Origin of the sequence: Staphylococcus edaphicus (assembly GCF_002614725.1) — a bacterium.
GTDB lineage: Bacteria > Bacillota > Bacilli > Staphylococcales > Staphylococcaceae > Staphylococcus > Staphylococcus edaphicus.
The window spans coordinates 1-43,908 of record NZ_MRZN01000021.1; the positions used below are offsets into that span (position 1 = coordinate 1).

Below are 43,908 nucleotides of genomic sequence, written 5' to 3' on the forward strand. Positions count from 1 at the left end.
AGAGACTACAGGCTCGAACCATACCCCAGGCAAGCATGCACGGTCAAAATCGTAAGATTTTAAATATAAAGAGGACTAACCCATAAAGGATTAGCCCTCTTTTTTTGAGATTGGGTATTTATGTCCCAGCCTCTTTAACAGTTACATCTGTAATAATTCGCTAAAATAAAATGAATTTTCTCTTTTTACTTAACTTACTATACTCAGATATCTACTAGAACTTGAACTTGAAAAAGTGATTTCTAGTCTTCTTGATTCATTTATAATTTAGAAGAAACGTTTTACCGCCGTTGACATTGGAGGAATTTCATCTAAATCTAATTTTTTATCTTCAGTAATAGATCTGTATGCCCATTTACCGTAGTTAATTGCTTCATCTTTAACAATTTTACCAGGTAATGGTGCTGCATTTGGATCAACATAAACATTGACAATAGTTGGTCTATCTTGTGCCATTGCTTCTTCTACTACTTCGTCTATTCTATTTGGGTCTTTAAGTGTATAACCAACACCACCACAACTTTCAGCAAATTGTGCTAAATCTATGTCAGTGAAGTTGATTGCATATTCTAATTCACCAGCTGCTTGTTGTTCATATTTAATAAATGATAGTTCTTGGTTATTTAATACAAATATAGTCATTGGTAAATCATATTGAACCGCTGTTGCAAAGTCCTGCATAACCATTTCAAATGCACCGTCGCCAGCTATACCTACGACTTGACGATTTGGATAGGCACGTTTTGCTGCTATTGCACCTGGTAGTGCACAACCCATAGTACCTAACCAACTTGATACGATGAATTTATTATTCACAGTTAAATTTAAATAACGTGTTGACCAAACAGTAGACGTACCAACATCGATAGAGAAAATCGCATCATCTGTTCTCACTTGGTTGATTGAATCCATTAAACGTTCTGGGCGAATTGGCGCACTTTCATCAGCTTTATCTTTGGCCATCCATGAATCCCAAGTTGCTTTTCTTTGTAATGTTTTAGTTAAGAAATCACGATCTTTCACATGTTTTGCATTATCTGTTAATTGTTGCAATGCTAATTTACTATCGCCAACAATACCTACATTTACATCAAAACGATGTCCTATATTTTCTGGGTTTGTATCGATTTGAATTGCTTTAATATTTTTCTTAGGTAAATAGTCGACATATGGATAGTTTGTACCTACCATGATAAGTAAATCGGCATCTTGAATCGTTTGGTAAGATACTTTAGTACCAATTTTACCTAAATTACCTAGGTTATAAGGATGTGCATCTGCTAAGATACCTTTGGCAGGTAAAGTAATGATTGACGGAATTTTAACCGCTTCAATAAATTCCTGCACTTCATCTTTAGCGTGTTTTGCACCTGTACCAATAATCATAACTGGGCGTTTACTTTTATTAATTAACTTAGTAGCTTTTTTGATGCTACGTGGTTTTGGTGCAACACGTGCTGGTGGCGCTGTATCCACTGGTGTATTTGTTGTATCTTTCACTTTGTTAGTTAATAAGTTATTTGGCAGAATTAAGACTGCAACGCCTTTTTGCTCATAAGCCGTACGAATCGCTTCATTAACAATGCCAAAAATGTCTTTATCATTTTCAGAGATTTGACGGTTATAAACAGCCACATCATCTACCATTTTGCTAATATCTGTTTCTTGGAATGCTTTTGTACCTAGTGCAGTGCTATCTGTTTGTCCTGCTAAAATGAGTTGAGGCACGTTATCCATTTTTGCATCATACATACCATTTAATAGATGGACTACACCAGGACCACCGATACTTAACGCTACACCAATTTTTCCAGTTAATTTTGTGTAACTTGCAGCTGCTAAACTTGCTACTTCTTCATGACGCACATGAACAAATTCAATATTATCTCTTTCTGTTCTTAAACTATCTACTACTGCATCGATTGAATCGCCTGGAATACCATATAAATGATCTATATCCCATGCTTGTAGTGCTTTTACTAACGCTTCATTTGCTTTAATTTTTGCCATTGTAAAAATTACTCCCTTCAATATTTAAAACTATATTAAAAAACCATAAATCTTTTCAATAAATCTATACATTTAGTATAAAAATAAAATGAGTATTGGTAAGACGATTGAGCTTAACACTGCTGTTAATATCATACCAATTGAACTAAATGCGCCAGACTCAATGTCTATTTCTAATGCTTGCGCTGTTCCGAAAGCATGCGAAGCATTTCCATACGTCATCCCTTTAGCTATAGATGTTTTGAATCTTCCTAATCTTAATAGATAAGACCCTAGTATGCTACCAATTAAACCTGTAGTAATAATAAACATGACAGTCACCGTATCTACGCCACCAAGCTGATTTGATACTTCAATACCAACTGCAGCCGTTATTGATCTAGGCAACATAGTCACAATGACTTCCTTTGAATAACCGAATAGTTTCAATATGCTATAAACGAACACAAAATTGAGCATAACTGCTGTGATGACACTGCTAAAAATAATGCTCGCATTTTGTAAGATTTTATGCCGATTCTGATAGAGTGGAAATGCTAAACAGACAACTGTACAATTTAGTAAATAATTAATCCACTGACCACCTATCATATATTCCTGATAATCTACTTTAAATAATAAAAGTACGATAATGATGCCGATAGATGATATTAACGCTGGATTTAAAAATGGGGTGTTATATTTATCCTGTAACTTCTTTGCACCAATATACATAAGTACTGTTAATAAAATCATTATTAAAGCTTTGAATATTAACATCTAATTTGTCTCATTCCCGTATCGTGCAGTTTTAACCATTTTTTCAGCGATAAATCCTGAAATTAAAGCTACACAACATGTACCAAGTATAATCATAGAGAAAAACAAAATGTAATTTATGTTAATAATTGGTGCGACATCCATAATTCCCACAACTGATGGTACAAAGAAAAATACCATTGTTGCTAGGAAAAAGTTAGAACCTTCACTCACCCATTTTGCTGGTATGACCTTCAATTGAAGTAATAGGAAAAATAAAACCAACCCTACGATACTACCAGCGATTGGAATGTGTAACACACGTTGAATTACGCTACCAACATACGTAATCGCCATTATTAATAATATTTGAAGTAAAAATTTAATTACTCTTTTAGACAGTTGCAATAATCATCACCCTTAATCGCTTTATTCATTACATTACCTAGTATAAGACGATATCTTATATAATAAAAATATTGATTTTCAATAGAACCTATTACTTTTATGAATGAAAGCGTTTCAACTCATTATTTTTATCTATGTATGACTATAAGGCAATTCTATATAGGGATATAAATATGTTTAAAAAAGGACAGCCTTCTAAACTCAGTTAGAAATCACTGTCCTCTGTATATGACTATGCTATTTTAAATCCTTTGAATTTCACGTTACTTTCATGCAGTTTTTTGATATAAAGTTTATAAACGCGCTTTCATAAATTCAATCCATTGCCTTGTCGCATGGCTTAAATATTTATCTCGTTTCCATATAACACCTAATTCCCACCGCATACCAGGGTCGTCGAGTTTTATGTTTTTAAAACTACCATTTAATAAGTTAACAATATTCTCGGGCAGTATACTGACACCTAGATGTGCATTTAGCAGATTTTCAATAAAATTCCATTGTGAAATTTTTGAAATTGTATTTGGAATATAGCCAGCGTTTTTAGCCGCTTCAATAATTTTATCGTTTAAATAAAAGTCCTCATTAAATAAAATAAAATCCTCATCTTTAAGCATACTCATATCGACATGTTTAGAATTTGCTAAAGGATGTTCTTTATTTAACACTAGTCTTAAATCTTCTTGATACAACGTAATCGAGTGGAATATGGTTTTATCGACAGGTAAAGTCGTAATACCAATATCAATTTCATCATTTATTAACTGCGTTTCTATCATCTTCCCACCATTTTCAACAAGGTTATACGTAACACCGGGGTACTTATGATGAAATTCACCAAGTATATTTATGAATTTATTCATATTCATCACAGCCGATAATCCAATACTAATATGGCCCGTTTCTAATCCAAGTAAACTATTGATTTCTTTTGGTAAATCTTTATACAAGGTGAGAATTTCTTTACACTTTTTATAAAATACTCTTCCCGCATCTGTTAGTACAAGTTGTCGCTTACTTCGATCAAACAGCACCATATCCAACTCTTTTTCTAAATCTTTGATTGCTTTACTAATTGTTGGCTGGGCAATATATAAAGATTTCGAAGCATTTGTCATACTATTTTGATCAACCACTTCAACAAAGTACTTCATATGTTTAATGTCCATGTACCCACTCCTCTTTGCAAATAGTCAATACTATTTAGTATACGTTGAATTTTCAATATTTCAATATAGCTTTATTACTGCGTTATATTGTATTTACAATTCCATTCTCTTAGTTTACTAATTAAAAACTGGTGACAGCGTGTATAAACGCGTTACCAGTTTCCAAATATACATTATTTTACTTTATAGCTAAGCCAAGTCTGCATCACTTGCTTGTTTCTGTGTGTGCTGTTCCGTTTCACTGCCATTTTCAATTTCTTGTTCGCTCAATTTGATAATTTTAAAACCGATGTATCCAAATATAATCGATATTATCGGTACGGTATAATTTAATATCGCAAAAGGTGCATATTCTATAACAGAAACACCCAAAGTAGAAGCAATAAATACACCACACGTATTCCATGGTACAAATACCGATGTTAAGGTACCACCATCTTCCAGCGCTCTCGACAGATTCTTAGGATGTAGTTGCTTCTCTTTAAAAGCATTTATATACATGCGAGATGGTACGATAATTGATATGTATTGCTCTGAACAGGTAACATTCGTTCCGATACACGATACAATGACAGATGCTATGAGTGTACCAGTAGATTTTGCAACTCTAAGCACTTGTGTAATCAATGCTGATAACATGCCTGAATATTCTAATACACCGCCAAACGTCATTGCTACTAATGTTAATGAAATGGTATAAAACATGGATTCTAACCCGCCACGATTGAATAATTCATCTACAAGTTTATTGCCAGATTCAATCGTATAACCTGTTTGCAATGCTGTTAATGCCTCGGTAATTGTACCACCTTGAACAAAAATTTGTGCAAAAAAGCCTAGCACAATGCCCATACAGATTGCAGGTATCGCCGGCACCTTTAATATAACCAACGCAATAACAATTACAGGAATTAATAGTAACCAAGGTGTAATTAAAAAGTTATTTTGCATGGTATCTAAAATAGCATTTATATTTTTTGTGTCAAAATGTTTTGTTCCAAAGCGTTGACCAATAATAAAAAATGCGATAAGCGATATGACTAAAGCTGGTATCGTCGTGTAGAACATGTGTTTAATATGTTCAAATAAATTCACGCCTGTTAAGCCAGAAGCTAAATTAGTAGTGTCAGAAAGTGGGCTCATTTTATCACCAAAATATGCGCCACAAATAACTGCGCCTGCGACCATTCCAGGTGAAATCCCCATACTGATACCAATGCCCATAGATGCTACACCTACAGTTGCCATCGTTGACCAACTACTTCCAATGGCTAACGCAACAATCCCACACAAGATAATGACAACTACTAAAAAATAGCTTGGGTCTATTAATTGCAGTCCATAATAAATCATAGTCGCCACGACGCCACTACCAATCCACGAACCGATTACTAACCCTACTAGTATAATGATGACAATTGCTGGTAACGCATGTCGTATCCCCTTATACATCATTTCTTCTACTTCGCTAAATTCATAACCATGTAACATCGTCACTAAAATAGCGATAGCCGTGCCAATTAATAAAGGAATATGTGGTTCTTTCTCTAGGACAGCCACCGTAAAAAGCATAGCGACAATCATCGTTGTTAAAGTGAAAACTGCTGAACTGAAACCCAACTTCTTTTTCGTTCTGTGTCTACTACTGTTTTTAGTTTTTCTACTAAAAATCATAGCCACCTCCTTTGTTAATAAAATCATACTTTAAATCGGAAGCGCTTTCAAAACTTTGTTTATGATTCACTTCTATATTTTATTTTCATTTTCACTTCGGGCAATTCATACTATCTTATTGATAAAAAATGATTTTTAGCTATATTTTCATTTCAATATTACATTACAGTTGTATGGCATATATTTCTAACTTGTTAAAGTTTTTTGTATTAATTGTTTAATATATTGTACTTTTTACATCCCCACTTTATTATAATTATATAATTTAAAAATGTCTGGAGCGTATGTATGACTATTAAAAAGAAATTAGTAAATGTATTTATTGCTACTACGGTTTTAATGACAGGAACAGTAACTTTTCAATCCATTAACGAAACTAAAACGACTGATGCCGCTGTTAACTATTACAATAAAAATCAATGTACATGGTATGTATTTAAAAAACGTGCTAGTGTAGGAAAGCCTGTGCCAAACGGTTGGGGAAATGCTAAATATTGGTATAGCAAAGCTAAAAATGCCGGTTATCGTGTAGGTAAGAAGCCAGCAAAACGTGCTGTCATGCAATCGACATCTGGTGCTTATGGTCACGTGGCGTACGTAGAAACCGTTTATAATAATGGCAGTATTAAAGTCTCTGAATATAATTACAATCGTCCTTTAGCATACGGTACTAGAGTCTTAAGTAAAGCCACAGCAGCAAAACATCATTATATTTACTAAATTTCTATCATAAAGCATCATACACAAAATAAACGCCAATTCATTTGATACGAAGTTGGCGTTTTTATATACATTAATGAAATTGATAACTATGGTGACCTTGGGCAAAACCTTTCACACTGTAAATCCAGGAACCGCCATTATTTTCAATGTCATTAGCACAAATAATAAGCTGATCTGTCCCTGGAATAAAAGCTGGATGGGTTGATCTTAGCATGTGACCTTGATCACGTCCGGGCATTAGTATTTGGCCAATTGGTGCTCCTTTTTTGTTAAATACGAGAACTTTACCTTGTCCATACATAGCAACATATACATTGTCATCACTATCAATGCAGCATGAATCTGGACCTTCATGACCCGTAAAATAGTATGGAATTGAGGCACCGAATGGCGCAATGGTTACACCATCATCTAATAAATCTATGCGATGTAAACGATTGGCATTGGTCTCTGTAACCCATAATGTCTTCTCATCTGTACTTAACGCGACACCATTAGCAACTGCAAGATGTTGAATCACAGGCGTAATCGTTTTATAGTCTGGAGATACATAGTAAACGCCACCTTTAGGATTGGTTGAATACCCACGAAAATCCGTAAAATAAAACCCTCCTTTGCTATCAAAGACTAAGTCATCAATACAATATTCAGTAGCAATATCTAAAACAATATCTTGTAGATAATTACCCTCTGCATCTACAGTAAAGATACCCCCTGTGCTTTCAAAATCACCTAAATAGCACACAAATAGGCGACCATCTTTATGAATTTTAACAGCTGCTGGATTTTGTTTTTTCGATTTAAATAATTCAGTTACGTTTTTATCAGGTAATGCCACATGAAAAATCGTACCTCCAAATACTTCGCAAAGGAGCAAGTTTCCTTCTCTATCAAAACATAAGCCTTCTAATTGTAATCCTTGTTTAGAAATTTCTAACCATGGTACTGCCGTTACCGTAAGTAGTTGCTTTTCATGTGCTGGCATAGGCACAACACTATTTTCTCCATCTTTATATGCCAATACTGGCAATTCATTAGAATTCATAAAATCTCCACCCCTTTTTCAATCATTCACTTTATAATTATATGCGAGATAATTCATAAAATAAATTAATACCAATGGCAACCTTTATACATCTAAAAATTTTCAAAACACGCTAAAAAACACCTTTACACTAAATTTGCCAATTTAAGCTTAAAGGTGTTTATATTACATAGGTCCTGACTACATTTTTATCATGTACCTATCTCCGCGTATTTATTTTATTGATTTTGTAATCTTAATTCTTCTAATAATTGTTGCGCTACTGCTGCATTGGCTCTCGGTTGTTTCTTTAACTTATCTGCAATTTGCGCTATTTCCTCGCCTTGTGCACCAACAACAATTGCTAGAGATTTATATTGCAAACTCATATGCCCTTGCTGAATACCTTCAGAGACAAGCGCACGGCACGCTGCAAAGTTTTGTGCTAATCCTACTGCAGCAACTACATGTCCAAGTTCTTGGGCAGAATCTACCTTCATTAAATCTAAAGATGCTTTAGCAATAGGCAACACTTTGGTACCTCCACCCACGGTTGCAAGTGTCATTGGCACTTCAATAGTCCCAACTAAAACTTGCCTTGCTTCATCATATTGCCATGTAGCTAGACCACGATATTGGCCATCCTTACTAGCATATGCATGCGCTGTAGCTTCTGCGCCTCTCGTATCATTACCAGTAGCTAAAACAACTGCATGTATCCCATTCATTACCCCTTTATTGTGTGTAGCTGCACGATGAATATCAACTTGTGCTAATGTTGATGCACGCGCCATTCGTTTGGCAACTTTTGCACCATCTCGACCACCTTTAGATAACGCATCGACTGTAATTTCGCCCTGTACTTTAACTACAGAGGCTGTGGCATGATTTGACAAAATACTCATTAAGATATCAACATCATCTAATTCATTTTTCAAATATGCCGTGATGCCCTCCAATATCGTATTTAACATATTTGCGCCCATTGCATCTTTCGTGTCTACGTATACTTTTAACGACAATAATCCTTCTGTAGGAAACGTGTCAATCTCTATTTTACGAAAGCCACCGCCTCTTTCTATAATCGATGGATAAACCTCATCGGCAATTTGTTTTATTTGTATTTCGAGATTGTTTATTTGTTTGGCCAACACCTCAGTATCCGATATATCATCAAAAACAATTTGGCCAATCATGAGTCGTTCACTCGAAATGACTTTGAATCCACCTGTTTGATTTACAAGTTTCGCACCATAACTTGCCGCTGCAACTACGGATGGTTCTTCAACCATCATCGGTACAACATAAGCTTTATTGTCTACTATAATTTCTGGTAACAAACCAACTGGTAACGTCCCTTGTCCAATGACATTTTCAATTAAACTGTTCGCAATTTCTTCTGATATTAAAGAATTGTTCAATAATACCTGCTTATTCGCTTCATCTAACCAACCTTTTTGAACTAAGTCATTCAATTTATCTTCCCTTGATAAATGACGAAATGTTTTACCTAATGCTTCCATATTTAAACCTCTCTTTCTATTGCTATAGCGATACCTAAACCACCACCAATACAAGCAGTAGCAATACCTGTTTGTTTATCTTCTTGTGACAATATATTTACAAGTGTTGTAACTAAACGTGTCCCACTTGCACCTATTGGATGTCCTAATGCAATCGCACCACCGTAAAGATTCAATTTATCTTCTTTGATACCCAAATGCTTACTAACTGGAATACTTTGAGCCGCAAAAGCTTCTGTCATTTCAACTACATCAAAGTCATCGATTTCTTTATTCGACTGACTTAATAACTTTGTAACCGCATGATACGGTGCATAACCCATAAGTTCTGGATCACAACCAATTTCAGTATGTTCTCCAACAATTGCTAAGATATCAAAGCCATTTTCTTTGGCATAAGTTTCGTCCATTAATATAATTGTTGAAGCACCATCATTAATACTAGAGGCATTACCACCAGTTATCGTACCTTCTTCTTTAAAAATTGTTTTTAATGTACCAAGTTTTTCAATGCTACTATTTCCACGTATGCCTTCATCGGTCGTCATCCATTCGCCCGTTACATCTTTTAATGGCACAATTTCATTTTCAAACTTGTTAGCTTCTGTAGCTTGGTGTGCTTTCATTTGTGAATCATTAGCAAATACATCTTGTTCTTCTCGTGTCACATTATATTTCTCAGCTATTTTTTCAGCTGTAATCCCCATAGGTACATTCATAAAAGCATCCGTAAGACCGTCATGCATAAAACTATCAACAGGTGTGTCACTCTCATTCAACATCAGTTTTGGTGCATTGGTCATACTTTCAACGCCACCTACTGCTACTACTTTTGCTTCACCCAATTGTATTAACTGTTTGCCTAAAATAATAGATTTCAATCCAGATCCACAAACTTCGTTAATTGTCATTGCTGGTGTCGTATTAGGAACCCCAGCATTGATACCGATTTGACGTGCAGGGTTCTGTCCATTACCCGCTTGTAACACATTACCATATATAACTTGTTCGATATTTTGAGGATTTAAATTGATAGCTTTGATAGCCGCTTCTAAAGTTTTAGTTCCAAGTTCTACTGCTGAATACTGACTTAATCTTCCTTTAAATCTTCCTATTGGTGTACGTTTAGCACTTACGATTGCGATTCTATTCATTTTCATTCTCCTTTATCTCTCTTTTTCAAATCATTGTATTTTAGCGTCGTGATTTGGTATGATACAATTGCTTATTTATATATAGAAAGGTGTCGATACGCTTTATGACAGTTGGTATTGATCAAATTAATTTTTATGTTCCAAGGTTTTATGTAGATATGGCTAAACTTGCCGAATCTCGTCAAGTAGATCCAAACAAATTCTTATTAGGTATTGGCCAAACTAAAATGTCAGTTAGTCCAATGAGTCAAGACATTGTTTCGATGGGTGCAAATGCTGCAAAAGCCATCGTTACGGAAGAAGACAAAAAGCAAATTAGTATGGTTATTGTTGCAACTGAATCTGCAATTGATTCCGCGAAAGCGTCCGCAGTACAAATACATAATCTGTTAGGTATTCAACCATTTGCCCGTTGTATTGAAATGAAAGAAGCGTGCTATGCTGCTACGCCTGCTATTCAACTGGCTAAAGATTATTTAGCACAACGCCCAGATGAAAAAGTGCTTGTTATTGCTAGTGATACTGCACGTTATGGCTTGCAATCTGGTGGTGAACCAACACAAGGTGCTGGTGCAGTTGCCATGATAATATCACAAAACCCACGTATTCTTGAATTAAATGATGATGCTGTTGCATTTACAGAAGATGTTTACGATTTCTGGCGTCCTAGTGGTCAACCCTATCCACTTGTAGATGGTGCTTTATCGAAAGACGCCTATATCCGTTCTTTCCAAGAAAGTTGGCAAGAATATGCACGTCGCTACAATAAATCTCTAACTGATTTTAAATCCCTATGCTTCCATGTACCATTTACAAAGATGGGGAAAAAAGCACTTGATTCAATTTTAACCGATGATATCGATGCTGAAACAAAAGAACGCTTAACATCAGGTTATGATGCCGCCACTTATTACAATCGCTATGTAGGTAATATTTATACTGGCTCTCTTTACTTGAGTTTGATTTCTTTACTTGAAACACATGATTTAAAAGCAAATGATACGATTGGCTTATTTAGCTACGGTTCAGGATCTGTTGGTGAGTTCTTCAGTGGTAAAATTGTAGAAGGTTACCAAAACACACTTGATATCCAAGGCCATAAAGACCTATTAAACAACCGTGAAGAAATTTCAGTCGAAACTTATGAGACGTTCTTTAATCGTTTCGACAATTTAGAATTTGATCATAAAACTGAATTGGAAAATGAACAAAATACGATTTTCTATCTCGAAAGTATCAATGATCATATCCGTAATTATAATACCTTAAATTAGATTTTAAATCACTTAATCGTATCACGTTCAGATGAGATCATTTAAATTGTTTTATTTTGCACTTATTTTAAACCCATGTCAGTCGTTCGTCACGATTTCAATTTTAAGATCATATATTGATCACAATAGGTTTACTTCATTCAAACTTACTGATTTGATGTAAAGCTATGAAAAGCGCCCTCCCCAAGAGCTTAATTGCTCTTGGAGAGGGCGCTTTAGTATCATTTCATTGAGTACAAAGTAAAAATTAACTATTTCTTTTTCTATTTGCTTCTTCTATCATTTTTGTATAGGATTCACTACGTTCTTTATCAATACTTAATGTTAAACCTAATGCTTTTCTCTCGTTATTTGCATCCTTATACAAGGAAACCATCATTAAAAATACGACAATACTAAATGGCAACGCTGAAATAATGGCTGCTGATTGTAAAGCACTTAATCCAGTATCTCCGCCAGCTAGTAATAAAACATAAGCAATCGCTGCTAATGCTAATCCCCAAACAATCTTTATGAAACCTGATGGATTTAACGTTCCATAAGCCGTCTGCATACCTAAAACATAAGTCGCAGAATCTGCAGAAGTAATAAAGAAAGAGGCAATCAATGCTAATGCAACAATTGATAATATAAATCCAAATGGTAATTCATTAAAGATTCCAAACAATTGCGTTTCAGGTGGCATGGTTAAAATATGTGAATGTGTTTGTCCAACTGTTATACCTGTAGCACCAAACGCACTAAACCAAATAATACTAATAACCACAGGTACCCCTAAAACTGCAATGATGAATTCTCTAATACTTCTCCCCTTAGAAATTCTAGCAATGAAAGTACCAACAAATGGACTCCAACTCATCCACCAACCCCAGTAATAAATCGTCCAAGTCTGAAGCCAATCACTTTTTTGTTCGTTTAAAGGCGCCACGTCTAAACTATTGAATACAAGAGAATTCAAATAATCACCAGTACCACTTGTCATCATGTTGAGAATAAGTAGCGTTGGACCAACAACAAATATTACAATTAACAAAATGGCTGCTAAAATCATATTTAAATTACTTAAATATTGTATACCTTTGCTTAATCCACTCCACGCGCTATATAAAAATAATACAGTAACTACCGCAATGATAATACCCTGTACAATTGAATTACTTGGCACTCCAAATAAATAATTCAAACCGCCATTGATTTGAATTGCACCTACACCTAAAGAAACTGCAACTCCAATCACCGTTGCAAAGACGGCTAAAATATCGACAATGTCTCCAATAGGCCCATCTACTTTATCTCCTAATATAGGTCTCAACGTTCGTGAAATTAGACCATTTTCACCTTTACGAAACTGAGAATAAGCAAGGCCTAAGGCCACAATACCGTATACTGCCCATGGATGAAATCCATAATCAATAAACGAAGATTTAAAAGCTTCTGCCATAGCTGCTCTTGTTTCTGGATTCGCTGTTGGAGGGGCCATATAGTGAGAAATGGGTTCAGATGCCCCATAAAAGACAAGTCCAATACCCATACCAGCACTAAATAACATAGCAAGCCAAGAAACTGTCCTAAATTCTGGCTTGTCTTTTGGCTTTCCGAGCTTTAACTTTCCTATTGGACTGAATAATAAGAAAACACAAAATCCTAATATAATAGTGTAAAGTAACATATAATACCAACCAAAGGTCTTACTTACCCATGTAGATATATTTCCACCTATAGTACCAAATTGTTGTGGGAATATGGCACCTACAAGTACTAGTAAGCCTATAATGGCAGTTGAATATAAAAAAACGCTTGAAAATCCCTTTTTTTCTTTTTCCAGAAGACTCACCATCCCTAAATAAATATTATAAAGACGGTTATCACAATACCATACTGAGTTAATTATTCAACACTATTCATAAAATTTTACATTTAATATATAAAATGATTAATAGCTCGCTATTATTTGTAAAATGATAGTTTAAGCCTTTACGGCTTTTTACTATGTTTAGGTCTATACAACACATCCATATCTACGCTTTCTAATTTTAATAGCATGATTTTAGTATCTATGCCACCACCATAACCTGTTAGGTTACCATCTTTGCCTACAACTCTATGACAGGGGATGATAATAGAAATTGGGTTACTTCCAACTGCACCACCCACTGCTTGAGCAGACATCTTTGTCTTACCTCTTTTTTTAGCTATTTTCTCTGCAATATCCCCATACGTCCATGTTTCGCCTTGTGGAATTTCCAACAGTATTTGCCACACCTGTTCACGAAATGTTGTCCCCGTCGCTTTCAATGGAAAATCAATTTTGGGATTATCACCTGAGAAATAGGCATCTAGCCAGTGTTTCGCCTTATCAAATACTGCTAAATCCATCTCTTGCAAAGGATTATCATCTTGTGCTTCAAAATCCGTATGCTTAGGTAACCATAGACCGGTTAAATTTTGCCCATCCGAAGTAAGTGTAATGTGGCCAATTGGTGATTGATAGTAACTTTTATAATGCATCGTGCTTCCCCCTTTTCTCGTACTTGTAGAGTGGTTATTGTCTTAGTGTTCCAATGTTAATATGTAAACATGTAAAATTATAAGCAATGATATTTCACTGCTTTTCTATCGATGATAACCATTACCTATACTCATTCATATGGTTCAACTTTAATGTTAGATTTGCATCAAATCAAAGTTTTGGTGGTGAACCTATGTCTTTTAAAATCTTTATTCACGCATAGGGACATTTAAAAATAAGCCTAAGACAGCAATTAACGTCTTAAGCTTTACTGGTTTACTTGTTAAAATCAGTAGTTTTGTCACTATTCAACTTCTGCCACTTGTTCTTTTTCAACCTGTTTCATTTTTCGCGTCGGAATGAGGCATGCACTTGTAAACACACCACCAATCACTAGACAAACGCCTACGATAAAACCTGTACTAGCAGCAGCATCAACACTTTGACCACTTTGCGTAAGCCCTGTGAATATAGAAGTCATGATTGCAATACCGAATGCGCCACCAAGTGTTGAGCCCATTTTAAAAATGCCAGATGCTACACCGACCTTTTCGGCGGGCGTAGTAGAAACTGCAGTACTTAACGCTGGCGTTGCAAACAATCCAGTACCTCCACCAAAGAACATGGCACCAGTTAATGCAACAACTACATAAATTGAAGTATTAAAAAACGTTAAACTAAATAACAAAATGCCTGCCGCAGTAACAATAGGTCCTATAACCATAGCACGTTTTGCACCAAAGCGTTTGATACTTTTTTCTCCTAATCTAACAACAAGTAACAGTGTGATGAGATAGGGTAGTGTTAATAAACCTGCTTGAAAAGCGCTAAATGCCAACCCAGCTTGCGCATACATATTAAACAGTGCAATAACACCCACACCCGTATTTAATAAACAATTCGCAACCACTGCGCCGACAAAAGATTTATTTTTAAATAACTTTAAATCAATAAACGGTATCTTTTTCACTTTTTCTACTTTATAAAAAGCATAAATACAAATCACAAATATCACACTTAAGATCAGCGTTGGCGAGCTCAACCAACCTAGCTTATACCCTTGTGTAATGACGAAACTAATACTAGCAATCATTATTACAAATATAGTAAGACCAACGTAGTCAAAACGGCTAGACTGCTTGTCAAAGCGCTTGCTTTCAGGCAAATTTTTAAGTAAAAATAGCGCAATCAATGACAAAAGAATAGATAGTATAAATATAGATTGCCATGATATAAAGGTCGCCATTGCACCTGCAAAGAATGATGATAATCCCGTACCTCCGAATGCACCTATAGACCAAAAGCTTAATGATTTTTGTCGTTCATCACCATCAAAGAAATCATTAACGATTGAAATAGTTGCTGGCATAATAATCGCTGCGGAAAAACCTTGGACTACTCTTCCCAAAAGTAACAAAACAACATTTCCAGAAACAATAAGCATTAATGAGCCAATGATACTCAAGATTAAGGCGATGCGCGTCATCTTCACTTTACCAAATCTATCAGAAACATTGCCTGCTACAACCATAAAGACTCCTGTTACAAAGGAAGTCAAACTTACCGAAATATTGACGATTTCTGGACTCACTCCAAAAGTTTCTTGTATCTTCGGACCAATATTTAAAAATGATTGAGCAAATAGCCAATAAGTTAAAATAGATAGTACAATCCCAACTAATAACTTACTTCCTGAAATTTTATTTATACTTCCTATCATAATTGCAGCATCCCCTATGTCTAATTTGATATGAAAAATTCAATGTAATATTTTAAAAATACCGACACACTCATTTTATCATTTTCAAACATAAAAAGGATGCTTTCAACGTTGATTTTTTCGAATTTTCTGATAACAATTGTTCAATCTTCATTCTATTCTTTCTCTTCATTCATCTTTAAAATAATTTGTTAATCGCCTTATTAAAATACTTTTTAAAATAGCGTTTTCGGTGTATCCCTTTTCTATCTGTCACAAAATAGAACTCGGATTGTTCAGAAACAAGTAGTTCATTCAAAATTTCTACTGCTTGCTCTGTTCGTGGAACCATATATCGATTTAAGTGGTTACTCTGCTTACCTTCATGATGACCAACATACCAATAAACATGTTGTGGTGCTCGAATAATAGATTGAGATTTCATAAAATCAATAAACTGCGGGTACCAAACCGAAGGAGATATGAATATATAGTTCCCAAAGACATCTGGACGTTTAAAAAGCGCATATAATGATACAAGACCGCCAAATGATGCTCCTGCAATGCCAATTTCATCCCTGTTATGAGAAATGCGGAAGCATTTTCTTAAATATGGAATTAGTACGTCTGCTACCCAAGTTACATAGTCTTGTGCTTGCCCACCATATTCAATGTCATTGACAGTACTTTCCCACGGTGTATAGTCTTGGTTTCGATTATTTGCTACAATACCTACAAATATAACGTCGTGTTCAATATCTTTGAACAAATAATCTCCATCTTGAACGATGACCAACGGATAAGTTGCCTCGTTTGTCTTAAAATAATGTTTTGGTAATTTAATGTTTATTTCTTGTCGCTGAAAAGTTAGATTAAGCTCTCTATACGTCATAGCAATCACAGCTTCCTATATCAAAATTACAATGTACGCTTTTTATAAAAAGTTATAAAGCGCTATATCATTTGATTTTGCATATTCTAATGCTAGCATTTCCAGTGTATTAATCATTGCTGGGTTTCCTTTAACTTTAATAAATTGAAATTTCAAACCATAGGTTTCAGCTTTAATCTCTTTCACTTCAGTTTCATCTAAGTTGTTTTTTTCAGCAAACACTCTTCTAAATCGCGCCGTACCAGCATCTGATTTTAAATTAAATTGAGCCAATTTATCATTCAGGTCTTTTTGTGTTAATTTATAACCTGTCATATATCCGCCAGCTTGTCCTACAAAGATAGGCTTTTTATTATAAAATATAACAAATACACCCTTTTGACCTTCAACTTTATTTCTGCTTTCTTTATCGAAAGTTAATGCATTTGATTTATCATACTTAAAAAGTTTTTTGAGTGGTTTTTTATAAGTATCAAGTAGTTCATTTATTTTTTTATCGCCATTCATTTTAATCATCCTTTTATCATTTTAGTATCACTCTTTATATACACAATATCGCACTTTCATAAACTTTTAGTAGATGGTACTATTTGTTAAAAATGATATTAAAAACGATTGGGCACTCCCTTGTTCAAAATCTCTCTCAAGTATGACAAATCATTTTTATGCCCCCAGAACATGGACAAACCTCAGGGGTGCTACAAGCTTAAGACAGTGTCCTAGGAAAACGTGCATAAAAAAAGTCAACAAAGTTGGAAACTTTGTCGACAAACTTTAATTATGTTCAAACAATATTTATTTTAGATAGCTTAATACCACAAGTCCGACTGCTTCTGCAGAAACACGCAATGATTTTTCACTGATATTAAATTTAGGGTGATGGTGCGGATGAATATCTCCGTCTTCTGGTGCTGCCCCTGCATAAATAAATGTACTTGGTATTGCTTTTGCATAATAAGCAAAATCTTCAGAAGGTGGTTGCGGCTCACATCTTTCAACTTTTTTAACCGCATCTGTATCCGCATTTTTAATAGAATCTACTACAAATTGTGTAAACTCCGGATCATTATATAATGCAGGATAGTCATCATGATAATTTAATTCACAAGTCACACCAAACATTGCTTCGATACCTTCTACTAAACGATTAATTTCTCTTTTGATTGTATGTTTGGTTGTGTCTGTCAGTGCACGCACATCACCCTCAATTTCAATACTATCTTTAATAACATTAAATTGGCCTTTCCCATCAAACGAACCAATTGTGACAACACCCGTTTCAAAAGGATTCAGTCTTCTGGAAACGATTGTTTGAACTGCATTCACAAAATAAGCCCCTGCAACAATACTATCATTAGCTGTATGAGGTGACGAACCATGACCACCTTGCCCTTTTACTTTCAATTCAAAGAAATCTCTCCCAGTTTGGACATTACCTTCACGATAATAAATATTCCCCGCGTTCATATGACTCATCACATGAACGCCAAGTACATGATCCACACCTTCTAAGACGCCATCTTTTATCATGGCTTGTGCACCACCCGGAGGCACTTCTTCTGCTGGTTGATGTATCACTACAACCTTCCCTTTAAATTCTGATTTAAGTTCAATCAACGTTTCCGCTAATATCAACATATATGCTGTATGCGCATCATGGCCACACGCATGCATAACACCTTCATTCTTAGATGCAAAAGACAAACCAGTGTCTTCTTGTATTGGTAAAGCATCAAAATCTGCTCTTATAGCAATTGTTTTGCCTGGCTTTCCACTATCAATGGTCACTTTCACACCATTAGGACCAACATTCGTTGCTACTTCACAATCTTTATTTTTGTAAAATTCTGCTATATATTTTGGTGTTTGTTCTTCATGAAATGATAATTCTGGATGCTGATGTAAGTATCTACGTATTTCAATCATACGGTCTTCTTTATCTTTTAACATATCTATTAATTTTTTCATCATAACAGTTCCCCCTAAGCAATTTAGTATGTTAATTACATGATAAACCTTTATCTATAAAATGATTTACTATATCAGTTCATCAAAGTTGTTTTTTTATGTTACGTCTTATGTCCTTTTATCAATCATATCGTCTTCAGTACAGCATACCAGTTTAATTATTACTCTTTTTCACAGTCGGTACCATAATCATAATGATGATTAATGATAATAATGCCATCAATACGTTCAACCATAAACCAGCTAAAGCACCAATTTGTACGTTTGTCATATTTGCTACAACACCAAATAAAGCACCAGATAATGCAATACCAAACGCACCTCCCAGTGATGATGCCATTTTGTATATTCCAGAAGCTACCCCAACTTTATCTTCAGGTGAATTTGAAATTGCCATATCGGTTGAAGGTGTTGCATAGAAACCTAATCCTAATCCATATAATAAATAACCTATGATACAAACAACTACATAAAACATGCTAGGTAAAAATGTTAAAGAAATAAGTATGATACCAATCATATTACTGAAAGTACCCAATAACATTGGCTTTTTGGCTCCAACCTTTTGTAATATTTTTTCACCAACTCGAATCATCAACAATACTGTAATTAAGTAAGTAATGGATAATAAGCCTGTTTGGAATGCGCTAAATCCCAATCCTTGTTGTACAAATGTATTTGCGACTAATAGTGCACCTGCAACACCATTTAATAAGAAATTAGATAGTGTTGCTCCCGTGTATGCTTTATTATTAAATAATTTAAAGTCAATTAACGGATTTCCAATTTTGTTTTCAACTTTTAAGAAACTAATAATACTTAAGATAAAAATCACAATAAGTCCTAATATAATAGGTGATGTAATACCTAAAGTACCACTTTGAGTGATTACAATATTGATACTTAACATCATGATAACAAACAATATTAAGCCACTATAGTCAAAACGCTGTTTCGTCGTATTCACTGATTTTGTTTCAGGAGTTCCTTTAATTAAAAACATTGCAATTAATGCAATGACAATTGATAAAATAAAAATCCAACGCCATCCTATAAAAGTAGAAACCATGCCTCCAAATAAAGATGCAAGACCTGATCCTCCCCATGAACCAATTGACCAATAACTTAATGCACGTTGTCTCTCTTTACCTTCAAAATACGCCTTCATGATTGCCAATGTTGATGGCATGATTGCCGCAGCTGACAATCCTTGAATCACCCTGCCGATAATTAATAAAATAGGTAAATTACTAACAATAATTAATAATGACCCTATAATGCTCAGCCATAAGCCAATATAGGTGATCTTTACTCTGCCGACTTTATCTGCAAGGCTTCCGGCCCCCACAACAAACATTCCAGAAAATAATGCGGTGATGCTTACCGCAATACTAATCGTACCGATGTCACTACTAAAAGATTGTTGTAATGTCGGCACTACATTTAATAATGATTGTGCAAATAACCAGAAAGTAACAACCCCGAGTACAATACCTAAAATGAGTTTATTGTCCCCTTTGTATGTTTGTGTATTTCCCTGTTGTGTCATTATTGTTTCCTCCTCTATAAATTTTAACTAATGACCATTAGGGAAGATAAGCCTGATTGTAACTTTGAACCACACATTTCCAATAAATTACAAATGCTATCCTCTCCAAATCTAGTGTAGCCCCTATACATTTTGTTCAATATGCAATTTTTGTGATTTTAATCACTTATTCATTCTCTTTTTTTACTTATTTCGGTAAATGACAAAAAGAGAAGTGTTTATTTTGTCTTTTTGTTTTATAGCTAATAGCAGCTATAAAACAAAATAAAAAATACCACTTACAGAGCACAATGCTTGTTAAGCGATATTTTTATTCCTAATTTTAAGATTATCTATATTTTTTAAATTCTATGATATGGACTGCATTGGTCTGTAATTTCAAATGATACGTAATTGATGCTTCAACAATAACTTCACTAATTTCCATTTTCGGATAAGAGATACGATTAACATAGGCAATCGTCTCCTCATCCATACCGTGACGGGTGTTGTAATGTTGCCATACTGTATATAATGCACCATTATTTTTATCTAATGTTAAATGCTTAACCTTATATGTACCAGGCATTAAAGATGTGACATTGAGTTGATATTCTTTATGACTTAAATAATGATACTGGTTATTCAAAATGAAATAAGGATTATAATGTTCAGCATCCCACATTACAATTTGGAAATGCTCGAAAGAGCCAAGCACAATACAATTTTCATTTTGATAAAGGACTTTATTAAATAATTTCCTATAAAATGCACTTGTGAAAAATGCTGGTCTTTTACCATCAAATTGATGATACAACGCAATACCTGTTAACTGGGAACTTGAATTTTTCAATAGGAATCGTTGATGTATCTCATAGTTTAACCAATAACCAATCATCTGAATCGACTCATTCATCTCAATAAGCTGTTCAAAAATGATACCAGCTCTAAAATACTCTCCATTTGTAAGATGTGTATCTCCAGTTAGCGTATTCCAATTTAATAAGATAAACGGTATTTTATTTTTTTCAAGTTCTAATGTTTCAACAATTTTATTATACTGTTCGTATATATGACGTTTGGCCATTTCATATTGATGATTCTCCATAGATTTAAAGTCTATCATATCATTTTGATTAGCAGAAAAAGCAATATGATCTATGCAATAATGTTCATTCGCTAATATATGTTTCACTACATCAACAGCTAATAATTGGTCAATATCCACAACCAACACTACTTTCAAATAATCGAAATATTTTTCAAATAAATCAACTAGTTTTTTAAATATGGATTCTTCAATACAATGGATATAAATAATGCATTTTAAAGCATCTCTATTCGGTAATGCATTGCATATATGTTCTAAAAAGTAGTTCATTTCTTTATAAGAATCATTAAAATTCGCCACACTTCTAGGCGGATCTAGTTCTAAACCAAAACCAATTTGATGTGACTTTAAAAAATTGATTGCCTCATCAATTTCCATATATGGTTGAATATTAGGAATAAGTTCATCACTCTCTATTTTTTTATATCTAATATGGCCAACTTCAATAGGATCTTTGATTAAAACATGGTCCACACCCAATGATTGTTTAACTTCAATTAATTGTTTTCTATTCCTATGTACAAGTAATGTTTCTATATAACCAATTTGAATAACATGTTGAAAGTGCGAAATTGATTTATCCGCATTTTGTAATGTAATATTCAATACTTTTTGAGCATCTGGTGATTGTACGATATCATCAATATTTTGATTTATAAATTGAGACAAATAATATAAATACATTTGATATGTAGCAACTTGAGGCGTTTTCTCTCGCGGTGTGTCTTTGCGTTTATTTTGATATTTCATTCTAAACCTTGAAGGCGTTATATGTGTTGATGCCTTAAAATGTTTCAGTAATACGTTGGAACTACTAAAACCATTTTTATATGCGATATTTGTAATACTTTCATCCGAATCAATCAAATCTTTTTTACAATGTTCTAATCTTACATAATTTATATATTGCGTAAATCCCATTTTTTTCTGCTGCTTAAATAGTTTTGAGAGATATGTTGTACTTAATGCGACTTTATCCGCCATTTCAGTTAAATTTAATTGTTCATTATAGTGTCGTTCTATATAATTACAAACATAATTTAATCTTTGATCTGCCTTCAAAGGCATAGAAACTTTTTTATCCGTAGTTGGTATATAGCGCATTAATATAAATACTAAATCTATGAGTTGTTGTTCAATGTACAGCTTGTAAAATTCGCCTTTTCTAATAAAAACTGTTCCTATCTTAGCAATTGCATTCACACAATGTTGATAAATAATATCCTGTAATTGATTAGCGTTTAATACAAAATCTCTATCTTGATAGTCATTCATATATTGCCTTAAATAGGATTCAGTTAAACAGATTGAAATAGACATGACATCGGAACTATCTAATATTTGATATTGCTCTCTGTGATTTATGATAAATACATCGCCTTTTTGGTAAGTATTTACCGTTGTTGCTTTACTCACTTTCATCGAGCCTTTTAGAACAAGTATAATTCGTAATGCTTCACTTAAAGTAGGTCCTCCTACCGTATTCAAATTAAATTCTACATCGTATAGTTTGTTCATTTGACACCCCCTAATAAAATCTAATTTAAATAAAATCACCCCGAAATACCATATTATTTTGCATTTTGTTGGATTTTAGACAAAATCAATTTCTTTTAGCGTAATCAAAACCAATGAAATCACAAAAAAGAGCGGTACATATAATATCAACCATGTGTATGTTGATATTACATGTCCGCCCGAAAGCAAAACTGATTGCTTATGGTGACTCATAAATAATTAAGCCATCTGTTGCAACTGCATTTTTCTGTCATTACTACTTTTATTTTTTATTGATTGCTTTCTCAATCAATTCGTTCAATTTACTGATATTTTCACTTTGTTGTGCTAATAATGACATCATATCATCATCATCTTTATTTGAATAATCTGTTCTTGACTGGCGATTGTCAGATGTTGACAGTTGATTTTGGTTATTTTCTTTCACTTGATAATCTTTCAATGCGCGGTACAAGAAATCATGTTGCGTCGTTTGTTGCGCAATGTCATCATATAGCGCGCGAGTTTGATTATCTAATTGAATACCATGTTCTGAGCGATAGCCGTCTTGTTTTTTAGGTTGTTGAATACTAAATGAACGGTCATAACTTTCATTTGTTTTATCATTACGTTGTTGTGATTGAGCTGGCATTTCACTTTGTAGTGCGTGCCCTTCAATATCAACGTGCGGTAATATTCTGCTTAACCAACTTGGCATATACCATGACGCTTTACCAAATAATTGTGTTAACGCTGGTATAAGCAAGAGGCGTACAACAAAGGCATCAAATAGAACACCAAAGCCAAGTGCAATACCCATCGATTTAATCATCACATCATCTTGGAATACGAAAGCGATAAACACACTGAACATAATCAATGCTGCTGCTACTACAACTGGACCACTTTCTTTAATTCCAACTTTAATTGAGTGCTCATTGTTTCCTGTCTTACTATATTCTTCATGAATACGAGACATTAAGAACACCTCATAATCCATTGCTAATCCAAAGAGTAAACCAATTGCAATAACTGGTAAGAATGCCAACAATGGACCTGTTGTATCAACACCGAAGAGACCTGACATGAAACCTTCTTGCATGATTAAAGTCGTAAAGCCAAGTGTTGCTATTAGTGATAACACAAATCCTAATACTGCTTTTAATGGAATAATAATGGAACGGAATACGACCATTAATAGAATAAATGCTAACGCAACAATTACACCTGCAAATAAAGGAATAGCTTCATTTAATTTTTGAGACATATCAATGTTAATGACACTTTGGCCAGAAACTTCTGTTTTAAAACCATAATCGTCTTTAGCATCATCGTTATAATCTCTTAAATCATGTACTAAGTCATTTGTAGATTGGGCGTTTGGTCCCTTTTCCGGGATGACTGCAATAAGTGCGTAATCTTTATTTTCACTTAATTGTGGTGGTGTCACCATATCTACATTATCCATTTTATCAATATCTTTAGTTACATCTTGTAAATCTTTTTGTAATGCTTGTGGATTGTCTTTTTGATCTTTCACATTTACAAGCATTGCGATTTGTCCGTTATAACCTTCCCCGAATTTATCGGAAATGATTTCATAAGCTTTGTGTTGAGTAGCATCTTCTGGTTTCATACCGTCATCTGGAATACCTAGTCTCATATTACTAATTGGTATTGCTGCAACGACTAATATAATTAAACCAATTAATACTGCAGCTAATGGTTTACCAACAACAAATTTAGACCAAGCTGTATCTACATCGTTATCAAATTCGGATTTAGTTTTTTTCGGTTGAATTTGTTTATGGAACACACTGATTAATGCTGGTAATAATGTCAGTGCGCTGATTACAGCGACTAAAACACTAATTGCTGACGCAAATCCCATGACTGCAAGGAAATCGATACCTACAAGTGATAAACCACACACAGCAATAATAACGGTCACACCAGCGAAGATAACTGCACTACCTGCTGTACCTACCGCTAAACCGATTGCTTTAATGTGATTAGACTCTGATTTAGCAATTTGTCTATATCTAAATAATATAAACAATGCATAGTCTATACCAACTGCCAAACCAATCATGACAGCTAATGTCAATGTTACATTTGGAATATCGAAAGCATACGTCAATAACGAAATAATACCGACACCTGAACCTAGGCCAAGTAATGCACTAACGATTGGCATACCTGCAGCAATAAATGAACCAAATGTAATCATTAGTACAACAAATGCTACAATGATACCAATTAATTCAGATGCGCCACCTATTTCTGTTGACTCCATACCCGTGCCCATGAGTTCAACTTGAACATTATGTTTATCTTCAAGCTTGTCTATTTCATCTTTTACTTTGTCTTTAGAATCTTGTCCTAATGAAGTAGCTGATACATCATAGTTAATATCTGCAAATGCAGTTGTTTTATCTTTACTAATCTGTTTATTCTCGTAAGGATCCGTTACATCTTTAACATCCTTATCGTCATCTTTAATATCTTTTAATGTATTTTTGATATCTTTAGTCATATCTTCTTTTGCGATGCCGTTGTCCGCATCACTTTTGAATACAGCCCTAATCTGGGCTTTTTCACTATCTTGATTAAATTCATCTTCAATCTTATCGTTCGTATCAAGCGATTGTAAGCCATTCATGGTGATGTCATTATCAAATTTGGGCGAACTAATTGTCAGGGGTATAATAATTGCAGCAAGTATAATAACCCACGCAATGATGCTCCACCATTTGTGCTTAGCAATGAACGAACCTAATTTATACAAAAACTTTGCCAAACTATTGCCTCCTTAATTAATCAACGTTATAGTTTAAATATATTGTGTAGATTATTTATATTCTTATCCTACAAGTACTTACCCTAATTTAAAAAGATTTAATTATGTAAAACTGTATGTTTAAACTACAGATAAGGAGAAATGTAGAATGAATGAAAAAGATCTTCGTGTAATCAAAACAAAACGCGCTCTTTCTCAAAATTTTTTCTCATTGCTTGAAAAACAAGAATTCTCAAGTATAACAGTCAACCAAATATGTAATGCAGCGTTAATACATCGTACAACATTTTACAAACATTTCTATGATAAATACGACTTACTTATATATTTAATCACTGAATTAACAGAAGACTATTTTTCAATCGATATTAAAGACCGCATTAATAATCCATTCACCATTTTAGATAAAACGATGACTAGTATTATAGAACTTCATAGAGTAAAAGAGAGACAAAGCGAAGACAAAGAGTTTGAACGTACTATCGCTAATCACTTCATTCGTGTATTACAAAATGATATCAAAGATAATGAACACCGTATCCTAGTCGAAGATGGCGTGCCAATGGATGTTGTATTTTATATTTATGGTGCTAGCCTTTTTGGTTTTATGGAGTGGATTCGCGAACATCATATTGATCTGCCACCGCAAGCAATAGATGAAATTTTCCATAAAATGGTTAATATTAAGGTCAAAGATGCTTAATTGCTATGAATCACAAAAAGCATCGTGCTCTAATAGCAGCACGATGCTTTTATAATTGATTGATATTATATTTAAAACATTTCTGACACGACTTTTTGTTCTAAGAAGTTTAATAAATAATCTGGGCTACCTGTCTTAGCGTCTGTACCTGACATTTTGAAACCACCAAATGGGTGATAACCAACAACTGCAGATGTACAACCACGATTAAGATATAAGTTACCAACATCATATGATTCAACCGCTTCTATCCAGTTTTCACGATTATTTGTAATCACTGCACCAGTTAAACCATAATCTGTATCATTCGCAATATCTAATAATTCTTCGAAGTCTTTACCTTTAACAAATCCTACAACCGGACCAAAAATTTCTTCTTGCATAATTTGATCACTCGATTTAAGATCTGCAATGATAGTAGGCTCTACAAAGTAACCAGTAGCATCATCTGTACCGCCACCTTGTTTTAGCTTACCTTCTTTACTGCCAATTTCGATATAGTTTTTAATTTTATCGAATTGTTTTTGATTAATAACTGGTCCCATATACGTATTATTTTCTGTATTGCCTACAGTTAAGTTTTTAGTTAATGCGACTGCTTTTTCTAACACTTCATCGTAAACATCTTTGTGTACGATAGCACGTGAACATGCAGAACATTTTTGACCAGAGAAACCAAATGCAGAAGATACAATCGATTCTGCTGCTAAATCTGTGTCAATATCTTTATCAACAACAATCGCATCTTTACCGCCCATTTCGGCGATAACACGTTTCAAGAATTGTTGTCCTTCTTGAACTTTAGCAGCTCTTTCAAATATTCTTGTACCCGTAGCACGTGAACCTGTAAATGTAACAAAGTGTGTGTGCACACTATCGACAAGGTAATCACCTATTTCTTTAGGATCACCTGGTACAAAATTCACAACGCCTTTTGGTAGTCCAGCTTCTTCTAAGATTTCCATTAATTTATATGCTGTTAATGGCGTATCTTCTGCTGGTTTTAAAAGTACAGTATTCCCTGCAACTACAGGCGCTAATGTTGTACCTGCCATGATTGCAAATGGGAAATTCCATGGTGGGATTGTTACACCTGTACCAATAGGTTTGTAGAAATATTGATTGTGTTCCCCTTCTCTATCTAATACAGGTTTACCATCTGCAAGTTCCATCATCGATCTTGCATAGTATTCAATGAAGTCAATACCTTCTGCAGCATCGCCGACCGCTTCATCCCATGGTTTGCCTGCTTCATAAACCATTACAGCGGAAATTTCCTCTTTTCGACGTCTAATAATAGCTGCAACTCTAATTAAAAATTCAGCACGGTCTTTGTGTGACCATCTCTTCCAAGATTTATAAGCTTCATTTGCAGCATCAAATGCGTCATCCACATCTTTTTGAGTTGCTTTTGAAACTTCTGCAATCACTTCAGTTGTATTTGCAGGATTGATAGACTGATACGTATCTTTTGTGAATTTCTCTTCTCCATTAATAACTAAAGGAATTTTTTGATTTAATTCACCTTTAACTTTTTTTAACGCCTCTTTAAATGATTCAACATTTTTGCTGTCTGTAAAATCTATGCCTGGTTCATTATGATAATTGACTACCATTTTTCTACCCCCATGTAAGTTTGTAAATAGAAAACTAAATGGAATGTTTCCATTCTTATTGTCATTGTATATGTATTACACAACAAATGCAATCGCTTACATAAACTTTTTTGGAAAATGAGTCGCTTTGAAGCTACCCATCAACAATCGCCTTGATTTCATATTATATTCATATTTTTTTATTGTGCAATGTATATACATTGCGTTTTTAGTTTTAATAATATATCATTTAAAATTCGAGTTAGGTTATATCCATTATGTTATTATTATAAATTATAAAACAATAACTTTTGTAATTTAATTAGATTTAAAAATACAAAAACAAGCGTGAGGTATGCTTTATATGAAAACATATACATCGGTTATATTCTGGATGCGAACGATAGCTTGTTTAAGTATTGTACTTATTCATTCTATTACAACTACTTTTAGTAAAATGGATTTTGTAGGGCATGGCACAGCAATTAGAGTACTTCAATTATTGCTTATGTTCAGCACGCCTTTATTTGTATTCATTTCAGAATTTTTGTTAGCCAAAAATTATCATGTTAAAACAAAGCCAGGTTTTTTTAAAAATAAATTAATTTATTTAGGTATTCCATATATAATTATTAATATTGGTATTTCCATATTTTACTTTGAATCAAAAACATTTGATCAATTTATGACACATCTAGGTGATACTATGTTCCATGGTGGCGCAGTTACATATTTCATTGTGATTATTTTTCAATTCTATATATTGCATATACTTTTTGCTAAATACCTTATTAAATGGAAACCTATCCCTGTTATTATTGGCGCTGTTATATTTGCTACAATTTATTGGGCATTTCGTCAATATGTTCCACAATCGGATCATCCTATTTTAGGTCTTTTTTGGGAACGGGAAGGGTGGATGCTCTTTTTAGGTTGGATTAGTTACTTCTTACTTGGATTTTATACAGGCATTTATTATGAAACGTTTATGAATAATATTAAAAAATATACATGGCCAATTATTATAGGAACAATGATTGCAACTGCTTTATTAATTGGAAATTATTTATTGGGTATAAGTACTTGGGTAGAATCAAAACGCTTTGATATACCTTTTTATGTAACAATGGTAATTTTAGTCTTTTTCTTATTTTCATCATATATTAAATATGTTCCTAAATTCGTACTATTTATAAGTAACTATTCTTTTTGCATCTATCTAACACATTATTTCTTTGTCCATGACTTAGGTTTGTTAAGAGCAGATAGTTCACTTAGAAATATTGCATTTAATTTCATTATTACAGTTACTGTGTCCATTTGTTTAGCCTATATGGTTAATTTATTTAAATATGGTAAATTTATCGTTGGCGGTATAGGACATATAAAATATGACAAAGTATATGAAAGTTATAGACACGGCAAAATGGATTAACTATTATAAAACCAGCTATCATGGTGATAGCTGGTTTTTATGTTTTATTTTTTATTTCGTTCTTGTCTGCTTAACTGTGGAGATGCCTTATCTAGCGAGTCTTCTTCATCTTCATTTCTCTTGTTACGTACTGTTTCGTTATATTGGGCATTACCATGTATCTTATTACGCATTCGCTGACTATGTTCATTATTTTCTTTTGGATACATTGCTTTATTATTTGTAAGATGGTTTTTCCTTGCTAATAACAAAATACCCGCAACTAGCCAAAGTATAGCCGTGATCCAATTTAGTACTAGTATGGTAATGATACCGAGTATGATCATTACCATACCAACTAATTTCGGAAGTTTATTTACTAACAATGCTGAAATCATGGCGATGACTGTAGCAATAATAGCGACGATTAATGCTGCGATAAATAGATTACTTGCTAAATCTATTAAATGCGCAGGATCTGTTTGTGTTGCATTTTGATTATATGCATCACTACTATTTAATAATGCAGTCAACTCGTTTTTGACACTCACATCATTAAAAAATGGCGCGATAATAGCCATTAAAAAAATTAAAACAAATTGTATCATAATGCCAATCCAAATCAGTATCTTTTCAGCAGTCCGTTTCATATGTCTCCTCCTATCGTCATCTGTATTAATTTATACCCTGCCTTATAACAACCTATGCACTTCTATTGAAGCTCTAATTTGTAGTAAGCTATACCTTGTTTTCCTTACACTTTTCTACCCTACTTTAATTACATTTTTTGTTAGAATAGTAATTATACATTAATAAGGGGTGATTTTTTGAACTTACAAGCAGCACAACCGAATATTTTAAGAAAAATGATTAAACAAGGCAAACTAACTGGTCATACGAGCGGAATGGCAAAAGGCTATGTACAAGCTAATGTAGTCATCCTACCTTCCAAATACGCATATGACTTTTTATTATTTTGTTTTAGAAATCCTAAGACATGTCCCTTGCTAGACGTTGCCGAAAAAGGAAGTAAATCTTTTATAAATTATGCCGCTAATGCCGATATCAGTACTGAAGTTGCATCTTATCGCGTATATCATCATGGTAAATTCACCGAAACTCGAGCGCACATAGATGATTTATTTACTGAAGACATGGTTAGTTTCTTAATAGGCTGTAGCTTTACATTCGAACATGCTTTACTAGATGCCGGTATTCCTATACGACATATTGAAGAAAATCATAATGTACCTATGTATATAACCAATAAACCTGTGAACCCAAGTGGTCAATTCAAAGGCAATATGACCGTCAGTATGAGACCAATGACTATGGAACAAGCAATTAAGGCCACAGAGATTACCACGCACTTTAAAAATGTCCATGGAACACCTATACATATTGGTAATCCTGCTGAAATAGGTATCAAACAACTTTCTAAACCAGATTTTGGTGAGCCTGTATTGATAAAAGAAAACGAAGTTCCCGTATTCTGGGGATGCGGTGTAACACCTCAATCTGTAGCATTAGATGCCAAACCAGAGATAATGATGACGCATGCACCCGGACAAATGTTTATTACAGATGTCCCTGATAATCAATTGAGTAACTAAATAAAACGCTTCGATGTCATAATTTATATAACATCGAAGTGATTTTTATCTTGTTTCTATATCTTCCTTTGAAACAATTGGATAATTTTTAAATATTACTGAACATACATAACCGACAATTAATCCTATAACAGCAATAATCGCGCCATAAATAAATATTTTAATCGGATTATTGAAACCGAACATTACTAAAAACCCTGCTAACGGTGTTGCAGTACCTGTAGCATCATTAATCATACCCGATGACGCAATCACAGCACCGGCTAATGCACCACCAATAAAATTAGCTGTGTATATGGGAACTGGGTTTGCTGATACTACATCTGCTTGCGATAAAGGTTCGATGCATACAGCAATTCTAGATTTACGGTCTCCTAGTTTTAATTTATTGAACATTGTGCCATTAATAAATGATGACGCAAAAGATACCATAGCCGCTATTGCCATTGGCATACCAGTTAAGCCAAGTAAGGCTGTTAAAGCCATCGAACTTAACGGTGCCGTACCTACAACGGTTATAACCCCTCCTAGTATAACACCCATTATAATTGGGCTAACCTCGGTAGAGCTTTGAATAATATCTCCAATCTTTAATAATGAATTATTCACTAATGGTGTAACTCCGGTTGCTACTAATCTTGCTAATGGTGCAATGATTAAAATACCTACTATGAGGTCAACACCATCAGGCACTTTACGTTCAGCATATTTCATTAAATAACCAATAGCATAGCCAGCAACAAACCCAGGTATTAAATCTAGTCCGCCACACGCTGCAGCAATAACTAATGCGTATACTGGGGAAACACCTATCGCAAGTGATACTAAACCAGCTGCTGCAACACCGCCTAAGCCACCTGCTGCATTACCTAGATCTCCTAAAAATGAAATACCTAGTAAATCTCCACCAACATATTTGTGGAATGCTTCCACTAAAAAAGTCGCAATAGCTGCGTTTGCTAAAGCGCCCATGGCTCTCATACCCATAGGCGCTCGATATGTAAAGAGTGTAAAGAGTGCTAACACTACAATTAAAAATAACGTACCAATCAAAATATCCATTTCTTATTTCCTCTTTCCTATCCTAGAAGTAGCTAATATATGTACGGAAATAATTTTTTCAATCATTTGCTTGCTCGTTTTGTGCAAATATTTTATTAATTATTACTCCTACTATTTCACTCATATTTATATTAACATAAATTCTTTTTATATTCCGAGCAATTTTATTATTTCTTAATTAAGCTCCGCGGAATATTTCAATAGATACGTTTAATTATTTTTAATATATTACACAATTATATATTTGTTTTTTCTTGCAAATAACTTGAGTTATTTTTTGTTTTTACTTTTTAATTTGAATCGTTGATTTTAAAATAAGCGTGCGAAATCAATATAACTGCTCTAGATTTCGTACGCTCATTCTGTGTATGAATATGAAATTTTTAACATATTAGTCTAAATACACTTCAAATTATTACCATACTATTTAATTTATTTATTGTTAATATCCTGAATCGGTTTGGCTGGTGTACCTACCGCTAGAACATTCGATGGTATATCTTTCGCTACAACACTGCCGGCACCAATCACTGAACCTTCACCAATCGTTACGCCGGGTAATACAACTACATTAGCGCCTAACCAGACATTAGATTCAATATGAATCGGCAGTGCTTTCTCTAGGCCAATGTTACGTTCCTTGTATTCTAATGGATGCACCGCAGTATACAAGCCACAACTTGGACCGATAAATACATGATCACCAATAAATATTTTGCCCCCATCCATAAAATAACAATCATGATTAATAAAAATGTCTTCACCTAAAAAAATATTATAACCATAATCCGTTTGAAAAGGACTTAAAAGTTCTATAGATTTCGGTTCATAATTCAATAATTTGCCAATTATTTTAAGACGCGCTTCCTTATCACTCGGTTGAATGTGGTTTAATTCAAAGCATAAATCCTTCGCCTTCATGCGCTCAACGTCCAATGATTCATCAAAGTTAGCATCATACCATTCTCCTGCTAACATTTTCTCTTTTTCACTCATGTAAAAAACACCTCCAATTTATTTTAAGTTCATCCTAGAAAAGTCAGCCATTGATACATTACGGTTCCAGCATAATTTCCTATAACATAACCTAATGTCCCAACGATTAATATTGGACCAACTAAACCTGACCATCCTTTGCTTATAGCTAATGCAGCAGCAGTGGTAGGACCACCAGCAGTTGCATTGCTCGCAAGTAAAATTTCTTCTATTTTAAAATTGAAAATTTTACCTATAAACAAGCTTAGCCCAAGATTAAAGACAAGGATAATTATAACAAAGATAAACAATAAAGGAGCCGTTGTTATTATCGTAGCAAAAGAAGCAGGTGTCCCAATAACCACGAAGAAAATATAAATTAGAAAAGTGCCAATTTCTGAAGACCCTGCTAAATTTTCAAAGAAATCTCCCCATACCGTTACTGCGATTAATGTCAATGAAGTTAACAATAAGTAAGGATCTCCAAAAAAAGAAACAATCAATGTAAGGAAAACATTATGCTTTGGTATCCAATGCTGTATCAGTTCTGCACCTTTAAAACTTATTGCCACAAGTGTTACAGCACTTGCTAAGGAACAAGCGATATCTAATAATTGAATTTTTTTAGGTTCCCAATAGGACTGTTGAGATGCTAATGTACTATCTCTTTTATAATCACTTTTAAAACGTTTTTTAATTAATGGTAATGATGGTAGTGCAATTAACAACATAAAGTAAAGTGCCATAACACTATTATCTGCTACAACTGTTGATGAAATCATATCGCTTGGTGTTTCAAGCTTCGAACTTAATGCCGCAAAGTTGACGCCCCCTCCAATATAACTTCCCGTCATCATAGCCCCTATTTTATTCAAATAAGGAATCCAGTGGTTCAATGCTAAAAAACTTACAGTCGTGCCAATCATCGTTCCTATCGAAGCAACTAAAAAAATCAATAATAGCCTTCTACTTTCTTTCCAAATCTTTAATATGTTAGAACTAAATAACAATAATGGAATTGATAACGGTACAACATAATCCCACACTGTGTCATATACTGGTGAACTCGTTGGAATCACTTTAAAATTTGACAGTAACATCGCTCCCACGAGTGCTATAATCGCGCCTGAAATCGTACTTGCCCATTGATAGCGCTGTTCCAAGAATAAACTCACCGTTGCCCAAACAATTATGATTGCCCACAATACCCACGTATCATCTTTAGCTATCAGTGCCCCAGTTATCATAAAACGCCCCCTTCATAAATTATCACTCGTTTAATTCATTCTACCAGTTTCAACAATCTATTTTTATAATTTTCTGAAAAATCAATTGTTTATACAGTTGTAAATTGATATTCTTACTGATACAGGGTTACAAACAAGGGGGATTTACATTATGAAACAAAAAATCGGATTAATCTTAGGACCATTGCTCTTTATTATCTTTTATTTCGTTCCTGCCATTACAGGTTTAGAAGATGCACCTAGAGCAGTATTGGCAGTGACGTTATTCGTAGCCACATGGTGGATTACAGAAGCGATTCCCATTCCTGCGACTTCTTTAATTCCACTTATTCTCTTACCTTTAACCGGTGGCACTGAAGAAGTTATCGCAGCTAGTGCATATGCAGATCCAATTGTATTTATGTACATGGGTGGGTTTATCATTGCATTAGCGATAGAAAAGTGGAATTTACATAAACGTATTGCAATGACAATCATTTCCATGATGGGAACAAATAGCAATCGTATTATTTTAGGCACTATGATTGCCACTGCTTTTATATCTATGTGGATTTCAAATGCCGCTACAGCACTCATGATGCTACCAATCGCCTTAGCACTTATCCAAGAAATTAAAGATGCACAATTTCTCAAACCAGAATCTGCGAGTAAATTTAGCAAAGCACTGTTGCTCACTGTCGCTTACTCAGCTTCTATCGGTGGGCTTGCTACACTCATTGGTTCGGTACCAAATGCAGTATTTGCTGCCGTTGCTTCTTCAAGTCTTGATAGAAAAGTATCATTCGCTCAATGGATGATCTTTGCTGTCCCGTTGACAGTAATTTTATTAGTCATTCTCTATTTCCTATTGACCAAATGGTTATTTAAAATTGAAGATGCTGACCAAATATCATCCGATTTTGCTAAAAAAGCTTTGCATGATTTAGGGCCAATGTCTAAAGAAGAGAAATTAACTGGACTTGTCTTTTTATGTGTGAGTTTATTATGGATCTTCGGTGGCCTTTTACCCGAAGCACTACATATTACAGACACTATTATCGCTATGTTTGGTGCTGTATTGTTATTCCTAATTCCTGCTAAATCGGCTAAAGGTGGCCTACTCGTATGGGATGATATGAATCAATTGCCTTGGGGAATACTGCTTCTTTTTGGTGGTGGCTTATCTTTAGCAGCTGCATTTGAAGATTCCGGACTGACAACATGGTTCGGTGGCATGTTAGGCATTGTCAAACCACTACCATTAATACTCATTGTCCTTGTACTCACAACTGCAATACTATTTTTGACAGAAGTGATGTCGAATACCGCGGTTTCAAATATGTTAATGCCAATTAGTATCGGTTTTGCCGCAGCCATAGGCCAAGATCCATTTATCATAATGGGTATTGTTGCTGTGTCTTCTACTTGTGCCTTTATGCTACCTATTTCAACACCGCCAAATGCTGCAGTATTTAGTTCCGATGAATTAGACATGAAAGATATGGTCAAGGCTGGATTTGTGCTCAATATTTTTGCAATTATTGTTATTTCACTCTTCTCTTATTTTTGGTTACCTATCGCATTCGGATTATAATTTAGACGGCGCCTTACAAATCATTGTAACGTGCTATACTGCTAAGGTATGATGGAACATCTATACTAGGGACGCATGTTAAATTGGGTAACAGAGTTTACACTAAGTATATAAACTTATAAAAGGAGTCAATAATTATGAAATTTTTAATTAAAGGAGTCATTGCTATCGTCATCATCCTTGGTGTTGTGAAGACCTTTGAAGAACACGATGTAGCTGCAGAGGCAACAAATTATTATAACCAAGTTAAAAATGGTGAAATACTACAAAGTATTGAAAATGTAAACTTTGACGGTTTAAAAAATTTGGATATCGAAAAGTTGATTCCTTCTGATTTCTTTTAACGTTTATAACCTCTTCTAAGTCTTACACCCATGTTTCAAATGGTATGCTATACAATTGCACACACTAGCAAGAATAACTGTCCTTATCTATGTAAAGTGTGCTGAATAGCGTTCTAAGTCGACCTTCAGACAACACGAGGTTGCGACAAAATTAGTCGCAACCTCGTGTTTGTATTTATAAGCAATATGATTGAATCAATACACGCTAGCACAATAAAAACGCACCTTTTTCAGGTACATCTGCTTTATTTAATCGCTAAATTTAAGAGGTGATATAATCTCCACCATTAACATGAATAACTTGACCAGTGATATATGAACTGTCTGCATAAGATGCTAAGAATACATAGGCAGGCGCAAGTTCTGCTGGCTGTCCTCTTCTACCCATCGGTGTTTCACCGCCTTGATGTTCCACTTTGTCTTCAGAAAAAGTGGCTGGTATAAGCGGTGTATATATTGGACCTGGGGCAACTGCATTGACTCTGATCCCTTTATTTACCAATGTTGTCGCTAATGAGCGTGTAAATGCAACAATCGCACCTTTAGTAGCTGAATAATCAATAAGATGTGCAGATCCTCTATAAGCCGTTACACTCGTTGTATTAATGATTGCGTCACCTTCTTTTAAATGTGGCACTGCCGCCTGAGATAAATACATCATGCCAAATATATTTGTTTCAAAGGTTTCTTTGATTTGCTCAGGCGTGATATCTTCGAAATGGTTTTGTGGAAATTGAACGCCACCATTATTTACTAAAATATTCAATTTACCAAAGTCAGTTATTACATCAGTAATTAATTTTTGTGAATCTTCAACTTTTTTCAAATCATGGGTATACGCTTTTACAGTAACTCCTAACGACGTTATTTGTTCTACTACCGCTTCAGCATCCTCTTGCTCATCATAATAGCCAATAGCTACATCGGCGCCTTCTTTTGCAAAAAGCACTGCAATAGAACGCCCTATACCAGAGTCACCACCCGTGATTAATGCAACTTTACCTTTTAACTTGCCACCACTTTTATAGTCTGTCATTTCAGTTAAAGGTTGTGGATCCATATCTTTTTGTATACCTGGTTGTTTATCTTGTGTGTAACCTTTAATTTGGTTATGAAAATCTACTAAATTCATACTTATACACCCTTCCATTATTACTTCCATTCGTTGATAAATACCACTTTATTAAAAACACAAACATAATTAACCTAAAATTGATTGAGAACAATACTTTAATACTATATAAAACACTGCAACATTGTTCGTTGCAGTGTTCTAATTTAAATGTTATTAAATTGAATGTTTCACGATTCGACTTGAATGTACAAACGCCAATATCGCAAAAATACCATATACAATTGAATATGCACCCATGACAATATAAATAGGTGTCATCGTCGAACTACCCATAAGTAGCATAAATGCTTTCGCTGCAAAATAAGCATGTAATAAGGACACAATTAATGGCAAACCAAAATTAAAAATGACTTTAAGACCTAGTCCCTTCAACATATCTTCATGCGTGTAGCCAATCTTGCGTAAAATACGGAAGTTTGGAATTTCATCTTCTGTTTCATCCATTTGTTTAATATAGATGATACAACCAGCCGCTACTAAGAATGCCAATCCTAAGAACGCAGTAACAAATAGCATAATACCTACCGATTCATTTAAAGAGGCTCGTTCTGCTTTTTGCGGTCTTATATCTGGATTAATTGATTTAGCAATTTTATTTGCTTCTTTCCAATCACTTTGGTTTTTCAAATTATATCCATATTGATAACCTGTATCTTCAGCATTTTCCTTCAATTGTTTGTATTTATCATCACTGACAATAAGTACAGGACCACCAAGGCTCAATTCATTACTAAAATGTATGTCTTCGTCGCTGTCTATGACATTAAAAGATTGAGACGGATGACCTTTCAGTTTAATTATCCCTTCATCATGATGTTGTACAAATCCGCCAGCCGCCACCAAATTGGTCATCTTAGCATTGTGCTCAGTAATATCTTTGTCTTTAAAATATTGATTGCTAGTTACGAACAATTCATTTGGCTGTATACTTCCAACACCTCTATTTGTCTCAAAATAGCTATCTTTACTCACTTTCAATCTTGCTAATTCTTTATATTTTTCATCATAACGGATATGCGCTTGGTTTAATTTATTTTCAAATTGTTCTGCTTGATTATGCGCTTTAAAAATAAAATCGTGCGGAGACGTTAACTTCACATTATCGTCAATCGTTGATTTACTAATTGCTCCAAAGCATAGCACTGTTACCGTTACTGCAGAAATAGTCGCTATAATTGTTAAAGATAATGCATTTTTCTTCATTCTATGCATAATAGAAGACGTAAAAACGACATCGGTGATAGATACTTTTCCGCGTTTAGTATTTTTAAGTGTCTTGAAAATAACAGATACTGAACTTCTGAAAAATAAATACGCGCCCACTACTGTTAGGAAAAGTATAACAAAGGGTGTCAGCATCATACCTCCAGAAAATTTCCCAAACATTTCTGTCGACATATAGTAACCGAATATAATCATTACGATACCTAACACGCCGGAGATCACTTCTATGATGGATATATTATTTTTAGTCGCTTCTGATTTTGAACTATCCTTCATCATTGATAAAATACTACGTCTACTCAAAAAGACAAAACTTTGTATCATAATTAACGCCATTGCTACAATGACAAGTATAGCTGTTTGTGTCACAGCAGGAAATTGAAATGTTAATGATACACTTGTGCTAATATCTAATATTTTAAGTACAATCATCAACAAAATTTTCGATCCAAATATACCTACAATAATGCCAATCACACTGGTTACGAGAAACATCGCTATTTGTTCTATCAATATCATACGTAAAATATTAGACCTTGTAAGACCAATTAATTGATATAAAGCAAATTCACGTGTCCGTCTTTTGACAAATAACTGGTTCGCATATAATAAAAATACAATTATAATAACGAACAGAAAATATGCACCAACGACAGACCCCTTTTTAATGACTACCATAGAGTCCGCATTATTGATACTATCTGTGTACTTTAATGTTACAAAGCTAAAATACAATACGATACTTATAATGAGTGAAAAAATATACATCGCATAGTGCCGTATATTTTGTTTTAAATTTTTTAGTACAATTTGGTTAAAGCTCATGTGCCACACCACCTAAGGCTGTTTGCATATGAATGATGTTTTTGTAAAAAGCCTGGTTCGTGTCTTCACCCTGATAAATTTCTGAATGAATATTACCATCTTTCAACATGATAACTCTATTCGAGTAACTTGCTGCAACTGGATCATGAGTTACCATAACAATGGTCGCATGCGTATTTTCATTCAAATCTTCAAGTCTGTGTAATAAGTCCTGTGCACTTTTAGAATCTAATGCACCTGTAGGTTCATCCGCAAAGATAATTGCAGGTTTATGTACAGATGCCCGTGCTGCTGCTGTACGTTGTTGTTGCCCACCTGAAATTTCATTGGGATACTTGTCACCTAATTCTTGAATACCTAGAGCTTTAGTTACTTCTGTATAATTTTGTTCTTTGTCAGCTTTCGACATTTTTTGAATCGATAAAGGTAACATAATGTTTTCCTTAACTGTAAGTGTATTTAAAACACTATAATCTTGGAAAATAAAACCCACTTCTTTTTTTCTAAAATCTGCCAATGCTTTATTACTCATTTTATTTAATAAATGACCATTGATTTCAACTGTGCCGCTTGTTATATAATCGATAGAACTCAATACATTTAATAATGTTGTCTTGCCGGAACCTGAAGGACCCATAATTGTTACAAATTCGCCCTTTTCAATAGAAAAATTAATCCCTTTGAGTACTTCTTGTTGACGATGTCTATTGCCATAACGTTTTGTTAGTCCTTCTACTTTTAATATGGACATATCAATCACTCCTTACTATCTGTATAATCCTAGTTTATCGAAACACGCGTTACTTTTCGTTTGTTTCAGCTAACAAATTTTTCGGTTAAAATGACAAACCTGTCACATCAATAAAGTTTATAAGACTAAAACCTTAAGATAACGATTTATAACCCATAATATATTAGCTTAATTCAATTTTAAATAAAGACGTATAAGCGATGACAAATGAATTCGAATAAGAATGGTTAAACACATCACCAACACCCACATGTCGCTTATTATTGTTACTACATGAGTACTTATTCCAGAAGTGGTACGGTATCATATTCAATAATCGCTAATACCCTTTTACAAAGTATAAAAACCGAAAGTAAAAACAGCTTAAACCAAATTCAAAAACACGTTTGGCAAGAACTTTTAGGTATTGCCCAGAATTTTATAATTGTAGATTCTGTGCCTATGTAGTACTAATTCCATAATCAAACAAATGAATCAAGATTAGGTAGCATATAAGACCATTTTTTTAATTTTAAACAAAATACATATATAAGCAAACCTTAGGCGAAATATGGTCTAGGGTTTGAATTCGTTATCGTTTCTTTTAAACACTGTATTTGACTTTTATACCTACCAGGGGTATATTATAATTGTAAAATAAATGAAGTCATTGCACCATTTTATAATTAACAATGCTCATTTTAAACAAAAGGAGGTAACAGCATATGACTGAACAGAAAAAAACGACAATAGGTATTACTGGAATGACATGTGCTGCTTGTGCCAATCGCATTGAGAAAAATTTAAATAAACTAGATGATGTCGATGCAAATGTAAATGTGACAACTGAAAAAGCTACAATATCTTATAACCCAACGTCAATATCAACGAATGATTTAACAAACACCATAGAAAAAACAGGTTATGGTGTGTTAAATGAAACGACTGAGTTAGATGTCATTGGCATGACATGTGCAGCATGTTCCAATCGGATTGAAAAAGTATTGAATCGTGTTGATGGTGTAAATCAAGCAACAGTTAATTTAACAACTGAGAACGCTACGATTTCATATAACCCTAATTCAACTTCTGTTGAAGCATTAATTAAAAAAATCCAGAAAATAGGTTATGATGCACAACCTAAAAAAGAAGTTGCTGATAAAGATTCACAAAAAAAATTAGAACTAAAAGGCAAATTAACTAAATTAATCATTTCTGCATTGTTGGCAGCGCCACTCTTACTAACAATGTTTGTGCATCTTTTCGGCATACAAATGCCAGCTCTTTTGATGAACCCTTGGTTCCAATTTGTATTAGCCACACCGGTGCAATTTATTATCGGCTGGCAATTTTATGTAGGTGCATACAAAAATCTAAAAAATGGGTCAGCCAACATGGATGTACTTGTTGCTTTAGGTACAAGTGCTGCCTACTTTTACAGTCTATATGAGATGGGCAAATGGCTATTCAATTCAATTGCTACGCCTCATCTATACTTTGAAACGAGCGCCGTATTAATCACACTGATTTTATTTGGTAAGTATTTAGAAACTCGAGCAAAAACGCAAACAACCAATGCATTGAATAAACTGCTAAATCTTCAAGCAAAAGAAGCTCGTGTGTTACGGAACAATAAAGAACAAATGATACCTTTAAGTGATGTGATTGAAGGTGATTATTTAATCATTAAACCTGGAGAAAAAATACCCGTAGACGGTAACATAATTAAAGGCAATACTTCTATCGATGAATCAATGCTAACTGGAGAATCTATGCCTGTTGAAAAGATGATAAATGATAGCGTTATTGGTTCAACGATGAATAAAAATGGTTCTATTACAATAGAAGCAACTAAAATAGGACAAGACACTGCACTAGCTTCAATTATAAAAGTAGTTGAAGAAGCACAGGGTTCAAAAGCCCCAATACAACGTCTTGCTGATATTATATCAGGTTTTTTCGTACCTATAGTTGTAGGGATCTCAGTATTGACCTTTATTATATGGATTTCGTTAGTTCGACAAGGTCAATTTGAACCCGCATTAATTGCTGCAATCACAGTTCTTGTTATTGCTTGCCCTTGTGCATTAGGATTAGCGACACCTACATCGATAATGGTTGGAACTGGGAAAGCTGCAGAAAATGGTATTTTATTTAAAGGTGGCGAACATATCGAACGCACCCACCAAATAAATACCGTTGTATTAGATAAAACAGGTACCATTACCAATGGTAAACCTGTCGTTACGGACTTTGTTGGAGACAATGAAGCATTACAATTATTAGCTAGTGCGGAAAAGGGTTCAGAACACCCACTAGCTGAGGCAATTGTAAATTATGGTCAATCAAAAGGTATTCAATTATTAGAGGCAACTGATTTTGAAGCGATACCCGGCTACGGTATTAAGGCGAAAATAGCTGGACAACGTTTAGTTGCAGGTAATCGCAAATTAATGAATGAGCAACACATCGATATAAAAGATTCGGAAGACACCATGACTCAATTTGAAAATGATGGTAAGACGGCGATGTTCATTGCAATTAATCAAGCGTATAGCGGTATTATTGCTGTTGCAGACACCGTTAAAGATTCTACAACTTCTGCTATTACGCAATTGCACGAGCTCGATATTAAAGTCGTTATGTTAACCGGTGACAATGAACGTACCGCACAAGCTATTGCCAGTCAAGTTGGTATCGATACTGTCATTGCGCAAGTGTTGCCAGAAGAAAAATCATCTCAAATAAAATCACTGCAAGCTCAAGGTAAGACAGTGGCAATGGTCGGCGATGGTGTTAATGATGCGCCAGCCTTAGTCCAAGCGGACATTGGTATTGCTATTGGTACTGGAACAGAAGTCGCAATAGAAGCTGCTGATGTTACGATTCTTGGCGGTGATTTATTGCTGATACCAAAAGCCATCAAAGCTAGTAAATCAACGATACGCAATATTCGTCAAAACTTATTCTGGGCATTTGGTTATAACATCGCAGGTATACCAATTGCTGCGCTTGGTTTGCTCGCACCGTGGATTGCTGGTGCTGCCATGGCCCTAAGTTCTGTCAGTGTTGTGACAAATGCGTTAAGATTAAAACGTATGAAATTATAGCATTGTGTTAGAATTACTGTTCAATATTATTTTATGAGGAGGTGCTTGATATGACTACAGAAACAATTAAAATAGAAGGTATGAGTTGCGACCACTGCAAACGTGCCGTAGAAACTGCGCTCACCAATCTTGACGGTGTATCAACAGCTAACGTTAGTCTAGAAGCAGGTCATGTTACAGTAGATTTTGACAATAACAAAGTTGCAATGTCTCATATGACCGAAGCGATAGAGGACCAAGGTTACGATGTAAAATAGATAAAAAAAGAGGGTGCTTAATCATGTTAAGCACCCTCTCAGAACGTTGACAAACCTTTCGCAAATAGACGCGAAGGGTTTGTTTATTTCCTATTTATATAGTTTTTCAAAAAAGCTAGTGGTCTTTCAGACCATTGCTGGTCCTTTTACTAGCCACATTGCGATTTTTTTAAGATTCATGGCTGCACAAATTAGCGTGGTATCCATGGAAACTTTGTCATGTCCTTTATATCTCGTCCATCGCATACCATGCTGCTCTTTTGCATCACCAAATCTTCTCTCTATTGTTTGACTTCGCATTTTATATTGTTTTTTTACTGTATCCACAAACCTTAAATCTTCAACTATATCTAAATCATCTTGCCAAACATGTCTTCTAATTTGTTTTATGGCATCTTTA

General features: G+C 34.3%; 35 protein-coding genes. 9 read left to right on the top strand and 26 right to left on the bottom strand.

The annotated features are described in order from the left end of the window. Positions 1-267 precede the first annotated feature (267 nt). The 5 genes from BTJ66_RS10980 to nhaC form a co-directional block, all read right to left on the bottom strand. Positions 268-2,010, bottom strand: a complete 1,743-nt coding sequence (locus tag BTJ66_RS10980; RefSeq protein WP_099090997.1) for a pyruvate oxidase — start codon at positions 2,008-2,010, stop codon at positions 268-270. Between the two features lie 72 nt (positions 2,011-2,082). Then, entirely contained in the window at positions 2,083-2,769 is a 687-nt protein-coding gene (locus tag BTJ66_RS10985) for an LrgB family protein (RefSeq protein WP_099090998.1), read from the bottom strand. After that, entirely contained in the window at positions 2,770-3,156 is a 387-nt protein-coding gene (locus tag BTJ66_RS10990; RefSeq protein WP_099090999.1) for a CidA/LrgA family protein, read from the bottom strand. Between the two features lie 293 nt (positions 3,157-3,449). Then, the gene (gene cidR / locus BTJ66_RS10995) at positions 3,450-4,325 is read right to left on the bottom strand and encodes a cidABC operon transcriptional activator CidR (RefSeq protein ID WP_099091000.1); all 876 of its coding nucleotides are present in this window, start codon (positions 4,323-4,325) and stop codon (positions 3,450-3,452) included. Between the two features lie 189 nt (positions 4,326-4,514). Next, positions 4,515-5,909, bottom strand: a complete 1,395-nt coding sequence (nhaC, locus tag BTJ66_RS11000; protein WP_238597632.1) for a Na+/H+ antiporter NhaC — start codon at positions 5,907-5,909, stop codon at positions 4,515-4,517. A 378-nt stretch (positions 5,910-6,287) separates the two neighbouring features. Here nhaC and BTJ66_RS11005 point away from each other — a divergent pair, with 378 nt between their 5' ends. Next, complete coding sequence (locus tag BTJ66_RS11005) at positions 6,288-6,719, top strand: CHAP domain-containing protein (RefSeq protein ID WP_099091001.1); 432 nt, start codon at positions 6,288-6,290, stop codon at positions 6,717-6,719. Positions 6,720-6,792: 73 nt separating this feature from the next. Here the strand turns inward: BTJ66_RS11005 and BTJ66_RS11010 are convergent, their stop codons facing one another. From BTJ66_RS11010 to BTJ66_RS11020, 3 genes are all read right to left on the bottom strand, one after another. After that, a complete protein-coding gene (locus BTJ66_RS11010; protein WP_099091002.1) occupies positions 6,793-7,767 on the bottom strand; it encodes an SMP-30/gluconolactonase/LRE family protein in 975 nt (324 codons plus the stop codon). Between the two features lie 218 nt (positions 7,768-7,985). Continuing rightward, positions 7,986-9,269: a hydroxymethylglutaryl-CoA reductase, degradative gene (locus BTJ66_RS11015; RefSeq protein ID WP_099091003.1), complete on the bottom strand. Its 1,284-nt coding sequence runs from the start codon at positions 9,267-9,269 to the stop codon at positions 7,986-7,988. Positions 9,270-9,271: 2 nt separating this feature from the next. After that, the gene (locus BTJ66_RS11020) at positions 9,272-10,423 is read right to left on the bottom strand and encodes a thiolase family protein (protein WP_099091004.1); all 1,152 of its coding nucleotides are present in this window, start codon (positions 10,421-10,423) and stop codon (positions 9,272-9,274) included. A gap of 104 nt (positions 10,424-10,527) precedes the next feature. Between BTJ66_RS11020 and BTJ66_RS11025 the strand changes: the two genes are divergently transcribed. Beyond that, complete coding sequence (locus tag BTJ66_RS11025) at positions 10,528-11,697, top strand: hydroxymethylglutaryl-CoA synthase (RefSeq protein WP_099091005.1); 1,170 nt, start codon at positions 10,528-10,530, stop codon at positions 11,695-11,697. A gap of 247 nt (positions 11,698-11,944) precedes the next feature. Here BTJ66_RS11025 and BTJ66_RS11030 read toward each other — a convergent pair whose 3' ends face one another. From BTJ66_RS11030 to BTJ66_RS11070, 9 genes are all read right to left on the bottom strand, one after another. Then, entirely contained in the window at positions 11,945-13,534 is a 1,590-nt protein-coding gene (locus BTJ66_RS11030) for a BCCT family transporter (protein ID WP_193433030.1), read from the bottom strand. A 137-nt stretch (positions 13,535-13,671) separates the two neighbouring features. Continuing rightward, positions 13,672-14,205 carry a methylated-DNA--[protein]-cysteine S-methyltransferase gene (locus tag BTJ66_RS11035; protein ID WP_099091006.1) on the bottom strand — a complete coding sequence of 178 codons (534 nt, stop codon included), beginning with the start codon at positions 14,203-14,205 and terminating at the stop codon, positions 13,672-13,674. Between the two features lie 305 nt (positions 14,206-14,510). After that, positions 14,511-15,926: an MFS transporter gene (locus tag BTJ66_RS11040; protein WP_099091007.1), complete on the bottom strand. Its 1,416-nt coding sequence runs from the start codon at positions 15,924-15,926 to the stop codon at positions 14,511-14,513. Positions 15,927-16,104: 178 nt separating this feature from the next. Continuing rightward, the gene (locus BTJ66_RS11045) at positions 16,105-16,797 is read right to left on the bottom strand and encodes an alpha/beta hydrolase (RefSeq protein ID WP_099091008.1); all 693 of its coding nucleotides are present in this window, start codon (positions 16,795-16,797) and stop codon (positions 16,105-16,107) included. 42 nt (positions 16,798-16,839) lie between these two features. Beyond that, positions 16,840-17,304 (bottom strand): hypothetical protein, encoded by a 465-nt coding sequence (locus tag BTJ66_RS11050; RefSeq protein ID WP_099091009.1) that lies wholly within the window; start codon positions 17,302-17,304, stop codon positions 16,840-16,842. Positions 17,305-17,592: 288 nt separating this feature from the next. Continuing rightward, the gene (locus BTJ66_RS11055; RefSeq protein ID WP_099091010.1) at positions 17,593-18,768 is read right to left on the bottom strand and encodes a M20 family metallopeptidase; all 1,176 of its coding nucleotides are present in this window, start codon (positions 18,766-18,768) and stop codon (positions 17,593-17,595) included. Positions 18,769-18,919: 151 nt separating this feature from the next. After that, positions 18,920-20,314 carry an MFS transporter gene (locus BTJ66_RS11060; RefSeq protein WP_099091011.1) on the bottom strand — a complete coding sequence of 465 codons (1,395 nt, stop codon included), beginning with the start codon at positions 20,312-20,314 and terminating at the stop codon, positions 18,920-18,922. Positions 20,315-20,642: 328 nt separating this feature from the next. Further along, entirely contained in the window at positions 20,643-22,922 is a 2,280-nt protein-coding gene (aryK, locus tag BTJ66_RS11065) for a transcriptional regulator AryK (RefSeq protein WP_099091012.1), read from the bottom strand. 262 nt (positions 22,923-23,184) lie between these two features. Beyond that, entirely contained in the window at positions 23,185-25,701 is a 2,517-nt protein-coding gene (locus BTJ66_RS11070; RefSeq protein WP_099091013.1) for an MMPL family transporter, read from the bottom strand. A 148-nt stretch (positions 25,702-25,849) separates the two neighbouring features. Here BTJ66_RS11070 and BTJ66_RS11075 point away from each other — a divergent pair, with 148 nt between their 5' ends. Then, entirely contained in the window at positions 25,850-26,404 is a 555-nt protein-coding gene (locus BTJ66_RS11075; RefSeq protein ID WP_099091014.1) for a TetR/AcrR family transcriptional regulator, read from the top strand. A 71-nt stretch (positions 26,405-26,475) separates the two neighbouring features. Here the strand turns inward: BTJ66_RS11075 and pruA are convergent, their stop codons facing one another. Next, the gene (gene pruA, locus BTJ66_RS11080) at positions 26,476-28,020 is read right to left on the bottom strand and encodes an L-glutamate gamma-semialdehyde dehydrogenase (protein ID WP_099091015.1); all 1,545 of its coding nucleotides are present in this window, start codon (positions 28,018-28,020) and stop codon (positions 26,476-26,478) included. A gap of 343 nt (positions 28,021-28,363) precedes the next feature. On the opposite strand from pruA, the gene BTJ66_RS11085 reads away from it, so the two are divergent. After that, a complete protein-coding gene (locus BTJ66_RS11085; RefSeq protein WP_099091016.1) occupies positions 28,364-29,434 on the top strand; it encodes an acyltransferase family protein in 1,071 nt (356 codons plus the stop codon). 44 nt (positions 29,435-29,478) lie between these two features. On the opposite strand, the gene BTJ66_RS11090 is transcribed toward BTJ66_RS11085, so the two are convergent. After that, positions 29,479-30,063, bottom strand: coding sequence for a DUF4064 domain-containing protein (locus BTJ66_RS11090; RefSeq protein WP_099091017.1), 585 nt, complete (start codon positions 30,061-30,063; stop codon positions 29,479-29,481). A gap of 177 nt (positions 30,064-30,240) precedes the next feature. On the opposite strand from BTJ66_RS11090, the gene BTJ66_RS11095 reads away from it, so the two are divergent. After that, a complete protein-coding gene (locus BTJ66_RS11095) occupies positions 30,241-31,026 on the top strand; it encodes a putative hydro-lyase (RefSeq protein ID WP_099091018.1) in 786 nt (261 codons plus the stop codon). A 45-nt stretch (positions 31,027-31,071) separates the two neighbouring features. Here the strand turns inward: BTJ66_RS11095 and BTJ66_RS11100 are convergent, their stop codons facing one another. From BTJ66_RS11100 to BTJ66_RS11110, 3 genes are all read right to left on the bottom strand, one after another. Continuing rightward, on the bottom strand, positions 31,072-32,088 hold the full coding sequence (locus BTJ66_RS11100) for a PTS sugar transporter subunit IIC (RefSeq protein WP_099091019.1): 1,017 nt from the start codon (positions 32,086-32,088) through the stop codon (positions 31,072-31,074). Positions 32,089-32,520: 432 nt separating this feature from the next. Then, positions 32,521-33,084, bottom strand: coding sequence for a sugar O-acetyltransferase (locus BTJ66_RS11105; RefSeq protein ID WP_099091020.1), 564 nt, complete (start codon positions 33,082-33,084; stop codon positions 32,521-32,523). 29 nt (positions 33,085-33,113) lie between these two features. Beyond that, complete coding sequence (locus tag BTJ66_RS11110) at positions 33,114-34,310, bottom strand: DUF819 family protein (protein ID WP_099091021.1); 1,197 nt, start codon at positions 34,308-34,310, stop codon at positions 33,114-33,116. 151 nt (positions 34,311-34,461) lie between these two features. Here BTJ66_RS11110 and BTJ66_RS11115 point away from each other — a divergent pair, with 151 nt between their 5' ends. Beyond that, positions 34,462-35,883 carry an SLC13 family permease gene (locus BTJ66_RS11115; protein WP_099091022.1) on the top strand — a complete coding sequence of 474 codons (1,422 nt, stop codon included), beginning with the start codon at positions 34,462-34,464 and terminating at the stop codon, positions 35,881-35,883. Positions 35,884-36,020: 137 nt separating this feature from the next. Next, entirely contained in the window at positions 36,021-36,227 is a 207-nt protein-coding gene (locus BTJ66_RS11120; RefSeq protein WP_099091023.1) for a hypothetical protein, read from the top strand. A gap of 262 nt (positions 36,228-36,489) precedes the next feature. Here BTJ66_RS11120 and BTJ66_RS11125 read toward each other — a convergent pair whose 3' ends face one another. The 3 genes from BTJ66_RS11125 to BTJ66_RS11135 form a co-directional block, all read right to left on the bottom strand. Continuing rightward, positions 36,490-37,359: an SDR family oxidoreductase gene (locus tag BTJ66_RS11125; protein ID WP_099091024.1), complete on the bottom strand. Its 870-nt coding sequence runs from the start codon at positions 37,357-37,359 to the stop codon at positions 36,490-36,492. Positions 37,360-37,515: 156 nt separating this feature from the next. Then, on the bottom strand, positions 37,516-39,411 hold the full coding sequence (locus BTJ66_RS11130; RefSeq protein WP_099091025.1) for an FtsX-like permease family protein: 1,896 nt from the start codon (positions 39,409-39,411) through the stop codon (positions 37,516-37,518). Then, positions 39,401-40,162 carry an ABC transporter ATP-binding protein gene (locus tag BTJ66_RS11135; RefSeq protein ID WP_099091026.1) on the bottom strand — a complete coding sequence of 254 codons (762 nt, stop codon included), beginning with the start codon at positions 40,160-40,162 and terminating at the stop codon, positions 39,401-39,403. The genes BTJ66_RS11130 and BTJ66_RS11135 overlap by 11 nt, the downstream gene beginning before the upstream one ends. A gap of 704 nt (positions 40,163-40,866) precedes the next feature. Here BTJ66_RS11135 and BTJ66_RS11140 point away from each other — a divergent pair. Both BTJ66_RS11140 and copZ read left to right on the top strand, forming a co-directional pair. After that, the gene (locus BTJ66_RS11140) at positions 40,867-43,251 is read left to right on the top strand and encodes a heavy metal translocating P-type ATPase (protein WP_099091027.1); all 2,385 of its coding nucleotides are present in this window, start codon (positions 40,867-40,869) and stop codon (positions 43,249-43,251) included. A gap of 50 nt (positions 43,252-43,301) precedes the next feature. After that, on the top strand, positions 43,302-43,508 hold the full coding sequence (gene copZ, locus BTJ66_RS11145) for a copper chaperone CopZ (RefSeq protein ID WP_099091028.1): 207 nt from the start codon (positions 43,302-43,304) through the stop codon (positions 43,506-43,508). 126 nt (positions 43,509-43,634) lie between these two features. Here copZ and BTJ66_RS11150 read toward each other — a convergent pair. Next, positions 43,635-43,908 (bottom strand): transposase (locus tag BTJ66_RS11150; protein ID WP_193433031.1); only part of this gene is annotated, 274 nt, incomplete at its 5' end.

Excerpts from the sequence above, each read along its gene's own strand:
- aryK (WP_099091012.1), bottom strand. The coding sequence starts at position 22,922 with ATGAACAAACTATACGATGTAGAATTTAATTTGAATACGGTAGGAGGA.
- BTJ66_RS11035 (WP_099091006.1), bottom strand. The coding sequence starts at position 14,205 with ATGCATTATAAAAGTTACTATCAATCACCAATTGGCCACATTACACTT.
- BTJ66_RS11010 (WP_099091002.1), bottom strand. The coding sequence starts at position 7,767 with ATGAATTCTAATGAATTGCCAGTATTGGCATATAAAGATGGAGAAAAT.
- BTJ66_RS11125 (WP_099091024.1), bottom strand. The coding sequence starts at position 37,359 with ATGAATTTAGTAGATTTTCATAACCAAATTAAAGGTTACACACAAGAT.
- cidR (WP_099091000.1), bottom strand. The coding sequence starts at position 4,325 with ATGGACATTAAACATATGAAGTACTTTGTTGAAGTGGTTGATCAAAAT.
- BTJ66_RS11060 (WP_099091011.1), bottom strand. The coding sequence starts at position 20,314 with ATGACACAACAGGGAAATACACAAACATACAAAGGGGACAATAAACTC.
- BTJ66_RS11120 (WP_099091023.1), top strand. The coding sequence starts at position 36,021 with ATGAAATTTTTAATTAAAGGAGTCATTGCTATCGTCATCATCCTTGGT.
- BTJ66_RS11110 (WP_099091021.1), bottom strand. The coding sequence starts at position 34,310 with ATGATAACTGGGGCACTGATAGCTAAAGATGATACGTGGGTATTGTGG.
- copZ (WP_099091028.1), top strand. The coding sequence starts at position 43,302 with ATGACTACAGAAACAATTAAAATAGAAGGTATGAGTTGCGACCACTGC.
- BTJ66_RS11135 (WP_099091026.1), bottom strand. The coding sequence starts at position 40,162 with ATGTCCATATTAAAAGTAGAAGGACTAACAAAACGTTATGGCAATAGA.
- BTJ66_RS11140 (WP_099091027.1), top strand. The coding sequence starts at position 40,867 with ATGACTGAACAGAAAAAAACGACAATAGGTATTACTGGAATGACATGT.
- BTJ66_RS11130 (WP_099091025.1), bottom strand. The coding sequence starts at position 39,411 with ATGAGCTTTAACCAAATTGTACTAAAAAATTTAAAACAAAATATACGG.
- BTJ66_RS11005 (WP_099091001.1), top strand. The coding sequence starts at position 6,288 with ATGACTATTAAAAAGAAATTAGTAAATGTATTTATTGCTACTACGGTT.
- BTJ66_RS10980 (WP_099090997.1), bottom strand. The coding sequence starts at position 2,010 with ATGGCAAAAATTAAAGCAAATGAAGCGTTAGTAAAAGCACTACAAGCA.
- BTJ66_RS10985 (WP_099090998.1), bottom strand. The coding sequence starts at position 2,769 with ATGTTAATATTCAAAGCTTTAATAATGATTTTATTAACAGTACTTATG.
- BTJ66_RS11090 (WP_099091017.1), bottom strand. The coding sequence starts at position 30,063 with ATGAAACGGACTGCTGAAAAGATACTGATTTGGATTGGCATTATGATA.
- BTJ66_RS11025 (WP_099091005.1), top strand. The coding sequence starts at position 10,528 with ATGACAGTTGGTATTGATCAAATTAATTTTTATGTTCCAAGGTTTTAT.
- BTJ66_RS11030 (WP_193433030.1), bottom strand. The coding sequence starts at position 13,534 with ATGGTGAGTCTTCTGGAAAAAGAAAAAAAGGGATTTTCAAGCGTTTTT.
- BTJ66_RS11075 (WP_099091014.1), top strand. The coding sequence starts at position 25,850 with ATGAATGAAAAAGATCTTCGTGTAATCAAAACAAAACGCGCTCTTTCT.
- BTJ66_RS11040 (WP_099091007.1), bottom strand. The coding sequence starts at position 15,926 with ATGATAGGAAGTATAAATAAAATTTCAGGAAGTAAGTTATTAGTTGGG.
- BTJ66_RS11115 (WP_099091022.1), top strand. The coding sequence starts at position 34,462 with ATGAAACAAAAAATCGGATTAATCTTAGGACCATTGCTCTTTATTATC.
- BTJ66_RS11100 (WP_099091019.1), bottom strand. The coding sequence starts at position 32,088 with ATGGATATTTTGATTGGTACGTTATTTTTAATTGTAGTGTTAGCACTC.
- BTJ66_RS11015 (WP_099091003.1), bottom strand. The coding sequence starts at position 9,269 with ATGGAAGCATTAGGTAAAACATTTCGTCATTTATCAAGGGAAGATAAA.
- BTJ66_RS11085 (WP_099091016.1), top strand. The coding sequence starts at position 28,364 with ATGAAAACATATACATCGGTTATATTCTGGATGCGAACGATAGCTTGT.
- BTJ66_RS11045 (WP_099091008.1), bottom strand. The coding sequence starts at position 16,797 with ATGACGTATAGAGAGCTTAATCTAACTTTTCAGCGACAAGAAATAAAC.
- nhaC (WP_238597632.1), bottom strand. The coding sequence starts at position 5,909 with ATGATTGTCGCTATGCTTTTTACGGTGGCTGTCCTAGAGAAAGAACCA.
- BTJ66_RS11105 (WP_099091020.1), bottom strand. The coding sequence starts at position 33,084 with ATGAGTGAAAAAGAGAAAATGTTAGCAGGAGAATGGTATGATGCTAAC.
- BTJ66_RS11055 (WP_099091010.1), bottom strand. The coding sequence starts at position 18,768 with ATGATGAAAAAATTAATAGATATGTTAAAAGATAAAGAAGACCGTATG.
- BTJ66_RS11020 (WP_099091004.1), bottom strand. The coding sequence starts at position 10,423 with ATGAATAGAATCGCAATCGTAAGTGCTAAACGTACACCAATAGGAAGA.
- BTJ66_RS11050 (WP_099091009.1), bottom strand. The coding sequence starts at position 17,304 with ATGAATGGCGATAAAAAAATAAATGAACTACTTGATACTTATAAAAAA.
- pruA (WP_099091015.1), bottom strand. The coding sequence starts at position 28,020 with ATGGTAGTCAATTATCATAATGAACCAGGCATAGATTTTACAGACAGC.